This is a genomic window from Rhizobium rosettiformans (assembly GCF_016806065.1).
Classification (GTDB): domain Bacteria; phylum Pseudomonadota; class Alphaproteobacteria; order Rhizobiales; family Rhizobiaceae; genus Allorhizobium.
The window spans coordinates 403,177-460,847 of sequence record NZ_CP032406.1; the positions used below are offsets into that span (position 1 = coordinate 403,177).

The following is a 57,671-nucleotide window of genomic DNA, read 5'->3' on the forward strand; positions in this document are numbered from 1 at the left end:
AACATGGGCAGTCTGCGTGACGCCCTGTTGCAGACGCTCGAGGTGCGCCGTGGCATCGAATGCGAAGCCTGCATGGCAGCAGCCCGCCGGCGCACCCAGGACGATATCTTGTATATCAGTGCAGCGCTTGAGGAGATGGAGCGTGTCCATCTTCAAAAAGGCACCGCCGGCAAGGAAGATCTGGCCTTTCACCTCGCCATCTATGATGCGACCCATAATCCGCTGTTCAGGCAGTTGCTCGAACAGATGCGCGAAGCCTTCGAGAGCTTCTGGGACACGCCGTTTGACCGCCCGGACTTTGCGCGCCGCTCCTTTCCCTATCACCGCACCCTGTTCAACGCGATCGTCGCCCAGGACACCGAGGCTGCACGGCGCGAGACCATCAAGATCCTCGACATCGTCGAGGAAGACATCAAGGAAATGTCCAAATGACCATCGGCTCCGATTGGTTTGAACATGCATCGCTTTGCGTCGCCCATGACGAGACAAACGCCTTCGAGGCTGTGGTTCCGCCGATCGTCCAGACCTCGCTCTTTACCTTCGAGACCTATGACGAGATGGTTGCCACTTACCGTGGCGAGCGCAACCGACCTGTCTATTCGCGCGGCCTCAATCCGACGGTGCGTCATTTCGAGGAAATGCTGGCCAAACTGGAAGGCGGTGAAGATGCACTCGGCTTCGGCAGCGGCATGGCGGCAATCTCAACAACGGTCCTGACCTTCGTCGAACCAGGCGACCGGATCGTGGCTGTCCGCAATCTCTACCCCGATGCCTATCGCCTGTTCGGAACGCTGATGAAGCGGATGAAGGTGGAGGTCACCTATGTCGATGGCAAGGATCTCGAGGCCGTCGACCACGCCTTGAGCGGTGCCAGACTGCTTTATCTCGAAAGCCCGACAAGCTGGATCATGGAAACCCATGACGTGGCAGCGCTTGCGGGCATTGGCCGGAAACACGGTGCGCTGAGCGTCATCGACAACAGCTGGGCAAGCCCCGTCTTCCAGCGCCCGCTTGAGCTCGGTGTCGACATCGTCTTGCATTCCGCCTCGAAGTATCTGGGTGGTCATAGCGACGTGGTGGCCGGTGTCGTCACCGGCTCAAAGACACTGATCGACCGAATCCGCACCGAGACCCTGCCCTATCTCGGCGGCAAGATGTCGCCCTTTGATGCCTGGCTGCTGATCCGGGGATTGCGAACCTTGCCGATCCGAATGAAGGCCCATGAAGCCTCTGCAATCGAGATCGCACGACGGCTGAAATTTCTCGACATCGTCGAAGAGGTCAATCATCCGGGCCTTGCCAATCAACTGCCGCCTGGCCTCACCGGCACCTCGGGTCTCTTCTCCTTCGTGCTTCGCCAAGGCGTCGACATCAGGCGTTTCTGCGATCACCTGCAGCTCTTCAAGCTCGGCGTGAGCTGGGGCGGTCACGAAAGCCTGGTCGTGCCCGGCGAGGTCGTGTTGCAGCAAAAGGCCCAACCGAATTCCGCACATGCCTTTGGCATGAACCCGCGGTCCGTGCGCCTTCATGTCGGCCTCGAGGGAACCGAGGCCTTGTGGAGGGACCTGGAGGGGGCATTTTCTGCCGCCCAGGAAACATAAGCCCTGTCCTAACCCAACCAAGAAACAGAGGAGGAACTTCAACATGAAAGCAGTTTTGACAGCAGCCCTGATCAGCAGCCTGATGGCGGGAACGGCACTTGCCGACACCACCTTGAAGCTGGTCGAAGTGATCACCAGCCCTGAGCGCACCGAAACATTAAAATCGATCGTCTCGACCTTCGAGGCGGAAAACCCCGGCACCAAGGTCGAGATCATCTCGCTTCCCTGGGGCGAGGCCTTCCAGAAATTCGCGACCATGGTCTCGGCCGGCGAGATCCCTGACGTCATGGAAATGCCCGACACCTGGCTGTCGCTTTATGCCAATAACGGCATTGTCGAGAGCCTCGAGCCCTATCTGAAGGATTGGGATCAGACGGCAGATCTGTCCGATCGCGCGCTTGAGCTTGGCCGTGACGTCAAGGACACCGCCTATATGCTGCCTTACGGCTTTTATCTGAGAGCGATGTTCTACAACAAGAAGCTCCTGGAAGAGGCGGGGGTCACAGAACTGCCAAAGACGATGGACGAATTTGCCGAAGCCTCCAAGAAGGTCTCGGCTCTTCCCGGCAAGTATGGCTATTGCCTGCGTGGTGGACCCGGTGGCCTGAACGGCTGGGTGATGTTCGGTGCGTCGATGGCCGGATCGAATGAATTCTTCACCGAGGACGGCACCTCCACCTTCAATTCCGAAGGCTGGGTCAAGGGTCTCACCTGGCTGATCGATCTTTACAAGGAAGGCTACGCGCCAAAGGATTCCGTCAACTGGGGCTTCAACGAGATCGTCGCCGGCTTCTACAGCGGCACCTGCGCCTTCCTCGACCAGGATCCCGATGCCCTGATTGCGATTGCCGAACATATGGGCGATGACGATTACGGCGTCATGACCATGCCGAAGGGGCCCGACGGCAAGACCTTCCCGACCATTGGTTATGCCGGCTGGTCGATGATGGCGGCAAGCGAGAACAAGGATCTGTCCTGGAAGCTGATTGCCACCCTTCAGGGCAAACAAGGCAATATCGAGTGGAACAAGCGAACCGGCGCCCTGCCGGCACTCAAATCGGCCGAAAGCGATCCCTTTTATGCAAGCCCACAGTTCAAGGGCTGGTTCGAAGAACTGGCTGACAAGAATGCGGTGCCGACGGTGATGCCGACGCATCTGGAAGAATTTGCCTTCTTCAAGGATTCGCTCGTCATCAAGACTTCGCAGCAAGCGCTGCTTGGCGATATCACGCCTCAGGAGCTCGCCGACCAGTGGGCCGATTACCTGACCAAGGCGCAGCAGAAGCACCTGGCGAAACAGTAAGGCGTCAAAGACCGGGCAGAGCGAGACCTGCTTTGCCCGGTTCCTAAAACAGACACTGAGACAGTCACTTGCACTGACACGTCCAAGCAGATGAAGGCCTGAACAATGACGGCGACCCTTGAGCGGGGCGATCGGCGAACGCTTCTCAAGCGCATGGCCGATGCGTCGGAACCTTATCTCTACAGCGCGCCGGCATTGATCCTGATCGTTGCGGTGATGCTGGTGCCTTTGACGCTCGGCATTTCCTATGCGTTTCGCGATATTCAGCTTCTCAATCCGTTTTCTGGCGGCTTCATCGGTCTTGATCATTTCAAAGTGCTGAGCCAGGACGCCGACTTCTACCGGGCGCTGAAGAACACACTCTGGTGGACGGGTGCCTCTGTCGTCTTGCAGTTTACCTTGGGGCTGATCCTCGCTCTTTTGCTGGACAAGCCCTTCTATGGTCGCGGCCTTGCCCAGGCGCTGGTCTTCCTGCCTTGGGCGGTGCCAAGCTTTCTCGCCGGCCTCAACTGGGCCTGGCTCTTCAATCCGGTTATCGGCCCACTTCCCCACTGGCTCTTTTCCATGGGCGTCTTGAGCGAACCCAATAACATCCTCTCGGATCCGTCCTTGGCCATGTGGGGGCCGATCATCGCCAATGTCTGGTGGGGCATTCCCTTCTTTGCCATCACACTGCTTGCAGCCCTTCAGGCCATTCCGCGCGATCTCTATGAGGCAGCCGCGATCGATGGCGCCGGTCCGTTCCAGCGCTTCTGGTCGATTACCCTGCCCTTTCTCGCCCCGACCATGGCCATCACGATCCTGCTGCGCACCGTATGGATCTCGAACTTTGCCGATCTGATCATCGTCATGACCAATGGGGGGCCTGCCGACCGGACCCAGATCGTTGCCTCCTACATCTTCACCCAGGCCTTCAGGCGTCTCGACTTCGGCTATGCCTCGGCAATCGCTCTCGTGCTCCTGGTGCTGCTGATGGCCTATTCCATGCTGATTGTGCTGCTCCGGCAGACGCTTTTGAACAAGGACTGAGCCCCATGAGGTCGTCCCGCATCGCTCTGACTGTCGCCCATCGGCTTGCCATCCTCGCCTATATCGTCGTTGCCCTCTTCCCGCTCTACTGGCTCTTGAAGGTGGCGGTCACGCCGAACAACCTTCTCTACAGCGAGGGTGTGAGGATGTGGCCCTCAGCCACGACGTTCGAGCATTTCCGCTTCGTGATTGCCCACAGTGCCTTTCCCACCTTCTTCAAGAACAGCCTGATCGTTGCCGGCTCGACCGCCCTCGTCGTCACGATCATTGCATCCTTGTCGGGTTACGCGCTGTCACGCTTCAGCTTCAAGGCAAAATACTGGATCGTCGGCCTGATGCTCCTGACCCAGATGTTTCCGCTGGTCATGCTGGTCGCCCCGATCTTCAAGATGCTGTCTCCGCTCGGGCTGACCAACAGTCTGACGGGCCTTGTCATTGTCTATTCGGCCTTCAACGTGCCCTTTGCCACCTTTTTGATGCAGTCCTTCTTCGACGGCATTCCCAAGGACCTGGAAGAGGCGGCGATGATCGATGGTGCAACCCAGTTTGTCGCCTTTCGCCAGATCATTCTGCCACTGACGCTTCCAGGCATCGCGGCAACGCTCGGCTTCGTCTTCACCGCCGCATGGTCGGAGCTTCTCTTTGCGCTGATGCTGATCTCGGGCAATGACGCGGCCACCTTCCCCGTCGGACTTCTATCCTTCGTGTCGAAGTTCTCGGTCAATTTCGGGCAGATGATGGCAGCCGGTGTTCTCGCTCTCATCCCCGCCTGCCTCTTCTTCCTGCTCATCCAGCGCTATCTCGTGCAAGGCCTGACGGCTGGCGCGGTCAAAGGCTGAAAGGACTGTAAAACCATGGCTTCCATCGATGTCCGCGCAGTGACCAAAAGCTACGGCCATTTTCCTGTTCTGCATGGGGTAGACCTCACCATTCAAGACGGCGAGTTCATTGTGCTTGTCGGCCCCTCGGGCTGCGGCAAGTCCACGCTTTTGCGGATGATTGCAGGCTTAGAACAGATCACCTCCGGCGAGGTCGCAATCGAGGGTCGGCGGGTCAATGATCTGCCGCCCAAGGATCGCGACATTGCGATGGTCTTCCAATCCTATGCGCTTTACCCGCACATGTCGGTGGCCGACAATATGAGCTATAGCCTGCGGCTGAGAAAGACCGCCAAGGAGCGGATCACCGAGATCGTCGCCGGCGCCTCTTCAAAGCTTGGCCTCAATACCCTGCTCGAGCGGCGGCCTAAGGCCTTGTCCGGTGGCCAGCGTCAGCGCGTGGCAATGGGGCGTGCAATCGTTCGCCAGCCCAAGGCATTTCTGTTCGACGAGCCGCTTTCCAATCTCGATGCGCGCTTGCGCGAACAGATGCGTGCCGAAATCAAGAAGCTGCACAAGGAGCTTGGAGCCACATCGATCTATGTCACCCATGACCAGATCGAGGCCATGACGCTTGCCGACCGTATCGTTGCCATGCATGGCGGTGTGGTACAGCAGGTCGGTGCACCACTCGAGCTTTACGATCGCCCGGCCAATCTCTTCGTCGCCGGCTTCATCGGTTCGCCCGGCATGAACTTTCTCGAAGGCCACTATGTCACCAAGGACGGCCATGCCGCCATCCGTTTTGCGGACGGGACGGAGGTCGCCGTCGAAGAAAGGTCGTCCTTCGCGGGAGACCAAAAGGTCACACTCGGTATTCGGCCCGAGCATGTGGTCATTGCGCCCGACGGCGCCATCGAAGCCAGTGTGGAGCTTATCGAGCCGACCGGCTTTGGCATCATCATGCATCTGTCGGTGCACGGGCTGCCATTCAAGGTCTTCACCCTCGACCGCAGCGTCTTGGGCGCAACAGACAGTGTGAGGGTCAATTTCCCAATCGAACAACTGCATCTCTTCGACCAAGAGGGCAAGCGCATCTCCGAGCGTTCTTCCAGTCATTGATCGAGCACCGTACTGTCGTCGTCCGACCGCGATTCAAACAAGGAAAGAGGCGGTAGGCAGCAAGGGTCAGACTTGGCCCTTGACATGCCCGCTCCACCAGAAGGGGGATTGCGGCTGATGCGTACCAGTTGGCAGGATCTTGGGCGGCATGTTCGCGGCAGAAACCTTGGATGGCTAAGCGAAGCGTTGATCAAGCGCAATCCAGGACGGCCCAGCTATCAGGTTCACTGACTCAGGCCAGCGGCGCCGATTTTGTCAGAAAAGCTTCAATTATATCCCTGACGCGGCCATATGGATGGTTTCTTCTCAAGCCATCCGTGTTTACCCGCTCGCGGAAACGGTGCCGGGCGACACTGATCGGCCGGTCCAGCGCGTCAGCCGGCTCTCGGCGTCGACATCGATCCAAAGGTCAAGTCTTCTCAGGTGAAGGGCAATTGCGGGGCGCAGATGGTCCCTGGGGCCATACCGCTCACAGATGCTCTCGACACGCGCGTTGATCTCTTCGGCTCGGTCATCCGGGACATCCAGATCACCGAAGAAATAGTGGTCATTGCCCACAGCATAGAGTAGCGCCCGTTTGCAGGATCTCATCGATGAATGAGCAATCTGGTCTTTGCGCATCGTATTCTCCATGCGACGTCAATATGTGCAGCGTCCGCAACTTGTCACCCTGTGAGATTTGGGGGGTGGTTCGTCAGCGCTGACATCGGTGAAGCAGCTGCAGACGCCACACGCTTAACCCTGTTGAATGACGACAATTTAGACGCTATATTACGTCAAAATTACAGGCACACAGAAAGTGGACGTGTCATGAGTCTTGCCCGATATGCCGATCAGGGACTGTTTTCCCCACGCAAGATTGCGGAGATCTTACTGACGACCAGTGAGGACATCGCTCGAACCGCAGGGCTTGGCAAGGATGCGGTCCAGCGCAAGGACCGGATCCGTTCAGACAAGACCCAGCGCCGTTTGCGCGAAGTGACGGAAATCATCAACAAGGTTGAGCCCCGTTTCGGTTCCGCATTGATAGCTTATGCTTGGTACCGGTCAGAGCCTTTGCCGGGGTTTTCAGGCCTGACAGCGATGCAGCTTGTCCGAGATGGACGTGCAAACGAGGTGCTCGAATACATCGACGCAGTCGACGCCGGCATTCACGCCTGATCGGCGCCTCGATGTTCTTCAAGGGAGAAATATACAGAGCACTTAACCCCCTTTACGCCCGCGAACCGCGATCGGGGCGCGGGGCGGCGCTTTATGGTGGGCGGTTCAACAATCAGGGGATCCCCGCGTTATACACGTCGCTTTCGATCGTGACAGCGATCCGAGAGGCCAATCAGGTCGGGAGCCTGCAACCGACGACCTTGGTCGCCTACAGGGCGGACATCGAGCGCGTTTTTGACAGTCGGGATGATGCCACCCTCGCGGCCTACGGAATGGATAGCACGGCCCTGGCGGACCCCACCTGGCGTGACCAGATGAAATCGAATGGCGAGGCGAAAACGCAGGCGTTTGCAAGGCGTTTGATCGCCGATGGCCACCAGGGACTGATTGTAAGAAGTTTTGCACGCGGCGCATCAGACGACGATCTTAACCTCGTCCTTTGGCAGTGGGGCGACGACGCGCCCTCAACTCTCACAGTCATCGATGACGAGAACCGGCTCTCCCGGTAGCTGGTCCGTCAATGCATGTTTCCCAGTGACGGATGTTCTGCCCCACCGCGTCTGCCGCGACTGATCGGGATCGACATTCCATGGCTGAGCGACAAGGAGCTTCTCAGGGGAGTTAAAGTCCCACGAGCGGACGCTACAGAGCGGAACGCTTCCCTTACCTTTTCGACCAGACGCAGTAATAAACCGAGCTGCGAAAAAGATCGGCCGAGTCAGGCTGCTCGGGCGAACACGCCTGGCGTGACGCCAACATGCCGCGTGAACGCCACGTGGAAGGCGCTGGCCGAGCCGTAACCGATCCGTGTTGCGATCTCGATGAGCGGCATCTCCTGCCGTACCAACAGGTCCTTGGCAATTGCCATGCGCCAGCCCGTCAAATATTCCTTTGGCGCAACGCCTACCTCCCGTCGGAAACGTTCAAAAAATGCCGACCGGGACATGGCCGAAGTCTCTGCCAATGTCTCGATGGATACACCGGCGCTCGGGTCTTGATGAATCCGGCGCAGCGCCGGCGCCAGGCGACTGTCAGACAGGCCACGCAGTAGGCCAGGAGATGATTTTGCCCCTCCGGCACACCGCAGCGCATCGATGAAGAGAACTTCCAGCAACCGGGCAAGTATCATGTCCCGCGCCGCAAGGCCGCCGACCATCTCGGTGTGGATCATTCTGACGAGATCCATAAGCCGCTGCTCGCCTCGGGCATGAATGATATCCGGCAGCAGCGAGCTGAGCAGCTGCGTGTCGTTCGCCAGGAATGAACAATGGCCCACCATGGCCGTGACTTCAGACGGTGCGTCAGGATTGCCGAGGCGGAACACGCCAGGATCGATCTCCAGCCGTTGCGGTAACGTACCCGGCGGAGGCTCTCGAACGCTGCTCATGGTGAATGCATGGATTTGTGGGACGAGGATGAAATCCCCGGCATTAAGGACAATTGGCGATCTGCCAGCGATTGTGAGCAGGCACTGTCCTTCGACAATTGCACAATAGAATGGACTGCCAAGCTCCCGGCGCTCCACCCACCATGCCCCACCGGCCGTGACCAGTTTGGCGATGGACGGCATGGGCTTGAGCAGCGAGACGATTTCTGCCAGCGGATCAGACATATCTGGACTTTCACTAAATGGATGCGGATGTTCACATATAGGAAATCCAGATGCGTTCGTCCATCTTGGGGGTGTACAAGGAGCCCTAGAGATGACCACGAACAATCTAATCGATATCGCACGCACTATTCCGACGCCCGGCGCCGCACTCACAATCGCCTACTCGCCAATTCTTCTCGACATGATTGGGCGGCAGCCGCTGGAACTGCGCCTGACTGCACCCGCAGCCGGCCATCGTCTCCCCATCGTCATACTGTCGCATGGCTACGGGCCATCCTTCTACATCGCCTCGAAGGACGGCTACGCGCACATGGCGCAGTTCTGGGCGGAACGCGGCTTTGCTGTCATTCAGCCAACGCATGCCAGTTCCCGCGTCGGCGGGCTTCCTTCAGACGCCGAAGGAGCGCCCTTCTTCTGGCGCGAGCGTGTGGCGGAGATACGGACAATCATCGACCGCCTATCCGATATCGAGGAGCGTGCGCCGGCAGTCGCTGGTCGCCTCGACCAAGACCGCATCGCTGCGGTGGGACATTCTCTCGGCGGCCATACCGTCAGCCTGCTTCTCGGTGCGCAACTTCATGGAGAGGCGTTTGGCGATCCGCGCATCAAGGCCGGGATCCTTCTCACGACGCCCGGAAGGGGTGGAAAAGATCTGACTGAGGAAAACGCTGAACGCTTTCCGTTCTTTGACGTCGACTTCTCTCACCTCAAGACGCCGACGCTGGTCGTTTGCGGGGCGGACGACAATCCCCGGTTCACCCGGCGTGGCCCCGAGTGGCATGCGGATGCCTATCACGACGGGGTGGGCGCGCATGCCTTGCTCACGCTTGACGGCGTCGGACACGGGCTTGGGGGCATTGCCGGTCTCGATGCCAAGGAGACCGAGGTCGAAGCACCGGATGCGCTGGAAGCAACGAAGCGCATGACACTGGCATGGTTGAGCACAGCACTCGGTCATGACACCAGTGCCTGGTCTTCGGCGCGTGCGGCTATCACAGGTCCGGCAAGCAGTCTTGGAAACCTGATCGAGAAGTGACCGGATGGTCGAGACCCCGGCGTTGGATGGCGTCCGGCAGCGGACGATCGAGGCGGAGGCCCCACTTGGCTTCCGCTTCGCTCGCTCTTTGCGCCATCCGCCGAGAGCACAGCCTCATCACTCACCTTGATTATCGGCCCATCACCGGCGCGCATTCGCTCGTGAACCGAGTATCTCCGACGGTCACCGACGGGCAGATCGCGGCGTATCACAACGCGCTGAGGGGAGAGGTCTCGATCGACCTCCAGGCGGCCTGCATGCACCGTGCCAGCGGTGTGCGCGAAAGGCACCAGGGACATCAACAAAAATGCACAGAGGCTTTTGGGATTATCGAAGCCCGCGTGAGATCAGCAGCGAGGTTCTTCCATCGACATGTGATACGGCTTCAAGGGCAACTCGAACTCTGAATAGCAAGAGTTTGTGAGGCTCGACGCTCATTCCGCAAAGCTCAGATGAATGTCCCGCCGAAGATTGTCGAGCGCCGGCGGAGGGCGAACCAGCCGCCGATAAGCTCCTTCCTCCTTGCTCCAGTCGCGGTCCAGCCAAGGAATGACTATCGCCTCGGCCGCGCGTTACAACCATCCCAAATTTCGTGCTCGTTCAGCCGATGGCTACCGCCTCCGCACCGTCATCACCAAACTCGTCCTCGGCCGCAACGTCACCTTCATCAATGGCACGGGTGGCTGCGTGGCGACACTGGTCAGGCTGAGCTTTTGAAGGACCACTGCAAGCACTGCGACCGCCTCCATCAAGGCAAAGCCACTTCCGATGCAGACCCGGGGACCGGCGCCGAAAGGCATGTAAGCGAAGCGGTGCCTCTCCTTGGTCGCTTCTGGCGCGAACCGGTCCGGATCAAACCGCTCGGCGTCCCGCCAGATTAAAGCATGCCGATGGACGGCGTATATCGGCACGAGGAGTACGGTGCCGGCCGGGATCAAGTAGGCGCCCAACCTGAAGTCCTTTAACGCTGTGCGCGTGATGATGGGTGCCGGTGGATAAAGCCGCATGGCCTCGGAGAATACCTGCCTTGTATAGGCCAGCAGCGGCATATGCTCCGCGGTGATCGGATTTCCGGCAGACACTTGAGCAATCTCGTTCACGACCTTCTGCTCGATGTCGGGATGGCGCGACAGGAGGTCGAAGGTCCACGCCAGACCGAGTGCCGTGGTTTCATGCCCCGCGGTGATGAGGGTCATCAGGTTGTCGACCATCTCGTCGTCGCTCATCGTCCGTCCGGTCTCCGGATCCGATGCTGACAGAAGCATGGACACAAGGTCATGGCGCTTCTTTCCACCACGACGTCTCTCGTCGATCACCCGGGCGAGGCTTGTGCGCAAAAATCTGACCGCAGCCATGGCCTTGCCTCGGCCAGGATAGGGCATCCAGTGCGGTGCTCCCATAACGCCGAGCGCAAACGTCCAGCCGCTGGGCTCCAGATAATCGGTAATGCTCTGCTCCACCCGGCCAACGTCGAGCCCGTGGCCGCCCGACATCATCGTTTCCACGATGATGTCGAAGGTGGTGCGCATCATCTCGTGACCAATGTCAGCGGTTCCTTCGACGGGGTTGAGCAGCCGGTCGCGGGCATCTTCAGCTGCCAAAATCATCGCAGGCTGAAGTGCTTCGAGCGAGGCCGGACGAAAAGCGCTGGCGACCGATTGCCGCTGCCACTTCCAATGCGCGCCATCGGCCGTCAGAAGGCCCTGTCCAAGAGCAGGACCGAGAGCGCGGCGCACCTGATCGCCCTTCCCAAGCACGGTTGCACTCTTGACCAGTGCTTCCTGCACCAGGACTGGATCGGCAATCCATACCGTCACTCTACCCGCAGTCTTGGAAAACACGAGTGGCTCGGTGAAGATCGACGGCGGCACGGCTTCGAGCGGATTTCGAACGAGAGAAAAGAGAGCCTGTGCAGTCGGGGTTCGAATGATCGGCCCCATCGGGCTTGTATCGGTCACGATTTCGCTCAAAATCTAACTCCAGAGTTTCAATTTCGTGCTGCCAGGCGACCTCGGTTCAGGCTGCGGGTCCAGCAAGTCGCAAAGGGTGGACCTGATAAATTCGGGGGATCTCCCGGGCGGGGGTCGTCAGGTGGCGCATGTGGTCTTCCTGCTCGTCAGTGCACTTTGCCAGTCGTCCGAGCATGGCTGCGCCATAATGCTCTTATGGACGAACGATTGCTCGGCAATGTGGTTCCTCTCTGAACATGTCGTGCTTTCTGATCACGGAGCCCTCCCCATCCCCCACCCGACGCCACTTGATTGACACTCGGCCTGCAGCGCACGCACTCGATAGCGGGTAACCAAGGTTCTGGCGCGGATACGAAAGCCAAGCCGGGTCAAAGTGATAAAGATGCCCCGGTGGTTCTGCATGCCCTACCGTCTTGCCACTCCGCGAGCACTCTCACGGCAAAGCCCAAGTTCCCGCCGATTTCAGCGCGCGTATATGGGCATGGGCAAACTCAGACGGTGGGCTGGTGGATGCGCCCCGCGTGGCCTAGCAATGCAATTCGAGGGTCGGAAGAGAGCCTGCCTCATCTATTGGGCGATTGGGGACAACCCTATGACGCGCTCACGAGAGGTGCGTGGTAGCCGGTCATTCGAGAGGTCAGGTCAGCCGCGGATGGTAACAAGGTTCAAGGGCAGTTGGAACCAGCACGCCCCAGAATTGTTCAAGTGACATCCCTCTTTTGCGGCGACCGAACGGGCAAGAAATGCATTTCAACCATGATGTCTGGCTCTGTTTCTCCGGCGGCAATGCCATCGGGGCATATCATGCAGGCGCCTATGAGGCTCTTTCTGAGAACGGCATCGAGCCCACTGCCATTGCTGGTGCATCAATCGGTGCAATCACTGCGGCTTTGATCGCCGGCAATGGGGCGGGCGAGCGAGCCAGCAAACTAAAGCAGTTTTGGTCACTCGCCGAGCAGGCCTCGCTCCTTCCAGACGCCAAGCAAAGCAGAATTGCTGGCGGCATGCAGACCTTGATCAGCGGCCGCCCCAGCCTTTTCCATCCGCGCATCGACTGGAGCATGTTTGGCATGCCGTCGCGCGCCAGTCTGTTTGACCCGGCGCCCATGCGGCGCGAACTACAGGCGCTTATCGATTTCGACCGACTGAATTCCGGCGCAATCAGGGTGGTTGTAACCGCGGTCGATGTGGAGACTGGGGAGCTGCGATCGTTTGATACGCTTCGTGAGCAGCTCACGGTGGACCATCTGATGGCAAGCACCGCGTTTCCGGTCTTCTTCCCGCCGGTCCGGCTCAGCGAGAGACACTATGTGGATCCCGGTGTTGTATGCAATCTGCCGATTGAGCCCCTCTTCACCGACATGCCAGCCTATCCAGTCACCTGCTTTGCATTCGATGCTGCCATTCCGCACGGCCCCGTCCCAGACGGGGTAGACACCGCACTGATCCGGGCACAAGATATTCTGTTTTCAGCACAAAGCAGGTATGCCCTGGCGAGGATCAGACAAAAGCTGGATAGCTTTGCAAGCGACAGCGGATCCGCTCGCAGTTCAATCCGTCATTATACGTTTCGGGACGAGGCGAGCATGGAGACAGGTCTGAAGATGATCGACTTCAGGAGCGATAGCTTGAAGCAGCGGTGGGCGGAAGGCAGAAGGACGGTATTGAGCGCGCGGACACGGGAGTGACCTTGCAAACTCAGCCGTAATCATGGAGGCGGCCTCGGACATTCCCCTTTTTTCGCAGTCATACCGGCAGACAGACCGGTCACCGGCACAAGAGCACCTGCTTGCTGAGATCGTTGCGTATCGCCGTTGCTGCGATCGCGGCCTGCCCCACAGCACTGCTGATCTGGTTCAAGCCGGCGACCGTGTCGCCCGCGGCATATAGGTAGGGAATGGTAGAGCGCAGATGCTTGTCGACCTTGATACAGCCATCGGAGGTAAGCTCGGCGCCAACCATCTTCGCGAGCCCGGAACGGTTGTCGCAGCCAAGGGCTGGGTAAGCGGCGTCGTAGTCGAACACACCCCCGGCTCCTGCTATTCGAATGGACTTGCCAGACAAAGTGATGTCGATCATGGGACCAGCGACCAGCTGTACGCCAAGTTGTTTTAGGCTCGAAATCTCACGTTTCGACAGGTCGAAATCGCCTTCCGGCGACACAAGCCAGAGATCCCTGGTAAAACTGCGAAGAAAGAGTGCCTCGGAATAGGCATGAGATCCCGCCCCGATGATCGCAATTTTCCTGTCACTGACCTCATAGCCGTCACAAATTGGGCAGTAACGTAGCAATCCCTCGCTGACTGCGGCGTCATGCAGCGCAACAGGCATTTTAGGTCGGCGGTCCGTCACGCCTGTCGCCATCATCACGGCACGGGCTTCGATCTGGCGACCCTGTACTGAAACGAGAAATCTGCTCCCTATCCTCGATACACCGGTGACGAATGTTTTCGCGATGTGTGCGCCATAGCGCAAAGCGTGGTCGCGCATGCGTGATAGCATGTCCACACCCCGTATCCCTTCGGGAAATCCTGGCACGTTGTGCGAGAAAGGAATAGCGGCGGCCCGACTTAAGCCGTCGTCGAACACGGTGACCTTCAATTGGTACCTCGCCAGGTAAAGCGCGGCGGTTAACCCAGCGGGTCCACCACCGATGACCGCACAATCGAGTTCTCGTTCGTCGCCGTCCACATGCCCTCACAGTCGTCGTCGCGCCGCGGCGCTTAATGTCCTCGTCAGCAAATGCCAGCCTGGCTGCCCCATACCGCGCCTCTGTCACAGTCGGAACGGCTCAAAGGGCTGTGAGTTGGGAAAAGCTGTCATCACCGTGTGGCCGTTCCATTATGGGCCCTAAGAGATTACTCATGTTCATCACCAAGTCTTGCCCTAGTCGACAAGTTGTTCTTCTGGTCAAGGGGCGCGGAACCTGGGCGCGGCGTGCTTCGGCGACCTTGCAATCAGCGGGCTTCCTTGTACACGAGGCCTTTTCAGCCAGAGACGCTCGCGATGCCCTGGTTCGTGGCACAGTCAGCTTTGTCATTTCTGACACGGATCTTCGCGACGAAACCGGGTTCGTTTCATCAAGCGGGTGAGAGAAATCTCGCCAATGACAGAGGCATTTCTCGCCAGCTCTCAGTCGCTCGCCATCAGACACGCGACCATGCTCGCCTCTCGACTGCAGGTCCCAGTCGGCCATGAACCACGCAGATCCTGCGCCCGCTGACCGATAGATAGACTTGACGGCCTTCGGGTCGGACCGCGTTCCCCAAGACATATTCGTCGCGCTTCAAGGCGACCGCCAGTCCTGCGATCGCCTGAGCCGCGCTCAGACTTTAGCCGTCTGTCCCGCCTTACTGAGAGCGGCAAAGCGCATAGTGGTTTCGTGAAGGTTGCTCTCAAGCCATTCGGCCATTCTGATCTCTTCATCGAGATTGGCCTGAAGGCTACTGACGAGTCCCTGATAACCTGCCAGCTCCGCCAGAGCGATCAGGGATTTGTAGGCAGCGATCTCAAAATTCTCGAAAGCGAAATTGGCGAAGCTGTTCTTCAAGATTTCGTCGCCCGCAACAGTGTGACTAAGCGCTGCCATGGAGCCTACAGCTGAAAGCGCCATATCCTTCAGCGAAGAATGGTCCTGCCCCAAGCTGGTCAGTAGTTCTTCGAGCCGTGCAATCTGCCTCTCAGTTTCTCGGATATGCTGATCGAGTTTTGCTGCGATCTCAGGATAGTTCTCGATGCGTTTGACCTGCGGCTTCATGATCGAGAGTGCTTGGTTCTCCATCGCGTGGGCGTTTTTCAGACCGGTAATAAAGATCTTTCGCGTCGGGTTTTCTGTCATCCTACTGCTCCTTGCTGCGATTTCGACAACCCCAAGTGGCCTGTTTAAGTTCCTCAGGCTGCCGCCCAAACCTCATATCCTCTGAGATACGAGCGCTTGACTGCGCAACGGGTGAGACGGGCATTTGAAGGTATTCGTCAAACGACCGCAGCGGTCCAAGCAGGAGCTGAACATCCAAATGGGCGCCACCATCTGGTCGGCTGTCGATGGGGATAGGAACATGTCCGTTCGCCGGCAGTATGATCGATATGCCTGTTGGGGCGTGACGTCGCGCCTGTGTCGGGGATCCGACCCACCAAGTTGCTTTTCGAGACCGGAACATGTGGGAGATGACGTCGTTGCTGCATGCCAGGCTTTTCTGGCGGAGATCGGCAGCAGGTGAACGTGCGCATAAACCGCGATAAAGCTGATGACAGAACCCAGCCCCCGGCCCTCGCCGCAGAGCCCGAAAGCAAAAGGCTTCCCCCCGGCCTGGTTGCGACCAGATTGGTGAGCGCGCTGCGGGATGTGGGTCGGTCGACATGTTATGTGGCGCTCAGCGAAAGCGAGGCCGATGAAATTGCGGCTGCCGTCGGCACCCTTTTTCCAGATCTCGCCTTTCTTGTCCTGCCACCCTGGGACTGCCTCCCCTACGACCGCTTGCCGCCGTCGCCGCACTGCATGGGCCGGCGCATGGATGTCTTGCGGCTCTGGAGAAGTCCGGCTGACACACCCAGCCTCCTGGTCACGTCGCTGGAGGCCGTGCTTCAACGTGTCCCGCCGGTAGACATTATCGAGAACAGCAAGTTCGACTTGACGGTGGGCAGGCCGCTTGACCGCACGGCCTTCTCCGAATTCGTCCGTCAGACGGGCTACATCGAAGAAGGTGTTGCTGACGATCCCGGCGAGCTGGTCCTGCGTGAAGGGGTGATCGACATCTTCCCCGCCGGCGCGCCCGGCCCTTTAAGAATCGTCCTTTCAGGCGATGGTCAGGTCGAGGAACTCAGAGGTTTCGATCGCGTGTCCCAGCGCACGGAGAGCGTTCTCGAGCATGTGACACTCGGCCCGGCATCTGAAGCCGTCATGATCGACGCCAATGAAGACGGCGAGCACCCGAGTTTCTTGAACATGGAGCACTTGCTTTACCGACTTTACGACACCATGCCGAGTGTGTTCGAGATCCTGGGCGATGCGGTCATATATCTCGCGCCGGACGCCGGGACGCGCGTCCAGCGCATTTTCGACATCATCGAAGACGCGCAGCAATCCCGCAGCTTGCATGGTGAAACAGACACCGGTTCGACGCAGTCGCTCTATTTAAGCCCGACAGAGTGGGATCGCTATGTTCGAGCGATGAAGGCCGACGGTCTGGATCTTGGAGAAGAACGCGGCCTGCCAGCATATTTCTTGCCCTTCGCTTCAGGCAGATCCATGGCCAGTCTGGTCGAAAATGACCTGAAGCAGGGACAGAAGATTGTCGTCACCGGAGCGGGCAATGCCCTTGATGTATTGGCACGACGGTTCGCAAAGGCGGCGGGCAAGAGCGTCCGGTCGATCGACACATGGGACGCTGTGCTGGCCGAAAAAGCCGGCAGCCTGCTTAAACTACCATCCGCGCTGGAGCATGGCTTTGCAGACAGCGAGCAACAGATCGTCGTCGTCGCCGCGCAGCAAACCCGAGAGAGGAGCACCTCTAAGGTCATCCTGTCCGAGCCACAGCTGCAGATCGGCGATGTCGTTGTCCACGAGGATCACGGAGTGGGTGTCCTGAAAGACCTGCAGAGCATAGACATAGACGGCGTCTCTTACGATGCTGCCCGCCTCGGATATCGCGATGATGGATCGCTTCTTGTGCCGATGGAGGATTTCGGCAAACTGTGGCGTTATGGCTCGCAGCCCGAGGCCGTATCGCTCGACCGGCTGCACACGGACGCCTGGCGGAAGAAGCGCGAAAAGATTGCCGAAGATATCCAGTCCAGCGCACAGCATCTGGCAAAGATTGCAAAGCAGAGGCTGGCGGCACAGGCGAAAACCTTTACACCGCCCCAGGCTGCCTATGCCGCCTTTACACGACGTTTTCCTCATCCGGAAACAGCGGACCAGACCGAGGCGATCAATGCCGTGCTTACCGACCTGTCGTCCGGACAGCCGATGAACCGCCTGGTCTGCGGGGATGTCGGGTTCGGCAAGACGGAGATCGCCTTGCGGGCGGCCGCGGCGGTCGCTCTTGCTGGAGGCCAGGTGGTTGTGATTGCGCCAACCACGGTGCTCGCTCGTCAGCACTTCTCCACCTTCGAACATCGCTTTGCAGGAACGGGCATTTCTGTCGGGATGCTATCCCGGCTCGTCAAGGCGAGCGAGGCGAAGCAGGTGAAGGCCGCGCTTGCCGAGGGCAGTCTTGGTGTCATCGTCGCGACACAGGCGATCCTGGCCAAGGACGTGCGTTTCGCTCGCCTTGGCCTTCTGATTGTCGACGAAGAACATCGTTTTGGATTGAGACAAAAGCACGCGATGCATAAGTTGGCGCCGTCGTTGCATGTGCTTGCCATGTCGGCCACCCCGATCCCACGGACGCTGCAATCGGCAATGGTCGGGATACAGGAGGTGAGCTTGCTCACCACGCCCCCCCGTAGACGCCTACCTGTTCGGACTGCACTTTCAAAGTGCGATAACGCCTCGATGCGCATCGGGTTTATGCGCGAGTATCGGCGTAACGGGCAAAGCTTTGTCGTGGTGCCGCGTATCGAAGACATCAAGGAGGTCGAGGCGAAGCTGCGCAAGATCGTTCCGGAGCTTTCGATAAGGATCGCCCACGGAAAGATGCCGGCAGCGGCCATTGATGAGGCCGTTGTCTCCTTCGCTGCAGGCGATGGCGATATCCTGCTCGCCACCAACATCATAGAAAACGGGCTCGACGTACCCAGGGCCAATACCCTATTCGTCTGGCGCGCCGATCTGTTCGGACTGGCGCAGCTTCACCAGTTGCGTGGACGCGTGGGGCGTTCAGGCGTGCAAGGTACGGCAACCTTCCTGATCGACGAAAAGCCGGAGTTGTCCGAGGAGACGCAGTCGCGCCTGTCAACGCTGGTCGAGAACGACCGGCTGGGCTCGGGCCTTGCAATCAGTACGCGCGATCTGGATCTGCGCGGCGGAGGCGACCTTGCCGGCGAGGACCAGGCTGGGCATATCAAGGCGATCGGTATTGGTCTTTATCAGACGCTTCTGGCAGAGGCAGTCGCAAAGCTTGGCAAATCAGGCCGTAAGATCCAAGAGCGTAGCCTCCTGAACCTTGGGGGCTCTGGCACAATCCCGGCGGACTATGTATCTGATCCGGCCCTACGGTTAAACCTCTATGCGAAACTGTTGCGGGCGAACTCAGCAGAACAGTTGGACGAGCTGGAAGAAGAATTCAGCGACCGGTTTGGCGAGGCGCCGCCGGCGGTTGAACTGCTGATCAGGACGACCCGGCTGCAGCTTCTGGGAGGCCAGTTGGGGATCGTGAAGCTTGACGCTGGTCCAAAAGCACTCGCTCTGACCCTCCGGAACAAGGCGTCCGTCAAATTCTGGGCGTCACTTTGCAAAACACAAGGGGCGGTGTTGGAAGACACTCGGCTCCTGTTTCCTGCCGCTGTTGCAACGGGCGAAGAACCGCTCGATTTCTTTGAAAGGATTGTCGCCCTCCCGCAAGACAAGGCGGGCCGATAGCTTGATGAGCAACGCATGGGCGTGTCGCTTCATATGACTAGTTTTCGGCCAGGGCCGCTGTCGACGGATAATTTCAAACTCGCTTCGTCATGTGCCAGCGACAAGCCTCGGTGAGAGGTCATCCGAGATGGAGGGCAGCGAGCGCCGACAACTGACAATGATCGCAATGAGGCGCCGGCCTGCCGTGGAAGCGAAGTTTTCCTAGCGATGGTGGCGGGCAACTGCGATCGATCGGCTTGGAGCTGCTCGAACCTTGTCCCGTCCCGCGGCTTTCGCCGCATACAACGCCTCGTCGCAATTCTTGAGAAGCCGCAGACAATCCGGCATGTCGTCGGTGATCAATGCCAATCCGACCGATATGGTCACGCGCCCCTTGGGGCTCGTCACATGCTCGATCTCCAGCTTTCGAACAGCATCAACCAGTCGCACCGCGATATCGTGCGCTATATCATCTGAACAATCTGACAAGATGATCGCGAATTCCTCGCCACCGTATCGGGCGACGAGGTCCAGATCGCTGCGACAGCCCGACTGCAGCAGACGCGCAACTTGTCGCAAAACGTCATCGCCTGCTGGATGGCCGTAAGTGTCATTGAACGACTTGAAATAGTCGACGTCGAACATCAGCAAAGAGAGGGGAATGCCGCTGATGCGCGAGGCCTCGAACGCCTTTTCGAGCTGACGATCAAAGATGCGACGGTTCGCAAGTTCGGTCAGCCCGTCGCGGCTGGCAAGCCGCTCGAGTTGCAGGACGGCTGCCTTTTTCTCGCTGATGTCAGCGTAAAGGGTGACCCAACCGCCATTTTCCAAGGCCCGGGTTGATTTCGACACCCAGCGCTCATCGCTCAGTTTCAGGTCCGATTGTTTCGCCGTTTGACTGCGCTCGACTTCTTCATCGACCCATGCCATTGGCGAGACATCTGGCGGTATCTGGATGTCGCCGCGCATGACACCGGCTGTCAGCAGTTCGGCGAGAGTGCGGCCCTCACAGGTCTTGGGGTCCACATAGGGAAAGAACTCGAGATATCGGCGGTTCCACATCAAAAGCCGTCCGTCGCGATCGAACAAAGCCAAGCCATCGGCCATCTCGGCCATCGCCGTCTCCAGAAGCATCTGCGTGGCGCTCAGTTCTGCCTGCAGCAGTTTGCGCGACGTGATGTCCGTCGTATGGCTGACGATCGCCTTAATCTGGCCTGCCTCATCGAGAAAAGGCGCCTTCACCGTGCTGAGCCAGACAGTCTGGCCATCGCGCTCGAACTGCTGCTCCAGTATCACCGGCTTAGGGTTCGCGATAAATTCCTGCTCCTGTTTCCAGAAAGCGGAAGCCTCTTCTTGCTTGTAGAAATCGAAATCGGTCTTGCCAACCAGGCTGGCGCTGTCTTGACCTCCCATGAGACGTGCAGTCGCCTCATTGGCGCTCAAGAAATGCCCGTCAAGATCCTTGACGTTGAGTGCATCTGGCAAGGCGCTCACGATCTGTTTGTGCAGCTCATTCAACTGCGCGTTTTCTCGGCGCATCTGATCGATGCGGATGAAAATGGCGGCAATCAGCGTCGCCAGGAAATTCAAGATGAGCAGAGTGAGATGGATATTTTCTGCCTCGAGATGCGCGCGAACATTGGCTGGCAAAATGAAGAGGACGAGAAGGGCGACCCCCGCGTTCAAGAGGCTGAACACCAGGACATCCGACGCCCTGTTTGAGATGTGCTTGACCCGATAATGCCCAAAGACGGCCACGCCGAACGCCAAGCCGATCCCGATTAGACCAAGGCCTGCACCAGCACCGCCTATCCATAGACGGGCGGCAGAAGCGGTCAGTGCGGCAACTGCTGCACCGATAGGGCCGGCAATCAAGCCGGCGACTGCCAGCGGGACAATGCGCAAGTCAAATCGAAAGCCGTCGACGAACTCGCCCGGCATGTTCATCAACAAAAAGGCGGCACCTCCAAACAGGATACCGCTGGCGGCCCTGTTAAGAAGGCTCAATTGACCGCGACAGCGATCCTGGATCAGGGAGGACAGTGTGAGCGTCAGGCTGATCACGCCCAGTTGGGCGAGGAATGCGACCAGCAGATTTTGAGCGACCATGCATGTCCTCTTCGTGACCAGACAGTGGTGGGGGTAACCGGAGAAAGATGTGCGCCGTCACGAGACCCATGCTTTCGCGTCGCCGAGCATTGATCCAACTGCGCCTTTAAGATGAGAATTGTCTAATTTCTCGTTAGTCGGGACACTTGTCCACCCGACAAAAATCTCGGACATTCCGACCCGACCCCTACAGTTCGCAACGAGATGACACAGGCTTCACGGCCGACCCCCTGCCTCGATAGATGACGGGAACCGTGAAGCTTCTGCGAACCCCACTTCGTCACGACGAAGATTCTGGGATGCTTAAGGCGAAAGGCGCTGTTAGGCAGCGCCTATCGCCGGTCTTGACTGACCGACAATCGCCGTCAGAACTCTTCCCAGCTGTCCGTCTTCGCTGCGGTCGACCCAAAGGCCCTGGAGACTGCACCCACCATACGGCGTGCCGGTGAAGCGACCGGCTGGTGGCTGACGGCAACCGCCACCGGAGATCCGGATGCTCGTGCAGTTCCCTGAAGAGCACTGCCGCCCAACTGGAACTGGCTGACCAGTTCACGCAGCCGGCCCGCCTCCTTGGCAAGCGTTGCTCCAGCAGCATTTGCCTCTTCGACCATGGCAGCATTCTGCTGCGTTACCTGATCCATCTGATTGACGGCGGTGTTCACCTCAGACAGTCCGACGGATTGCTCACGCGCCGATGTCGCGATCGCATCCATGTGCTCGTTGATCGTGATGACATAATTCTCGATTGTCTTCAGCGCCTCGCCGGTGTCACTGACAAGCTTGACACCCTTGTCGACCTCAATGGTGGAATTGCGGATCAGCTCCTTGATTTCCTTTGCCGCCTGGGCCGAACGCTGGGCAAGCTCTCGGACCTCCTGGGCGACGACCGCGAAACCCTTGCCCGCCTCACCAGCGCGCGCTGCCTCAACACCGGCATTGAGGGCCAGCAGGTTGGTCTGGAAGGCGATTTCGTCGATGACGCCAATGATATTGGAAATCTGGCTGGAGGACTGCTCGATCCGCCCCATGGCGTCGACTGCGTTTGCGACAACCGAGCCAGACTGCCGGGCGCTGACATTCGCCTGGGCTGCAATCGTGCGCGCTTCTTCAGCCCGCTTGGACGAGCTTGCAACATTGGTCGTGATCTGGTCGAGGGCAGCAGCTGTCTCCTCCAGAGATGCTGCCTGCTGCTCGGTGCGTTTCGACAGATCCTCGGCACTCTGGCTGACTTCGCGCGATCCGCCATCGATCGAACTCGTCGATTGGGACACGGCGGTCAGGGTCTGGCGCAACTGGTCGACAGCCAGATTGAAGTCCTTGCGCAGGCTTTCGAATTCCTCTGCGAAAGAGTGCTGCAACTGGTATGTCAGATTGCCGGCGGCCAGTTGCTTGAGACCGTCGGCAAGCCCCGTCGTGGCTTTAGCCATCGCCTCGGCTCGGATCCGCTCCTGCTCAGCCGTCAGGCGGCGTTGCTCTTCTGTCTGGCTGCGATGCGCAGCAGTTTCCTGTTCGAGCCTGCGATTTTCCAGGGCATTCCTGCGGAAGATCTCAACGGCTGCGGCCATGTCGCCGATTTCGTCAGCACGGCCAGCAAATGGAACGGCGGTATCCGCGTCTCCGGCAGCAAGGCCGTTCATCGAAACGGTAATGCTCTGGATCGGTTGAGCAATGCCCTTGATCGCAAGCCATATCGAGCCTGCAATCAGCAAGGCAATGGCACCGATCGCAACATAGGTGATCGCGATCGTCGCTGCATAGGCAGCATTGGCTTCGGCATAGGCTTCCACTGCCTCCGCATCGCTAATCTCAACCAGACGCATAATTGCGGCCTTGGCCTTATCGGCGATGGCGACCATGTCATTGCGAAGAACGGTGTTTGCGCCATTGAGGTCACCGGCAGAAGAAAGTGCGAGAACGCGCTCGCCAGCCTTCATGTATTGATCCACGGAGCTGCCGATGACCGCCACCAGTTCAGCTTCTTCCTTGGAGGGATCAAGAGAGTTGAACGTGTCGATATCGACTTTCAGCTTTGTCGCCGCTTTTTCGATCGATGCGGCAGCGGCAGCCTTCCCTTCGCTATCCGATCTCAAAATATGGCTGCGATAAGCGGTCCGCATCTCGCCAAGCTGGACCTCCATATCCTTCACCGACACCACAGTTGGTAGAGAGTCGGTGGCAATGATAGCCATCTCGCTGTTCAGCGCCGCAAGCCGGTTCACGGCAAATGTGGCAAATAGCGCGAATGCGGCACCCAGAAGAATGAGGATGCCGGCCAGTGCAGTCTTGATCTTGGGCCGTGTCATTGTAATCCCTTTTTGAACAATATGGTCCGTTCCAGGGTCAGACGCATTGGGGCATTTGCGCTGGCTCAGTCGGCTACGTAGAGTTGAATCAAATTGATTAGCATTGTGCAAATTAGTTTCACTTGAAACATATGGATGAAAAACTGTAATCGCCTGACTTTCGTCAAAACTGCAGTCCTGAGTTACGGCCACCAATGAGTGTCAAAGCCTTTCGCCAAAGGCGGTTCGTTCACCTTGGTCACCAGACAGTCAGCGTAGCTGAAACCGGTCCATTCAGGTGAGCAAACTGTCTTCAGCGATATGGAACATTTGATGGACATTCAGCGTCTCGCCTCCGGGAAATCGGAGACCTGACATGAATTGACTGACAGCGCTGGCCGGCAATTTTGACATTTTCGCCCACCTTGCTGCCTTAGCGTTTGCCTATGTGCTGGCTTTGCCGATTGCCTGGGACAGGGAACGGCACGAACGCAGCGCGGGGCTGAGAACCTTTCCACTGGTGGCGATCGCTGCTTGCGGCTTCATCCAGGCAACAGAGGGGATCACCCAGGGCAATGCAGAAGCCACAGCACGCATCGTGGAAGGGTTGATCAACGGAGTCGGCTTCATTGGCGGCGGCGCGATCCTGGTGGGCAAAGCCGGAACCAAGGGCACTGCAACGGCCGCAAGCCTATGGGCCACGGGCGCGATCGGCACGGCTGTCGGGCTTGGAGCCTATGATACGGCGATTGTTCTATCGATCGTGACATTTGCGACGTTGCGCATCATGACCAATTTCAAGGTCGAAGAGGCGCTCCTGCCTACAAAGGAGAAAAGTGGCGATTGATCTTAATGGGCGACCGCGCGAGGCGACCGTGCCCTAGAGACAGACGCTTTTACTGGGCGAACAAGGCGGCGCGATCCGCGCTTGCTTAATACCGACGCTTACAATTTTTCCCGGCTGCCGGCTGACATCCAAGCTGGCAGCACAGGACGTGGTCACAAGTGGAAGGGCGATGCGCCGGTTGGGAAGCGTCAAGATGGGGAATGACAACAGATGCGGATCTGCTTATAAACCTGGCGCAAGATAGCCCCAGAGTAATGCTGATCAATGATGGATGAAACTGCCCGCAAGCTGGATGCTCCCTTAAGTCCTGTGGACCTGGCTCTGCTGCAGCGCGTACTGACGGAAGTCTGTGATATTCGCGGACAAGCGGATGTGTCACCTGAGGCTGAACACAGTGCCAAGGTCATTATCAACCTTTACCAAAGCGGCATTCGCAACAGGCACCAGCTTGTCGCAATGATGACTGGACGCAAGTTCCCTTAAAACCATCATCACCAGAGATTATCCGACGGCACCAACTCCTGCCGTGGGTGTTTTCTCTCCGAAGTGCTTCGACCGATCGATGCAGGAGCCGTCAGAGAGCTTCAAAGGCATGTTTGAGAGACGGGCCGCCGTTTTTTGTTCGGTGCAACGCGAAACTCAGCTGATGGTGCCAAGTCTAGGCTCGCCCTATGATGGCCGCGACCTCTGCACATCGCCTCAGCCCAGATGCAATCGCAAAAAAGCACCGAACGGTTATAAATATCACGCCATCTTGTCTTTATAACCCATCGGTAATAAGTTTCACACAACCTGCGAATATCACCGAGCGATGCTAAAATGATCATCTTAACCGTCGACGATCTCCGTAAGTTGATTAGAAACGAGCGCAAGCGACGTGGCTTGACCCAGGCTCGCGCCGCCGGCCTCGTTGGTTATACTCAAAAATGGCTGTCGGATTTCGAGCGGGGCAAGGCCAATCCACCCGTCGACATGGCGTTGAACATAATAACCGTGCTGGGCATTCGTCTTGAAGCGACCGTAACGGTGGAGCCTGCCAGCCACGTTTTTGAGGAGGAGCCAAGTCTCTGATGCCAGCTTCCGTTCGACTCTATGGCTTACATGTGGGCACTTTGGATGTCGCCAGGGATGGTCGCCTATCATTCATTTACTCAACGGAATGGCTGGAGCGAAACGAACGCGATGCTAGGCATCATCCACTTTCACTAAGCCTGCCGTTTCGCGAAGCAAGATACTATCATGAAGATGCAGGGCCTTTTTTCGACGGCCTCCTGCCCGACAACAATAAGGTCCGAGAACAGCTTGCTCGACATCTTCACGTCGATGCCAGCGACGATTTCGCGCTCTTATACGAATTGGGAGCCGATTGCCCTGGCGCGATCACGATCCTTCCCCAAGTCGCGTCAGAGATTCCAGAAGATCGGATCCCACCCCAATTCCATCTCATGTCAGAAAGGGAACTGGCGGACTACATAAAGGACCTGCCAGGACGCCCACTCTTTGTCGACGCCGACGGGGAACTGCGGCTGTCGTTGGCAGGAATGCACCACAAAGCGGCAGTGCTGCAAGTTGGGACGTCATTGGCGGTTCCCAAAGGGAGGACACCAACCACCCACATCGTCAAGATCGATATTGAAGGCCTTCGGGACTCGCTCAAGGTCGAGCATTTCTGCCTTGAAGCCGCCCGCGTGCTGGGCCTCGACACAGTTCGATCCTATGTGAAGATGGCAGATGGAGTCCCGTTCCTGCTTATTGCACGATATGACCGTGCTGTCGGGGACCGCGACGGACATCGCTATATCCGCCGACTTCACCAAGAAGACTTCTGCCAGGCCATGCGTCGTTTCCCCCGCGAGAAATACGAGAAGGACGGCGGACCAGGTTGGGTGGAGTGTTTTGCCCTGTTGAACAGAACAGTTGATCCAGCAACATCACGAACAGAGTTGCTCAGACGAGCCATTTTCCAGTTTCTCATCGGAAATCCCGATGCACATGCGAAAAACTACTCCTTTGTATACAAAGGCGATGGAATACATCTCAGCAAGCTGTATGACGTCAACAATGCCGCAGCCTTTCGGTCTCACTACAAGGAGCAGCGCCCTCGATTGGCGATGTTGGTGGGCAAAGAACGTGATCCGACAAAGCTAACGCTGGCGCACTGGACGCAGTTTGCCCGAGATGTTGCCATCACTCCTGCGATCGTGCACGAGGAGCTTTCAAAGATGGCCAAGACCCTGCTACAAGAAGTGGCAACCGTGAGGTCGAGCCTGGCAAATACTCCAGCAGATTCCCCCCTGCTCGATTTGACTGTCGATGACATTTCGCAAAGGTGCACGGCCGTCATGAAGTGGTAGGGGAAACGCTCCCCGTCAATCCAGCTTGACTTTCCAGCAATGCCCCCCTTTCGGGATCGCCCATTCGATTGGGACCAGTGGGCACGCGAGCGTCGTGCCATGTCGTTGCCAACAGCGAGACCACAGGAGTTGTCATCGACATTGTTAGCCTTCGACCATCAAGCGACGGCTTCCGGAGCTTTCATCATCATCTCCAATTCAGCGGAGGACATTGGTTTTCCGATCAGGAAGCCCTGAAGCTGCTGACATCCGGCAGAGCGGAGCAGTTGTGCCTGCCGCGAGGTTTCCACGCCTTCGGCGGTCACCGGGATCTCAAGCGCGACGGCAAGCGCGATCGTTGCCTCCAGCACGCCGCTGCCCTGGCCCTCATCGTCAGAGGCCCAAACCAATGATCTGTCGATCTTCATGCGCTCGAAGCCGAACTGTCGGAGCGCTCCGATCGACGCGTAGCCACAGCCAAAATCATCAAGCGCAAACTTGACCCCGAGCTTGCGCAATGTGTCCATCGCCCGGCGCGACATCTCAGGGTTCGACATCAACACACTCTCGGTGATTTCGAGGGTCAGCCGCTTCGGATCGAACTTTTCTCGCTGCAACAGATCCGTAATCTGAGAGGGAAATGAGGGATTGCAGAGCTGGATCGGCGAGACGTTGACAGACAGGTCCAGCCCAGGCCAGACCTGAGCCGTCTTGACGGCCTGCTCAAGCATGTGCATGCCAAGTGCGTCGATTAGCCCGGCTCGCTCGGCCAGAGGGATAAAGACCTCCGGACTGACCGAACCGGCGGGGGTCTGCCATCGGGCCAGCGCCTCAACGCCACATATGCGCCCGCTGCTGGCAGAGACGAGTGGCTGGAAGACCGGTCGGATCGAGCCCGCGGAGATCGCAGCGCGTAATTGACCCTCCAGGCTCGACAGACGGTCGCGTTCCTCATCGAGCGCTTTGAAATACTCGACTGCGCGCCCTCGCCCGCTTTCCTTGGCCCGATAGAGCGACATGTCCGCGCGCCGAAGCAGTTCCAGCGGCTCAACGCCACGCTCGAAAAAGGCAAAACCTATACTCGCCCCGATCTCGATTGTGCGTCCTCCAATGTCGAAAGGTTTTGCCATTTCTGCGATGACATGTTCGCTAAACGCCATTGCGTTATCACCGTGATGGAGGACCGCAAATTCGTCTCCGCCCAGGCGTGCGACCGTGGCGCCCTGCGGGGAGATCGACAGGAGGCGTTTGGAGACCAGCATGATCAACTCGTCGCCCACGGCATGCCCCCAGGCATCATTGACCTGCTTGAAGCCATCTAGGTCCAGAAGCTGCAGGGATTGAGCCCCGTTTGGGGTTTTCGCGCAAACCTTCAGCACATCCAGGAGACCCGCACGATTGAGCAAGCCGCTGAGGCGATCATGCGTCGCGTTCCACTTCTCGCATGCAGCTATACGACGAAGCCGGGCGGCCTCGACGTTGCCTGCAACAAGGATGCCGATCAAGAAGAGGACAAACAACACAAGGCCGGCGGTCAGATAGGCGCTCACCTGGCGATAGACTTTCGTCCCCGGCATCTCTCTTGGCCACTGAAGGTGGGCGATCGCTTGACCCGCGATGTTCTTGATCGGGAACGCCAGCATGTCAGCAGCGGGTAAGGTGAGATCAAGCGACAGGTCGCGCAGCTGATATTCCTCAGCGACACGATCGACGACGTCCGGAGAAAGGATCTTGAAGAATGTCAGGATGTTGAAGGCTTCGGCCTCAACCGGATCCGCATAGGGTTGAAGGGCCAATGACCCGACGAGAAGCAGCGCGTCATCAACCCGTTGAAAGCTCAGGACCGGATCGGCCCCGACGCGATTGGCCTGCCGGATTTGCTCGCTGAATTCCGCTTTGAGTTTCAAGAAGGGGTCAAAGGGCACGCCCTCCCAGTGTGCCGAAATCACGGTCCCGTCTCGAGCCGTGACGATTGCGCCATCATAGAGCTCGTAATCCTCGCTGGTTTTGCCCCAGTTTTCAAAGGCCCAGTCGGCGGCGTCAGTCCCGTCCATTGCGACAAAAGCGTCGTCCCAGACGGCATTGTCTCTGACGGTGGCGGCGAGATTCTGGCCCATCGAGAGGACTGCGACTTCGGCCGCTTTTCGGGCTCGCACGTCATCCATCGCATCGGCGGAACGTTGCATTTCAAAGATGGCATGTGACACGAGCGCCGACAGGATGGCCGCGACGATCAGAAAGACCGCAGTGACCGTTCCGATCTGCCAATTGGAATTATAGACGCTGAAACGACGCAAGTATCGGTACATGACATGATCTCATTCTCTCGCGGTCACGCAGGACCTGCGGATGACATCATGTCTCGCTCAAAAAAACGCGCCGCATGCGCATCTAAGCAACCAGTAATTTTAGAATCCGAAAAGAAGCATGCTTAAAGGGCCGTTACCTGCGGCCGACAGCTCGCGGCACACCCGAAAACGCAACGATTGAAGGGCTTTGACACCCCAGTCGCCCCTTTGATTTGCTTGCCTCCCGCCCGCCGCTGAAAATCCAAACGAGGACCTGGGAGCACGGACGTCATGCAAGGTGGCTTTTTGCGTGTCCCGCGCGAATCCTAACGAGTGCTTAACCATGGCTGGCACTTACCCCATGAAAAACAGGGGGCATTGCGTTCCCTCGAAGGCTGCCACGGAGGAATCAATGACACGGAGTATTTCTGGGTATCTGAGGCATACGAAGGACGTGCGGTCTGTGAGGCAGATTTACGCAATCACGACGGCCATTGTCGATGACCCCCATTCATCGCCGCGCTCGAAAGAGCGAAGTGCTTCCTTGATCCGAAAACTCGAGCGGGTCTTGAGCCTCCCGATTGCCAGCGCTCCGTTCCTGGCGTCGATCTGGCGGGATTTTCGCACACTCTCTGACTTGCTGGAGTGCGAACAGGCAAGCATGGATCGCTCAACATCCGAGCAGAATGGCAAAACTTCAGCGCTGTCATCCCAATGCGCGGTCAATCGCGCTCCAGCCGGACTATCAGAGGAGCAGAACTGAAGACCGAATGCTCGCAGCACCCGGCTCAATTATCGCGTAACGCGCGTAAGGATCTGCTTAGGTCGAAGCCCGCTCAATCACTGCGCGTTGAAGATCGGGGCTCAGTGGCTGATCACGCTCCGCCTCAGCCAGACGGGTCAAGAGCGCATCGATCCGGCCGTCATTGGCGATGGGTTGATGTCGGGCGTGATGTTCAAATTTCCCGCGAACCGTTTCGCTGACGGTAACTCGTTTATACATCGCTAGACCGCAGGCCATATTCTCTTCCTTTAAGACGAGCTTCAAACAGCAGCAGAGCCTTCCTGTTCCGAAGAAAACTTTCCGAAAAATGGGAGCGCGCGCCATTTGATGTTCACTCCATTCGTCGAAGCGACAGCGTCTTGCGCTGTTGGGCGGCAGCGCCGTCAATCAGAACAATGGGTTGAACCTCAACATTCGAGTGGTTCCTCAGCGGCAGGCTCGTCGCCCTTTGATACCATCAGATGTATCGGCAACCAGCCATCTGTTAAATACCGGTCTGAGGTCGGAAGTGTTCACCCAGCGCCTTCTCTACTATCGAGAAAACGGATGTGTTCCCCACCCCTGTTGTGGCTTTTGACGTAAGCGTCCATAAGAAGGAGGACAGCTGTCCAGGTGTCATTCGCGGAGGAAAGAATGCAAGAGCCTCAGTCCCCGATAGCTACTGATCAAAGCTCAAAATCCGGTCTCGACGCGGTCCCCATCGGACTGTGCGTCCTGAGCGACGACCTTCGCTTTTTGCGCATCAATGAAACCATGGCCCAGTTCAATGGTTACACGCCAGCCGACCATCTTGGCCGCAGCCTGTCAGAGCTTGTCCCTGACATTGAACCCCAAGTGCGTCACCATATGAAGGAAGTCGTGGAGACTGGAAAAGCGATCGGCCCCTTCGAAGTTGCGGGTGAGACGGCGGCCGAGCCGGGAGCCTTGCGCATCTGGATGGAATATTGGTCTCCCGTCACCAATGAGCGTGGTGAAATTATTGGCGCAAGCATCGCCGCCATCGATGTGACCGAGCGCAAGCGGATCGAGAGGGAAAAAGACGAGGCGTTGAAACTGACCGAGCGCCGACTGAGGCAGCAGACGGCCATTGCCGAACTCGGACAGCTTGCCCTTCAGGACGTTGCCTTTCAATCGGTCCTGGACAAGGCAGTCGAGGCGGCCTCTGTTGCGCTTGAGGTGCCCCTCACCAAGATCCTTGCCTTCGAAGACGCAGCCGACAAACTCAAACTGGTTGCAGGTATCGGCTGGGAAGACGGCCTGGTCGGCGCGGCAAGCGTTGGCATCGACAAAGATTCCCAGGCTGGATATACCCTGATGGCAAATTCGCTTGTCATCGTCGACGATCTCCAGTCGGAGAAACGGTTTTCCGGACCCGCGCTTCTCAGGCAGCACGGTGTTGTCAGCGGTATGAGCATTCCGATCCCCGCGGCGGGGGACAGGCCCTATGGTGTGCTCGGTATTCACACGACCGAGCACCATGTGTTTGACCAGGGGGACAAGGATTTCTTGCGGTCACTGTCAGCAATCATTTCCAATGCCGTGTGCAAAGAGGCTGCAAAAACACAAAGCAAGCTTTTGATACGAGAAATGGCGCATCGCGCCGGCAATATGCTGCAACTGGTCAGTTCGATTGCTGCCCAAACCTTCCGGCATGCCTCCAGTCCGTCAGAAGCGCGAGAAGCGTTCAATCAGCGCCTGGCGTCTTTGGCACGTGCGAACCACGCCATCGCCCAGCAAGGCTGGGTCAATACGCGGTTTCAAAAACTGGTCGAAGAGACCCTGTCCCCGTTCAAGGACAAGATGCGCATCACCGGGCGAGACATTCGCCTGGCGCCAGAACTATGTTTCGACTTAGGGCTCGTGTTGAACGAGTTAGGAACGAACTCTGTCAAATATGGCAGTTTGGGCTCGGCTGATGGCTTCGTGGAACTGAGCTGGAGTATCGACGGCCCGTCTGATGCGCAGAACTTGACGGTGGTCTGGTTTGACCCTGTCTCGTCGATTGCCGCATCCCCAGCCGCATCATCGGGCGGATTCGGGACGAAACTGATCAGACAACTCGTCAGCAGCAAATGGCATGGTGCGATCGACACGCAGACTCAAGGCCATTACAAAATGACATTGACGCTTCCAATCACCATGAAGGCCGAGGATCTCTAGCGAGTGGCAGTCGCCGAACGTTCCAAACCCGTTGCTTGGCTTGGCATCGTCCCCTAGATCTTCTCGTCGGCCGGGGTGTCTCCTAGAGCCGACGCGTTCCGAAATCCGCAAGCTGACGCAGCCTCTGATGCCCTCATTGCGGCTGCGCGGCCAGCTCCCGCATGCCTGGAGGCATTTTTATCACCGCAGATGACGGCTGTTCAGCTAGGCTGGCAGCCAGGGAAGCTTTCGCACGGTTGAGACGACTTTTAATCGTGCCGATCGGGCATTTGCAGATTGCGGCTGCTTCCCAGTACCGCAGACCAAAGACGGTGACGGTGATCAGCACATCGCGATGATAGGGCGGCAGCTGGCGAATAAGGCTCATCGTGTCGGACCGAGCAGACATCGTGCTTGCGTGGGATACTGGCCCTTGTCGACCTATCAGCTCTGCGAGCACGGTCAGAAGTCCGAAAAGCAAATTCTCCTTCTGCAACGAAAGAGATCTGCGAGTGCGCGCCTCGACCAGACATTTGGCCACCAGTCGATCGCCAACCTCTCGATCTCCACACATCGCCTCAGCAAACAGGCGCAACTGCGGCAGGCACTCACTGACCGTTGAAGGGGGCTGCATATTGTTCGATCTCCGATACTCCCTGTGAATGCGGACCGCGACCTCAAGGTTCCCCAGTTGACCATAGGAACCGGCATCGACCTGTGGCAGTCGGCAACAGGTCACGACGCCTAAGAGCCGACCGAAAACCCTCCCGTCCGCGAAGCAGGTAAAACAGGGAATACAAAATCAGACCGAAAGTGCAGCATACCAGTCTGCGTAAGGCGTGTTCTTCACCAGGTGCCGGTTGAAATCCGGTGCTCCGTCATCCCACCAGACAGGCCCACGCTCTCCCAGTGCAATCTTGGCTGCATGAACTCTTCGGCGGGCCTCAGCCCCGCCAGGCGGGTTCCCAACGGATTTGGCCAGGTCTCGCCTTGCTGACATGAGCTCTTTCACCAGCACGTCGCGGCGTGACGACGAAAGGGCTGGATTGCTTTTGCGCCAAAGCCGGCCGCGCACCACGAAATATCGTCCGTCGGGGGTGTCGGGGTAGTCACTTCCTTTGGAGTGCTCGGTGGGGCGCGGCTTTATCACCATAGCTCATGACACCTCGATCCAGACGGGCGCGTGGTCGCTCGTCTTCGGCAGGGCTCGGACCCAGCGGTCAATGCCGGCGGTTTGCAGTCCTGCTGCAAGCGGTGGGCTGAGCAGAATGTGATCGATGCGCAGCCCAGCATCCCGTTCGAAGGCGTTTCGCCAGTACTTCCAGAAAGTGTAGACCGGCAGGTCGGGATAAATCTCTCGCACCGCATCGGTCCAGCCCTGTTTCAGCATAGCTGCATAGGCGCTTCTTACTTCTGGTCGGAAGAGGGCATCATCGCCCCAGCGCTCAGGGTTATAGACATCCAGGTCCGATGGCATGACATTGAAATCGCCAATCAAGGCCACGGGTATATCGAGGTCCAGCAAAGCCTGCGCATGACGATCGAGGCGCTTGAACCATTCCAGCTTGTAGTCGAATTTCGGGCCGGGGGCCGGGTTGCCGTTCGGAAGATAAAGACAGCCGACAAGCACGCCGCTGACGGCGGCTTCGATGTAGCGGCTCTGGTCATCAGTCAGTCCGCCTGGAATGGCCCGACGCGTCTCAATCGGATCGGCATCACGCGCAAGGATCGCCACGCCATTCCAGCTTTTCTGCCCGGCCCAGACAGCGCCAAACCCGGCTTTCTCAATCGCTTTGCGTGGAAATTTGTCATTCGACGTTTTCAGTTCCTGCAGGCAAACGACATCCGGGGCGGCCTCCTCCAGCCATCTGAGGAGAATGTCAAGCCGCCCGTTGATGCCGTTGATATTATAGGTTGCGATCTTCACCGGGCTTCATGACTTGGTGCGATGATCACCGCGATCACCTTCGCCAGGCTTTGCATCGCTTTTCGCTTTCTGGCGCTTGTCCGCCGACAAGGATCGGCCGACATCAACGCTTTCTTTAAACTTGCCGTCCTCATCACGGCGCACGTAACGCTTGTCGGTGCCGGTATCGATCAGTTCACGCTTGCTCATGGAAAGCCTCCTTCTCACGTCTGTTCGCGTAAAGAACGCCTGGATGAAGGAAAAGATGCATAGGTTTGCAGCCTTGGTGCGTCACCGATCACAAAGGGGAAGGCGGCCTGCGCAACAAGGCAGCCTGGTGTCTCGGCTCGGTTTACCACTCCAGATGACCGCCAGGCGCTGGCAGCCTCTCCTTTCAGCTCCGCTCCCGGCAAGGACCGGACCGCTTGCGGACCATGTCCCATCCTCCATGGCGAACCCAGTGACGGACAAAGAAAAAGGGCGCTCAACCCTTTCGGGGAGCGCCCTCTCAACCCGGACAATCAGGCATGACAGACAGGCTGTGCAGCGCGCAATCGTCAAAACGGGTGATACCCTGTAAATGGTTGCCCGCCGCCTGATTTACAAGTCCAGTCATCGCTGCTCGACAGCCGCATCCTGCACCCTTTGAAGTTCAAAGAGATAGTGACGAGCGTCGCCTTTGATGGCCATCAGCCCGATCACGGTGTCCTTGTCCATCCTTCTGAAGTGGTCGGTAATTGGCAGCCGGTCATAGACCATTGCGGCACTCGAGACGCCTTCGAACGGCAGGCGCCTGACGGTTGCGATCGGGCCAAGTGCCCTTAAGGGCCGAAGAAGATGGGAGAAGAGGTTTGGCGCGAACCGCGTTTTGCCAAGAGAATGAAACCGCATAGCCAGCCTCAAGGGGATCGGGAACGGATCGATGGCCGTCAGGCGGCGCTTACCGGATCTGAACAGCAAGGCGTCTGCCCGCAGGTCTTCGGTGAACCGTTTTCCGAACCATCCGAGATTTTCCAGAATGCCGTCCAATGGATGTCCCGTCGGAATGCCGCGGCCCCTCCACAGACCCACGAGATCCTCGGGCTCGACCGGCGAGAGATCCCGAAACCTGTCAAAGCCTGTCTGCTCAAGCATGGAATGATTCCTCCTTGCCTTTGATATCGCTCGACACGCCCTTGCGTTTCCTCGCCATCGGGCGGGTAATACAGACGGTTTTGAACGAGATTCTCCAGGAGTTCTTCCAAGCCTTAAGGCGCATGCGCCACACGTGCCAGCGGCGTCCCGCCATGCGCCATCCAGACGGTGAACGTTAGACTTATTCCTTGGCCCTGGCCATTTCAGCGGCAAATAGTGATCGCGATCTGCTGCCGATCGGATCCCTTTCGCCACCGCTGTCTTGGCTCCTTGGTCTCCTCGGTCTACTCGGTCTCATTCAATATCGCATGGAGCAACAACCGAAGACTGCAGTGAGACTGGTTCTGATCAGCCTTCCGTGACCGAGATCGCACCAGCTTCGTTCAGAGATTGTCGGACCACAGACGTCAAGTGCGAAGCGATGTCAGCCGAAACTTCGATCTCGCCCTTGAGTGGCGCGTCGTGACGGGAACCTTCAGATCGAGCCGTATCACCCCCCGATGGAGAGGTGCCGGCCGTGTTCTTTGCCGATGCCGCCTGAATGAAGATATCCGGCCTCTCCACTCCATGCTGCTGGACAAGGTGCTCTACTGCAATGTCGGCCCTTTCTCGCGTATCGAAGACCGCTTTGAGAGTGATAGTGCTGTCGTCCGCCATGTCGATCTCCTGTTACATGCTCCGGTCATCAACGCCTAAGAGCGAGAGGAGTTTCCTCTCACAAATGCCAATCTCGGTTTTCAGGGCACTTGGATAGCACTTCGCCACCTGCTATGTTCTTGTTTCGTTTCCATGCTCCTAGACACTGTCGCCCATGGACCTTCCCACCATATCGTCCGTCCGGAAAATCATTCATGTCGACATGGATGCCTTTTATGCGTCAGTCGAGCAGCGCGATAATCCGGACCTGAGGGGCAAGCCCTTGGCTGTTGGCGGCGCGGCTGCCCGCGGCGTGGTTGCCGCTGCCAGCTATGAGGCGAGAAAATTTGGTGTTCATTCGGCAATGGCATCGATTACGGCTGCACGAAAATGCCCCGGCCTGATTTTCGTGAAGCCTCGATTTGACGTCTACCGCGCTGTCTCGCAGCAGATCCGGGAGATCTTTGCGGAATACACGCCTTTGATCGAACCCCTGTCCTTGGATGAGGCCTATCTTGATGTCACCGAAAATCACAAAGGCATGGGGATCGCCACGGAGATCGCGCTGGAAATCCGCGCAAAGATCCAAACCGTCACTGGGCTGAACGCCTCAGCCGGCATCTCCTACAACAAGTTCTTGGCCAAGATGGCATCCGATCTCAACAAGCCAAACGGCCAGGCCGTGATCACGCCCAGAAACGGGCCAGGTTTCGTCGAGCAGCTTGCGGTGAAGAAATTCCACGGTGTGGGGCCTGCCACTGCGGAGAAGATGCACCGACTGGGCATTGAAACCGGGGCGGATTTAAAGGCGAAATCCCAACAGTTCCTGATCGAACATTTCGGCAAGTCCGGCCCTTTCTTCCATGGGATCGCGCGGGGCATCGACGAGCGGCCTGTCCGGCCGGACAGGGTTCGCAAGTCCGTCGGTGCAGAAGACACATTCTCCGTCGACATCACCGACCTCGACTTGGCAACAGACGAACTGCGATCACTTGCAGCAAAGGTCTGGTCCTCCTGCAGGGCGAAAGGTGTCAGTGGAAAAACGGTGACCGTGAAAGTCAAATACTCCGATTTCACGCAGGTGACCCGCAGCCGAACCACATCAGTCCCCTTTGCAAACATCGATGAAGTCCTGGAGGCAGCCGGCATATTGCTGGCGGGCGTCTATCCCTTCAGGCGTCCGGTTCGCTTGCTCGGCCTTACTTTGTCGTCGCTGATCACCGAGAAGGCGACGATGGAAGTCGACGAAACCCAGCTCGGCCTGGATCTGTAACCTTGGCGATGGGGAAGCGATGGGGGCGATGGAACGACCTTGAGACCACGCCCGGCTGCAGCGTGTCGATGGAGGTTGAGATCACTGGCCATGCCGAGCATGCAGCTGACGTCCGGACACCAGGACATCGTCCTTTTCCGCGTGACCAGTGGGGGCTACGGCGCGCTGACTTGCCCTGTCAGGACTGAGGCTCTGCGGAGACTTTTCGAAAACCGCTGCGCCAGCCAGAGGGCAAAAGGACAAGAGAAGAATTAGGAATTGCCAAATCATGACGAAGCAAGAAAAGTAGCCTCAGAAAATTCAAGGGGATGGATTCCTGTGGCGGCACGGAGGGTGGCGTGAGGAAGAGACTATTTGCGGTCTCTGCCTTGCCGACCGTGGTCGATCTCGATCCTGCCAGCTGCGCCACCTCGCTCAACCGCATTTCGCGCAATCTTCGCATGACGGGAGCGATCCTGGTGATTGACGCAGAGCGCAAGCTGGTCTGCGACAGTCAGGGAAATCCGGCTGGCGTCGATTTCTCGGAACGGCCCTATGTCAATGATGGCCTGGGTGCAGATGCCGATAGTCTGGTGGTCGGAACCTATACCGTCAGCAAATTGACGGGCGCCGCCGTACTGCCGGTTGCAGTGCCTCTGATAAGGGATGGTTCCGTTATCGGTGTCGTGGCAACAGCCATCAGACTTGACTGGCTGCAGGAGCGGATGGCGGAAAGAAATCTGTCCGGCGGCGGGACGGTGACACTGGCCGATCGTGAGGGCGTCATCCTGGCACATGCGCCCGATCCAGGCGCGCTGGTCGGCGCGACTATGCCAGAAACCCTTTTATCGAAGGTGCAAAGCGCAGAGCCCGGCACCCTGGAGGCGACTAGGATCGGCAACGGGGATCGGACAATCATTGGGTACCGCCCTGCGACGGTGGAGATGCCGGTATTCGTCAGTGCGGGGCTGTCCAGTTCTCAAGCCTTCCACATCATCAACCGGACCACCTGGGCCAGCCTTTCGATGGTGCTGTTCAGCGTCGTCGCCGCCTTCATCGCGGCGACAGTTGTCGGGGATCGCTTCATCTTAAGGCCAGTCTATCGCATCGTCGGCGTGCTGGAATCTTACAAAGCAGGAAATCTCGCCAGCCGGACCAAGATGGCCGGTCAGGCGGGTGAACTGGGTCTTGTTGGCGACACCCTCGACAGCCTGCTCGATGAGCTCGAGGCAAGACGCGCTGCTGCAGCCTTGTCCGAAGACCGGCGTTCCTTGCTCGTCGGGGAGCTTAGACACAGGGTGAAGAACACGCTTGCGGTGGTGACAGCGATCGCACGCCAGACCTTTCCTCGCGACGAACGTTTGCACTCTTTTTCCCAGCGATTGTCCGCATTGGGGCGCGCCTATGATCTGCTTTTCGCAGGGCAGGAAGGCCATCCCGAAGCTCCAATCGCCGATGTCGTCAAAGCGGCTCTCGCGCCCTACGAACAAGGTGCAGAAACGCCTTTTGAAATTGCGGGGCCCCCACTCATGATCCAGGCCGAGGGTGGCTTGGCGCTTTCGCTCGTTATCCACGAACTGGCCACCAACGCCACGAAATATGGGGCGCTGAGTGACAGGAACGGGCGCGTTCTGATTTCCTGGACAAGCGCAAATGGACGCATCACGTTCACCTGGCATGAGCAGGATGGTCCCCCAGTCTCGAAACCGGAACGGGTAGGATTTGGCTCTTTGCTGATTGGCCGCGCCTTCCCCGCCAGTTGCCGACCCGAGGTTAAACTCGACTATTCCCCTGACGGCCTGAAGTGCCTGATCGAATTCGAAGCAAACCTGCCGTCCGCGGTGACGTCGTTGGCGGGTTGAGTTCAATGACGGCAACCCAGGCGCTGGCTTGGCTTGGAGCCCCAAGCCGTCAACGCCCGTGAAGACATGCGCGCTGTTCCTATCGGTCGGGAGGGAACGAAGCCCGCCAGTTTTGGTTTGCTAAAGCGCATGGGGAGCGTCGCGATCAACTCTTTCTCCCGTGAGAGCTTGAGAAGCCCCTGCCAGGCATCCTCCTGGACTGGCAAGAACAGCGGCATTCCTATGGCCTTTGGCCGCCATCGGGTGTCGCGCGACAAGTGCCGAGGGACATGACAGTGCGCGCGCTCAGACATGTCGGCGGCCCCATGCTCCATGACGCTTGCGGCTACCACGATCAGACAAACTGCCTTGATTCGCGCGCCCTTTCCCGGGTGGGTGGTACTACAGGGCCGGCTCATGAAACGCTATCAACCGCCGCCAACGGGGTGAAGCGCCGCATCCGGACAATGCGCCTTGTGCGCCCTAGAAGCCAAGAACCAAGACCGCCATTTGCCTCCGGCACCTATGGCAGATCCCCCGCATGAACGAAGCACAGCTTGTTGCCCTCAGGATCGCGGCAATAGGCGGCGAAAAAGTCCTGATTATACTGCGGTCGCAGAGCAGGTCCGCCTTCGTCCAGTCCTCCGTTATCGATCGCCATTTGCCAGGCCGCGACCACGTGCTGCCGCGACGGTGCTGCAAAGCTGATCTGTACGCCGTTGCCAGCGGTTGCCGGACGTCCGTCGAAAGGAGCTCGCACCGCGAACTGAGGCCATCGCGAACCGGGCCGCAACCAGACGAAACCGGCCGGATCCTCTGCCGGCTGAGAGGGGGCACGGGCGAGCCCCAGGGTGCCGAGGACCGCATCATAAAAGGCCACCAGGGCGTCAACGTCATTTGCACCAACCATGACGTGGCTGTACATCTGAGCATCATCCTTTTGGCTTGAGCCTTGTGGCTGTTTGTCAATTGAGCCCCGAGACAGCTGAGACGCCCGAGCCGTCTCCAAGCCTCTGTTTGCATCTGGCATGTTCCGATAACGGGCGAACGACGCGCTGTAACCGCCCGGATCTGAAGCAACGAGTTTCGCGACCGCACCTTGAGCGCAAGTCTTAACGATCAGGCCGCTCTGCGCTGATCTAAGAACCACCCTACGTCCTCCCGGCTCAGTGACGCCCCCCGAACGCCTTAGTGGCTACCGGGACTGACGGACGACGGGCGATCACTCAGCACCATGGTCTTCCATTGGCCATCAAGAGCCCGGTTGGGTGCGCCTTGGCCCATCGTTGGCCTGCTCGGCAACTCCGGACTGACTACACCCGCTGCAGTGTCGATCGGCGTGCCGCACAAAGCCACTCAAATCCTTACCCTGCCTTGCTCAAGAACTGCTCCGTCTGCATGAACTCTACCTGCACGGAGAAGCGGTCATGGAGAACCTCGAGCGAGGCATCATGGGTTCCATCTGTTCCGCTGCACACAGCGTCCTTGAGAAGGACGACGCGGTATCCATGATCGATCGCTCCAAGCACAGCGGCAAGGACACATACGTCTGTCTCGCCTCCCGACATGACGATGGTATCGACCCCTTCCTTCGTCAATGCGCGATGCAACTCGCCGTTGATCCACGGCGAATAGGTCATCTTGTCGAAGATCCTCGCCGGCGACACCATCGCCCTGAGGGTGGGGACAAGGTCGACCATGTCTGGACCCCGCTGATCGAGCGTCATCATCTCCCATTTCTCGTAGTAATGACGCCACATGCCCGGCATTTCCCGTGCTCGCCTTGGCGGCACAAATCGGGTGAAGATCGTCCGTGATGCGTGGCGGCCCACTATCTCGTGGATCTGAGGCGAGACCTTCGCCATCCATGGAACCTGCCACGGCGTCTTCTCGGCAAACATCCGCTGCATATCGATGCAAAGATGGATCCAGCTGGTCTTTTCGAGGGTGAGCTCCATCATTTCCGAACCTCGGCGACGGCATGAAGGTTCCTGCAACGAGTTGGGGGTGATCACCCGATCGGACCGACCCATTGCTGCTTGATCTTCATTTTAGGAGGTCATAGGCCCAGCCGGCGTCGCAGGCTGTCGACGCTTATGGTCGCTGCCCCTATAGAAGGTCAGTATTGTCTGAAGGGCTTCGCCACTGATGGATTTGCCTTCAAGAAAATCGTCAATCTCATCATATGTCACTCCATAGACATCCTCATCTGGCCGTAGCGGGGCATCGGTCTCGAGGTCCGCAGTGGGAACCTTGAACACCAGTTCGTGGGGCGCACCCATCTTCCCGGCAAGTGCTCTTACCCGTCTCTTCGTCAATCCTGCCAGCGGAAGAATGTCGGCCGCCCCGTCGCCAAACTTGGTGAAGAAACCCATCAGTGCCTCGGCTGCCTGATCGGTCCCGATCACAAGCCCATTCACCGCTCCCGCCAGGCAGTATTGCGCAATCATGCGTTCGCGCGCCTTGATGTTGCCGAGATGAAAATGCCGCCTGCACGGATCGATGAGATCTGAAGCCTGGGCCATGACGGCATCGAGCATGGCGTCCGCGGCAGGACGAATATCGATCGTGACCAGCCGATCCGGCTTGATGATTTCGAGTGCCCTTTGGGCATCCGCCTCGTCGGCCTGCACGCCATAGGGAAGCCTGACAGCAATAAACCGAGCATCATAGCCATCGGCCCGAAGGCGTGAGACGGCGGATTGGGCAAGCATTCCGGCTGTCAGGGAATCAACGCCGCCGCTGATCCCCAATACATAGGATCGACCGGACGCGTTACGCAAATACTGCTCCAGGAAGAGTATGCGGCGACGCACCTCATCGCCTGGGTTGAAGTCACGTGTCACCCCAAGGGCTGCTGCGATAGACTGCTGTTCATCTTTCATGACCCGCTCGCTCGATTTGCCAAGCCCGGCCTTGCTGGCCAGAAGCTCGAATTGAAGATGTACATCTGGATCTGGGTGAAACCGCCGCGCGAATTGTCCGTTCCCAAATGACCGACAGGCATGCGAGCAGGTCGACGAAAGGTGTCTTCGATCCGCGATCATCGAAACATATGGAAACGCCCGTGAGCCGTTATGGTAGCCGCCGGACAGCCGGCTCGTTGGGGCTTATGCCTCCACGTTTTTCGCGCGACGGATTAAGGGGCGGGCGTGATCGGTAGAGGTGCTGTCTCCATGTACCTGATCATATTCCCATCACCTGGGAATGAACTCGGTACTACAAAGGAGCTTCAAGGTGTCGCCCTGGCCTTTCAACCCGACGCGGCGACATCCCCGCAGCCCGGCGCTGCGCAAAGCAATTAGCCATTCAGGCTCTTAAAATCGATCAGGGCTCTTTTGAAGAGGCTCCCCTGCACCGAGAAACAATCGAATGCAGGAGTGCCACCGACTTATGCCGGGTCCAAGAAAGCACTTGTCGTCGTCACAATGGCAACCTTCACATTTTGTCAGAGTGACCTCGGGTTTGCGAACTCAGAAATGGCTCGGGCGAACTGTCCAGGCCATACAGGGCAATGGCTCAAGCCTGCAGACTCGCATTTTTCTGTGGTTAATGGCCCCTCACCCACGCTCCCCAGTCTCCTTCCCCTATTCCTTCCCGGATTTCTGGGACAGAGCTGATGAACAGCTATCAAACAAGGAAACTGGCCATGACCACGACGAACGAGATTGCCGACAAGATCGCATCCGAGCACAACCTGACGAAGGCTCAGGCAAAAACAATCGTCGAGAGCGTTTTCAGCCAGATTGTTGAAGCAGCAAAGGCAGGCGCTGAGACATCGATCCCCTCTTTCGGCAAATTCAAGGTCAAGGACACCCCTGAACGGGAGGGTCGCAACCCTGCAACCGGTGCCACCATCAAGATTGCTGCTGCGAAGAAGCTGGCATTCATGCCCGGCAAAGCTTTGAAAGATGCGCTGAACGGCTGAAACACCTTTACCCGCAAGGCCACGCCCCACAGGCGTCCATCTAGGAATAACTGACAGTACATGTCAGTCCAAAGGGATTGCTGCGTGGGGCGTGTTCGCCTAGCCAAGTCGAGGCAGTGCCTCGGAAAGACGGAAAGAATCGCAGATCCATCTTTGCAGGAACGAATCGTGAGGCCGCCCAAAGTGACGGCACATCTGGCTTACCTTCGCGGCGAATGCTTAAACCGCCAACTGCGGTTTTGAAGTCCTTGATGTTGGGCTTGCTGCTTCAACAACCTCACATGGAAGCAGAGTTCCCCACGCATGCCTTCGAACGTCAACTCTTCGGCCCTACGCCGCTGCAGACTTCATTAATTGCGGGCGCGCCTCTCAAGAGAGGATTGCAGCAGATCGATCAGATGTGCGCGCTGTTCAGGCTGAAGCTTGTCCAGATTGTGCTGCCGCCAGCGGACAGCGGGAAGATGGGCAGCTTGCGCCAGCATGAGCAAGGACCAGTCTGGTTGGCCACGCTCGAAGCTGATCAGAAATTCACGGTGATGATCCGGCATGCAGCCTATCAGCAAATCGATCATTTCATGCTGCGTTTTCAACAGCTCTTCAATGGAAACGACCTCCTCGGTCATGCCCTCGAACCCGTTGCGATATTCAGTTGCGAGGTCCTTGACGCGGCCCGACAGTACTTCGCCCATGGGGCGGTTGTGACTGAGCAAATAGACGATAAAAGTTTCGCGAAGGGCATCGCTTAACCCTTCTGCAGCAAGCAGGCCACGTACGTCAAAAAGGTCGCGCGGGTGCTGGCGGTCAAGCGCGGCAACCAGTTTACCGGCGAACAAGTCTTCGAAGGATACGGCGCTGGTTTCGGCAAAGCCAAAGACCTCTTCAACGGCCTCAGTAACAGGCATCGTGAAAGGCTCATGAACCACACCGCGCAACACGGGCGAGACCTCGATTTTCACCTGTGATCCTTGCGCCATCACATTCAAGCGAAGGCTTGCGCCATCATGTGCGTTTTCAGTAACGCGAGCGCTAGGCAGTTCCGAAAGAGCAGCCGCCTTGATGCGCTTCATGGCGGCGTCGATGTCAGATAACGCCTACGGCCTTTCATTGACGGGCAAATACATCAGATCGATATCACCAGAAAGGCGCGGCAAATTGCGCACGAAAAGATTGATCGCCGTTCCGCCTTTAAGCGCAAAGCAAGTTTCGCGCGCCACGATGGGAATAAGGCGCTTGAGGAGCCGGACCTGGGCCTGATACTGATCACGAAACGGCATTGAGCTCCTCTGGCACCGTAATGAGATAGGCAGGATCGAGCTTGCCGCCTGGTACAAGCATTCGTTTGCCCCTGCCGAGATCGATGGCGGCTTTATCAAGATGCTTTAGCCAAGCGTGATTATGCCGATCTGCGAAGTAGAGGAACAGGCGCTTGACTTTGACGCTGCGGCAATCCGCCAGCAGCTTTTGCAGCTTTCTCGGGCTGAAATTGGCGGCACCTTGCATGATCATGTCGGCCTGATGGAAACTCTCGCGGCGCGGCAATTCATCAAGCATCTCGAGATAGGCGCGTTCGGGCTGGGAAAGCGTCAGCGGCCAGTCCCATTGCCCCCAGGCAAGCGAGGTCAGGCCATTGCCACGAATCTGACTGAGAGGGTGGCCGGTGGCGTCCGCGATGTTCGAGATAAAACTGCCGAGCCCCTGCGCGCTCGGATCATCAGGGAACAGAATCGCGCTGTTGTGATAGACAAAGCGCTGAGAAAGGTTCAGCAGGTCGAGCCATGCAGGAGGCTTCTCTGGTCCGTAGAGGTGAACGGTCTTGATCTCATGCGAGAGATGGGCAAAACCCTGTAATTCTAAAGCCGTGCGCCCGCCGACGTGGAAAGGCGTTCGAAAAAGCAGGGTTTGAAGCGATATGACAACCTGCTGCCAGCTCAGCCCGCCACGTGGCCGCTTGTAGACGCCGCGAACCGGCTGTTCCAGCCAGCCGCTCTTGACATAGTAGGCGCGCAAACTCCGAGCGATGCCGCGGTTTTCCAGCCAAGCGGCATCGACGACCAGCCCTTCCGGGAGGCCCTGCTGAAGTCGGTTTAACAATGACCCATTTTGTTCAGCCATACTGAGCATATTGCATGATTTTCAAACCAGACGCAAAAGTTTGCATCCATGCGGGATTGCACAGCCTGACTGAGCGTTTACGCAACTATTCAAACCACGGGAGAGTAGGCCGCAGAGAACTCTGCCTATAGATGCTTGGCTGAACGGCAAAAAAACCGTACAACCCCGCCGCCAAATCAAATTTCGACGACAAAGCAATTTGGCGAAATGCTCGCGACCTATCTTTCGTTTGAGACGGTGTACGACTTAGATCGCAGTGCGGCCGGCGATGCCAGCGATACGACGCAGTCGCCGCCAACACGCATCCACAAGCAAGCTGTTGGCGAAGTCTTCCTTAAGAGGTTCGAGACGCATAGAATTTGCTCAGCAAGGTTGAGCGTATCGCGTGATTGCCAAACTCGTCAAAGGAATGCGGCCTAAGCCGCACCCTCGATGTCGCGCTGCGAGGACGAAAGAGACATCAACCAAGTACTTGCTTCCGAGGCTTTGGACGCTGCGGTGAACACCGCCTTCTTGTCGGACTTCATAACGGTCAGCCAGTGCTTGATGTACTGGGCATGATCGAGACGCGGTTCGGGTACCAGACCGAGATCGCCGCATAGAAAGGCAGCCCCCAGTTCGGCGACAAGCTCTTCCATCGCATAGGCTTCAGTGCCAAATCTGCCGGACAGATCGCGTGAAAGACGGCCCTTTGCGCCTGCCCAATGGGTCAGCTCATGACATAGCGTGCTGTAAAATCCCTCTGCAGGGCTTGTGGTGGTCGTCCCCATGAAGCGGCGACGCTCCGGCATCCGGATGATATCAGCAGACGGGACATAGCAGGCCTTGTCACCCGCCTCCTCGATGACTGCACCTGTTGCCGCGACGAAGGCTTCGGCTCGAGCGATCGGATCGAATGCGGGCAGATCCGGGATATCCACTTGATCAAGAGGGTAGCCATCCACCTGGGCGGCGTTGAAGACCCAGCTGGCGCGGAGAACCTTACGTTCGCCTTGCTCGGCCTCGCCAGTCTGATCATTGATCTGCTCGGCATCGAAAGTCTTGTAGAAGACGACGAGGGAGGATTTCTCTTGCCTGCGCACCTGGCAACCGGCCTCCTGCCACTGGCGGTATGTGCCCCAGACATTCGAGGGATAGTCTGAAGCCTGGGCCGCGACCCAGAGACTGACAATGTTCACGCCGTTATAGGGCTTGCGCGATGCGACATTGACGGGACGTGCAAATCTTGTCGCCGTGTTGGCGATCCAGGGGAGCTGGAATTCGCCGGCATGTTCGAGGGCATCGACGATGCGGTTGGTGACTTCCTGATGGACATCGAACCTTTGTGAAGAGAATCTGGACATGTGTGTCTCCTTTCCTTCGCAGCCGCGACCATCGCGGCCTGATGGCGTCCGGAGAGACAGGCCAAAACAGCCCATGCACCCCGAAGGGGCGGGCGAAGCGAAAAGACGGTGCATACCGTTGCATGGGATGGGAGGGGGCTGTCAGGAAAGCCTAAAGAAGGCAGCTATGGCCGTGGCTCTTCGAGAGGAGACGCCGCGAGATCGTCAACAGGCTTGAGGATCTGATCAAAGGCGATCCCTCACGCCATGCCCCACCGACAGCCGTCCTCGACACCGTCGACCGCCGGATCGAGCTTGGAGCAGAAACGGTGAACCGTGGCCGAGTGACGGATTCATGACGAAACTGGAAGGAGACTGAAAGCCATCTTACGTCGCTGACATGCTGAGCGCCTAAAGACGTCGACGAAGGCAGCCGGTTCGTTCCAGATCGCGCTGCCGCCTCGTCAAGACAAGGTGCAAGCAATGAAGATCATCCAGATCAGCGACACGCATTTCAGCCCGACCAAGCCGCATTTCAACGGCAATTGGGATCCGATCCGCCAGTGGATTGAAGACGAAAAGCCCGACCTGGTCATCCATACCGGCGACCTGTCTGTCGATGGGGCCGATCTCGACGAAGATCTCAATTTTTCCATGGCGCTGCTTGGCGAACTGACGGTGCCCGTGCTCGTCGTGCCTGGAAATCACGATGTCGGACACATGCCGGGGTCCCATCAGCCGGTTGACGATCTGCGCCTGACGCGCTGGCGCGATCTCGTCGGGCCGGACCGCTTCGCCAAGGATATCGGCGACTGGCTGATCATCGGGATCAACAGCCTGCTCATCGGTTCCGGTCATGCCGAGGAAGAGGCACAGCGTCGATGGCTGAGCGAGACACTTGCAAACCGTGATGGTCGCCGCGTCGTCATTTTCGCCCACAAGCCCCTCTTCGTCGACGACCCGAATGAAGGGGATACCGGCTATTGGGGAGCAGCACCCGGACCACGTCGCGAAATCCTGGATTTGCTGAAACAGCATCAGGTCGCGCTGTTTGCCAGCGGTCATCTTCATTGGGCCTGGCAGGGCATGCTGGGTGACACGCAGCTTGTCTGGGCGCCGCCGACCTCCTTCATCATTGACAAGCTGGAGCGGGAGATGCCGGGTCGACGCCTTGTCGGCGCAGCGATCCACCGGCTCGGCACCGGGGTTGAAAGCGAACTGGTTTCGGTCGCCGGCACGACAGCACATGTTCTCGATGAGGTGATCGACGAGGTCTATCCGCGCAACAGTACAACTGCGTCCGTGGAGGCCGCGCAATGAGTGCCTTCAGTCTTTGTGACATCAACAAGTCCTACGGCGGCAACAGCATTTTGAAGGGTGTCAGCCTTCAGGCCGAAGCGGGTGAGTTCATTGCCCTTGTTGGTCCCTCCGGCTGCGGCAAGAGCACGCTGCTTCGCATCGTCGCCGGCCTTGATCATGCCGACCGGGGTGAGATCATCATCGGCAGTGAAGACGTGTCTTCACGGGCGGCCGGTGATCGCAACATCGCCATGGTCTTTCAGTCCTACGCGCTCTACCCGCATCTGACCGCGGGTCAGAACATTGCCGTTCCCTTGGCCATGCGCCGTCTCTCAGTCGCTGGGCGCCTGCCCCTGATCGGCGGTCTGTTGCCAGAGCAGCGAAAGATCAGGTCCGAGATCCAGCGCCAGGTTCAGACCATGGCGACCTCCTTGAAGATCGACCATCTCCTTGACCGCAAGCCGGGCCAGATGTCGGGGGGCCAGCGCCAGCGCGTGGCTCTCGCCCGTGCCATGGTCCGCCATCCAAGCGTCTTCCTGATGGACGAGCCTCTGTCCAACCTCGATGCCAATCTTCGCGTTCACGCACGCGGCGAGATCGTCGAACTGCACCGCCGGGCCGGTGTCCCGACGCTCTATGTGACACATGATCAGTCCGAGGCGCTGTCGATGGCAGACCGGGTCGCCGTGATGATCGGTGGACGCCTGCTGCAACTCGACAGCCCCCGCCGGATCTATGATGAGCCTGTCCATCTCGAAGTCGCCAAGTTCCTGGGCCAGCCGCGCATCAATCTCATGACCACCGTGGTCGACGACAACGGCCTCGTACAGGCGGGCGATGTCCGTCTCCTGCCCCGCGCTCCTTTCAGACCGGCCACGCCCGTCACGGTGGCGTTTCGTCCGGAATTCGTTCACCTGACACGCGCCGGCGAAGGCAGCCTGCCGGCACGCATCGAGCGGCTTGAATTTCTGGGGTCTGAAGTCATTGCCTTTACCCGGCTTGCGGCCATGGACGCGACCATCGTGGCAAAGATCACGCCGGCCGAAGCGATCGGCCTTTCCGCTGGCCAGCCGGTCGACCTGAAACTCGATCCCTCAGCGATTTTGATCTTCGACGACAAGGGTGATCGGCTGCTGGCCGACATCGCCATGGTCTCGGCCAAACGCCCGGAGGCCATGCATGGCTAGTCTCGCTGTCGATAATGGGCTGGCACTTGTGGGCATCAGCGCTGCGGAAGCGGCCCGGCGCCGAGAAGCCCGCATTGCGCTTCTGCTTTCTGCCCCGGCCCTCTTTCTCTTGCTCAGCTTCGTCATCTTGCCGACGGCTGCCGTGATCTTCCTGGGCTTTACCGATTTCGAGCTCGGCTATGGCAGCTTCAACTTCGTCGGCTTTGAGAACTATGCCGAACTGCTGAACGACCGTACCTTCAAGAAATCATTGTGGAACACCACGGTTTATGCGGCCATCGTCGCGCCCACGTCGATGGCGCTCGGGCTCGGAATCGCGCTGCTGATCGAATCCGAAGGCTGGGGCAAGAGCCTGTTCCGCACCGCCTATTTCCTGCCCGTCGCCTCGTTGCTCGTGGCTATGGCGACGGTGTGGCAATATCTCTTTCACCCGACCATAGGCCCGATCAACGCCGCCCTCGGCCTGATCGGCATCGACGGCCCCAACTGGCTCGGCGCGTCGAGCACGGTGATGACCAGCCTGTCGATCATTGGCATCTGGCAGGCGACAGGATTCAACATGGTCCTCTTCCTGGCCGGCCTGTCTGCCATTCCGCGCGACCTCTACCAGGCGGCAGAAGTAGACGGCGCGCGCTCAGCCCTTTCGCGCTTCCGCCTTGTCACCTGGCCAATGCTTGGACCGACCACGCTGTTTGTCACAACGATCTCGATCATCAACGCCGTGAAGGTCTTCGAGACGGTGAAGACGCTGACCGAAGGCGGTCCGAACAAGGCGTCGGAAGTGCTGCTCTTCACCATCTACCAGGAGGGTTTTGTCTACCTCAAGGTCGGCTATGCCTCGGCCATGACCGTCATCTTCCTGGCGATCCTCGTCTCGCTGATGTTCCTCCAATACCGCGTCATGGACCGGAAGGTGCACTACGCATGATGATGACCGATCGTTTCACGCCCGGCCGGGCACTGCGCCTCGCCCTCCTCACGCTCGGGGCCATTGTCTTCCTCGCGCCCTACATCTTCATGATCTCGACCGCCGGCAAGGCACAGAGCGAGATCTTCTCCTCGTCGCTGAACCTGATCCCGCAGACCTGGTCCTATGCTGAGAACTTCGCCAAGGCCTTCGGTCGGGTGTCGATGGGCGGACTGCTATTGAACGGGGTGATCGTCTGCGGCCTGATCCTGGTCGTTCAGGTGCTGGTGGCGATCCCTTGTGCCTATGCCATGGCCAAGCTGTCGTTCCGGACTGCCCGGCTGATGATGGCGCTCGTCATGCTCGGCCTGCTCGTGCCGATCCATGCAACGGCGCTGCCGCTCTATGTCGCCTTCGACCGGCTGTCGGTGCTCAACAGCTATTTCGCTCTGGTTGCGCCGTTCTCGATTTCGGTCTTTGCCATCTTCCTCTTCCTGCAGTTCTTCCGCGGCATTCCCGACGATCTCATCCATGCGGCCCGCCTCGACGGCATGTCCGAGGCCGGCATCGTGGCGCGCGTCGTCGTGCCCAATGCCTGGCCGGCGATCACCGCCTTTTCGATCTTCTCCGTCGTCGCCCACTGGAACGACCTGTTCTGGCCGCTGATCGTTGTGACCAACCAGAATTACGCCACGCCACCGCTCGGGCTTCTCTACTTCCGCGCGGCAGAAGCCGGCGACGATTACGGCGCGCTGATGGCTGCCACCCTCATCATCACCCTTCCCCTCGTGCTTGCCTTCCTGCTTGCGCAGAAACGCTTCGTCGAGGGCATCACCATGACCGGTCTCAAAGGCTGACCGGTCTCAACCCAGGAGAACTGCGATGACTTATCTCAAGAAGGCTCTCGCCGCCGCAGCGGTGTCGCTGGCGACATGCATCCCGGCCCATGCCGAGACCACGCTCAATGTCCACTATCCTATGCCGGGCTTCTTCAAGGACGTGATGGACACGATCTCGAAGAAGTTCATGGAAGAAAACCCGGACATCAAGATCACCTTCGCCAATCCTTCCGCCACCTATGAGGAAGGCATCCAGACGATCATGCGCCAGGCTGGCACGGCCGAAATGCCCGACGTCACCTTCATCGGCCTCAACCGCCTGCGCATGGTCAACGAGCGTGACATTCCCGTCGATCTCGGCCCCTTCATGGAAAAAGACGGCAACATGGCCGAGCAGGGCTTTTCTGACAACATCCTGAAGCTTGCAAAGGTCAAGGGAAAACAGGTCGGACTTGCCTTCGCCACATCCAACCCGATCATGTATTACAATGCCGATCTCGTGCGCAAAGTCGGTGGCAATCCCGACCAGCCGCCAAAGACCTGGGACGAAGTGATCGCGCTCTCGTCGAAGATCAAGGCGCTCGGCGACGGCAATGAAGGCATCGATTTTCGCTGGCAGGGTGACGACTGGATGTTCTCCGCGCTCCTGTTCGGCGCCGGCGGCCAGATGCTGAGTGACGATGAGGCAAGTGTCGCCTTCAACGGCCCTGAAGGTTTGAAGGCCTTTGAACTGGTCGACCGCATGGTCAAGGAAGGTGGCCTTCCGGTCTTCACCAAGCAGGCGGGCGAGCAGGCCTTCGTCGCTGGCAAGGTCGGCTTTGCCTTCCAGACCACTGGCGCGCTGCGCAACACCATCAAGAATGTCGGCGACAAGTTCGACCTGCGCACAGGCCCGATCCCGCGCCTTGATCCCGTCAACGGCAAGCTGCCGACCGGCGGCAATGCTGCGGTCATGCTCACCCGCGACGCTGAGAAGCAGGAAGCGGCCTGGAAGTTCATCAAGTTCGCAGCCGGTCCCTACGGCGCCTCGGTTGTCGTTCCCGGCACCGGATATGTCCCGAACAATGAGCTTGCCGCCACCTCGCCGGATTATCTCGGTAACTTCTACAAGGAAAACCCGCTGTTCCGCGCCGGTCTCGAGCAGATGCCGCTGATGCAACCCTGGTACGCATTCCCCGGTTCGAACGGCGTGAAGGTCACGCAGACGATCGTGGAAAACCTGTCACGGGTCGTCGAGCAGTCGGCCGAACCGAAGGAAGCACTCGACGACGCTGCCGCGGAAGTCGAGGGCCTGCTGCCGAGAAGCTGAAGACAGCGCTCGTTCACGAAGACGCGGGCTTGCGCGCCGCTTGCCAAAAAAGGCGGCGCGCCCTCTGCACACCACAAGTGCCTTGAATGACGGGGACGGAGACTGGGGGCAGTCAAGGAAGCGATCGAACAGTACCGCCCGGATTGAGCTTGAAACCCAGTGTCAGATGGCGCGGCAGAGCTGAATTTGCTGCCATGTCGAGGAGGAGCGACGCAGCTGTTGCGCCCATGCTGGTGTCGGCCATTTCGATTGTGGTCAAGGGCGGATCCATCAGTCGCCCGATGGCGATCCCGTCAAATCCCGCGACAGAAATGTCATCCGGCACCTGCAGCCTTTCCCGTCTCACTGCGCTGATCACACCGAGCGCCAAGAGATCGTTGGAGGCAATGATGGCGGTCGGCCGATAGAGCGACAGAACCCCTGAAAGATCTATCTCGCCATAACCCGTCGCGAATGAGACTTGGAGGGCGTCTGCAATCTCAAGACCTGCTTCTTGCATGGCGTCGCAATATCCTTCAAAGCGCGCGCGAGCCCGGTCGGAGCTCTCAAACCGGCCGGATACAAACAGGATCCGGCGATGCCCATGATGGATGAGGTGGTTGGCAAGCTCTTTTCCAGCACGTCTATTGTCCGTCGTGACGGCGGCCTTGAAGCGTGACGTTGGCTGGTTGTGGAGAAGGACAGTCGGCGGCAGATCTGCAGACAAGGTCGATTGGCTGACCAGGGGATTGCAAAGGGTGATGATGAGCCCTGTTAGATTTTCGGCCAGAAGGGCTGCGATCGCATCGGGTTCACGGACCGGGTCGTAGTCGGACTGGGCAATCAGAACCCCATGTCCGGCAACCCGCATGCGGCTCTGGATGCCGGACAATGAAGCGGCAAAGACGGGATTGCTGATGCTGGGGATCAATACGCCGACGACCGGGCGACGTCGATTTGCGGCAGTGCTTCCCTCGACCTTTTGATATCCAAGCTCACGTGCCGCCTTGCGGACACGTCTGAGCATGGCTTGACTGACCGGACCGCTGCGGTTCAGCACACGGCTGACAGTGGCCATGGAGCACCCGGCCCGGGAGGCGATTTCCTCGATCGTCGACATCTTCTTATCGCTCACTTCAATAGACGCATGGCGGCCGGCCATGATGCAGTATTTGGGATCCCGCGATGATGCTCTGACGAAGGCCGGGTACGGCTGCGTCGTCTGTCACCCGAACAAATGGGTTCCCATCAGCTCAGATGGGCGTCACGCGAGCAAGCTTCCGTCCTTCTGCACTGTCGTCCTCAATGGCCTCAGCTATCTGGCTTTACGTCGCGGACCGTGACTGGAGTGTGACATCACCGGACGGCCCATCAAGCCGCAGAGGAGCGCCAAAGTGAGGATGACGCATCGTTGCGGGACGCCGCGACGCACAGTGTCAAAAGGAGATAGGAATTCCCAAAGTTGGAGGCTGGAATGGGGCCGTGATGAGATTGTCCGATGACGGGGTGCCGTACGGCAAAAGCAGACACTGACCTATGTGCTGATGTGGTCCCTGTTCGGCCCAGAGCCTACAGTCCGAAGTTGAACGCAGAGGGAGATGAAAGGCATCAAGGTTTTAAGGCGTCATTCAAATTCGGTCTGATGCGGTCACAATCCAATGATTGCCACGGCGGCAGCAAGCGAAGGTGCGGCCTTCCACTGCTGTTCTTACCACTGCAATCTCTGAAAGAGATCGTCAGCATTCTGTGTTCGTCTAATCAAAGAGCACCAGGACAGGACACGCCACATGATCTTCCCATTAGAACACCTCCCAAAGGCGCCTAAAAGAGAGGCGCCAGAACGCTCTGGGGTGAAATTTCCACCTATGAGGAGCGGCGAAGAGCGCCCGGGCTCTTTCCGGTGACCGACTTGAACACTCTCGTAAAGTGGCTCTGATCGGCAAAGCCACAAGAAACCGCTATCTCCGACAGAGACAGGTCGACGTCCCTGAGGAGCAGCGCTTCTGCCCGCTCGATCCGGCGCTCCGTCAGCCACTGATAGGGTGTGAGCCCCGTCGATTTGCGAAAGGCGCGCGTGAAGTGGCTGGGCGACAAGCCGCAGGCCTCCGCGACCTCGGCAACCGACAACTTGTCGCTCAGCCGGGCCGCGATCAATTCCTTGGCTCGGCGTTCCTGCCACTTCGCAAGACCGCCATTGGGCTGCAGCGGTTTCTCGTTGTTGTTCGCCCCCTGCCGCTTCAGCCCCTGGCTGGCGTGCAGGGCAGCGGCAACGAAAACTGCGCAGTCCTGCAGGAGCTGAACATCACCAGCATCAAAATAGGGCTCACGATCGGATAGCACCCATAGGGTACCGAAGGGATTGCCATTGCCGATATGCAGCGGCACCAGCAACAGTTCCGGTATGCAAATCCCAGCCAGACAGTCGTAAAGCCGTTCCGGATAGCGTGTGAGCAGAGGCTGGTTGCGGTCGAGCACGACGCCGCATGGGCTGTCGTTCCTCGGGGTCAATCCACCTTCCAGATCCCACAACACGCCCCGTGTGTGGCGCCAGCGAAAACAGTTCGGCTCCTCGTTGAGGCTCAGCCCCGCGCTGGAAGCACCGGTTTCCCTGAGCGCCAGATCGACATAGCGCGGCAGAACGGCTTCGGGATCTCGCGCCATTTCGGAGGCGAGGCCAACCAATGCGCTTCGCGCCCGTTCATGGTCGATGCGCTTTGCAACCCGCTTTTGCAGCGCCTCAGTTATGAATACATCTTTTATTAGATAAGTATTGTCGAGGCTCATACTTAGCTCTCCTGATCCTCGAGAAAACTAAACCCCTCCAAGATGGAGATACTATCGCTTGTCGGTCACCACGTAAATAATTGTTCCATGCCTTGAGCAAGTTTGCCCGGATCCGGCAAAATCTGCACGATTTCGGCAAGACCGTCCCGCCACCCGCCACTATTGAAACCTCAAGAACAACCATTGCGAGCCTCGCTCAGCGTTCCTTGAAGGTTAGAAACGTGTTACTCGAACTTGACAATATCCAGGGCACGGTCCTGAACAACCGACCCATGCCCTACTTCGGCGCCTATGTCGCTTTCAGCATTGAAGATGCTACTGCAGCGCGCACCATGCTAAAGCGGCTGATCCCAAGGATCACGTCCTGCGCCGATTGGGCGGCTCCCAAACAACATGCCTGGCTCAACATCGCCTTTACCTGGGAAGGACTTCGCAGATTGGGGCTAAGCCCAGATATTCTCGAGGGATTTCCCGTAGAATTTCGCCAGGGCATGGCCGCGCGGAGCGCCTTTCTCGGCGATGTAGGCCGCAGCGATCCGTCCTTGTGGGACTTCCCCCACGGCAACAACGGCTTCCATGCCGGCCTCCTGGTCATGGCGAGCACGGCCGAGGGCCGGGAGGAGATTCTTGACCTCGGTCGCCATGCGCTCGATGGGCTGGACGGGATCGAAGTCACCGCCCACCTGAGCGTCGGCGTGCCGCCGACAATGCGCGAGCATTTCGGCTTCGTCGACGGGATCAGCCGGCCGTTCATCGAGGGACAGGGCGGCGAGCCGCTGCCGGGACAGGGCGAGCCGACCAAGGCGGGCGAATTCATTCTCGGATACGAGAACGAACTTGGCGAACTGGCCAAAGGGCCCGGCCCCGAGGTGCTCTGGCGCAACGGTACTTATGCCGCCATCCGGAAGATATACCAGGACGTCGCAGCGTTCCGCACCTACCTGCGCCAGTCTGCTTCCAACGCAGCGGGGGAGGAAAAGGTAGCGGCGAAAATGATGGGACGCTGGCGCAGCGGCTGTCCTCTCGCCTTGTCCCCAGACGTCGATGATCCCACGATCGTCGACGATCCCCAGCGCAACAACGCCTTTGCCTACTACGAGGACGATCTGAACGGCGCGAAAACCCCGGTCGGTTGCCACATCCGGCGCGTCAATCCGAGAGACGGTCTTCAGGACACTATGGCCTACGCACGCCTGCACCAGCTCCTGCGGCGCGGTGCGGCTTACGGGCCTCTCCTGCCCGAGGGCGTGATGGCCGATGATGGCGAGGATCGTGGCATCGTACTGGCACTAATCAACGCCAATCCGGGCAGACAATTCGAGTTCGTCCAGTCCCAGTGGGTGAACGATGGCGACTTCGTGTCGCAAGGCCTACGCAGCGATCCGATCGTCGGTCGCCGCGATCGCTCCGATGACTTTGCCTTCCCTGACAAGCCGGTTCGCCGGCGTCTGACGGGATTGCCCGATTTCACCGCGACGCGCGGCGGCGAACACGTGTTTCTGCCGAGCATCAGCGCGCTGAAATGGCTGTCCCAGATGCAAGGCAACGAAGCCTGATCGAGGACCGACCAGGACGGCGTGGCGAGACCGGGTCTCTTTTCCAGTCTCGCTTCACGCGGCCCCGCAAGAAACCGTCCCGTCCGCCCCGAGCCCAAGCGAATGGGACGAGCCGAGACGCACATAGCAGAAAACCCAAGCAACCCCGCTGACGAGTTTAGCACCCACTATGATGGAGTATCGACCATGACCAATTTTCACAACACTACCGCACGCCCAGGCACCAAGAAAGGCGTCTGGAACGAATTCACTGTGATCATGCCGCTGAAGCCTGGCGGCGCGAATCGCATGCGCGACAGCTTCGGCGGCTTCGACGAGGAGCGCACAAAGAACACCGATCGCATCGGCACGGTGCACGATCTACGCTTCGTCATCTTCGACAATGACACCCGCTGCATTTTCGCATCGACCTTCGATGGCGACTGGGAAACCTACATCGACGACTTCGCAACAATCATCCCCGACGAGATCGACCTGCTCTTTGCGGAAGTCGTCGATTACCCGGGTGTCCGCAGCCCCGACATCAAAGACTTCATCGCAAAGCACCAAGTCTCCGCCATGGCCTTCTACGGAGCCTATACCGATGCTTCCGTCCGCGACGTCTGGAAAGCGCTAAAGATTCGCAAGGCGCTGGACCAGATGCTCGACGCCGCCAACTGATCCCACACCTCGAGCAAGATTGGATTTTGATCGTGAACAGTCAACAATACCGTCTGGCGTCGCAACTGGTCGATCTGCTCCATCAGCACATCGGCTTCTACCCCGGATACCGCAGCGTGCATGCGCAGGGCCGGTACTATGCCGGCGTCTTCACGGCAACGCCGCAGGCGCGTCAGATCAGTCGGGCGTCGCATTTCCAGGGCAAGCCAGTTCCAGTCACGATCCGGCATTCCAACAGCCCCTTGGCGAACCCGGTCGGTCCGGCGGATTCGGTCTCCATGGCCGTCCGGTTTTACCTCGCCGATGGCACGATCACCGATCTCATCGCCCTGCCGATCACCCTCTTTTTCACGCGCACGCCCGAAGAGACGCTCGAGCTTCTCAAAATCGCCTTGCCGGACCCCGAGACCGGCAAGGCTAACATGGAGAGGGTGGGTCAATTTCTGGCGGAAAGACCCTCCGTCATGCGCGCCGTCGGTCTGCGAAAACAGCTGCCGGCTGCCGTAAGCTTCGCGCGCACGGCCTACCACGCCCTGCACGCCTTCCGCTTCGTCAATGAAGCAGGTGCCGCCGTCTATGCGCGGTATCACTGGGAGCCGGAAGCCGGCGTGGCGATGCAGACATTGGAAGAACTGCACAGGGAAAAGCACACCTACCTGTTCGAGGAGCTCGAAGAGCGTCTGAACCAGGCTCCGGTGCGCTTCAATCTGGTGCTCGAATTGGCCGGGGAAGGCGATTCAACCGATGACCCAAGCGCCCCCTGGCCGGAAGGCCGGCCGCGCGTGGCCGTGGGGCAGCTTGAAATCACCCGCCCCACGACGCTTGAGGAGATCGGGGATCCCGTCATGATGCATGACCCCACGCGCGTGACGGACGGTATCGAGCTTTCGGATGATCCGATCCTCGCCGCCCGCCGCGGCATCTACGAAGTCTCCGTCGCGCACCGTACCGGCGGGTGGAAGGGGCGCTCGGCCGCGCTTCTAAGGGAAGGCGGCTGTCCGTTCGCCTGACAGCATCACGCATAACCGGCCTGTCGGACATGGTCCGACGGGCCACCTCTCATCGTCTTGAAGGATTGTCCCGTG

Annotated in this window: 50 protein-coding genes and 1 pseudogene (1 of these 51 running past the window's edge); 29 read left to right on the top strand and 22 right to left on the bottom strand. The window is 58.6% G+C overall.

The features are described 5' to 3' along the window. From D4A92_RS23400 to D4A92_RS23435, 8 genes are all read left to right on the top strand, one after another. Positions 1-432: the 3' portion of a FadR/GntR family transcriptional regulator gene (locus D4A92_RS23400; protein WP_425959434.1), read on the top strand. Its footprint begins 300 nt before the window's first position; the window shows 432 of its 732 coding nt (coding positions 301-732); the start codon falls outside the window, past its left edge; the stop codon is at positions 430-432. Further along, positions 429-1,601: a PLP-dependent transferase gene (locus D4A92_RS23405; protein WP_203020321.1), complete on the top strand. Its 1,173-nt coding sequence runs from the start codon at positions 429-431 to the stop codon at positions 1,599-1,601. The genes D4A92_RS23400 and D4A92_RS23405 overlap by 4 nt, the downstream gene beginning before the upstream one ends. 43 nt (positions 1,602-1,644) lie before the next feature. Next, a complete protein-coding gene (locus tag D4A92_RS23410) occupies positions 1,645-2,904 on the top strand; it encodes an ABC transporter substrate-binding protein (RefSeq protein ID WP_203020323.1) in 1,260 nt (419 codons plus the stop codon). Positions 2,905-3,009: 105 nt separating this feature from the next. Beyond that, positions 3,010-3,933 (top strand): carbohydrate ABC transporter permease, encoded by a 924-nt coding sequence (locus D4A92_RS23415; RefSeq protein ID WP_203020326.1) that lies wholly within the window; start codon positions 3,010-3,012, stop codon positions 3,931-3,933. A gap of 5 nt (positions 3,934-3,938) precedes the next feature. Beyond that, a complete protein-coding gene (locus tag D4A92_RS23420; protein ID WP_006728703.1) occupies positions 3,939-4,772 on the top strand; it encodes a carbohydrate ABC transporter permease in 834 nt (277 codons plus the stop codon). A 15-nt stretch (positions 4,773-4,787) separates the two neighbouring features. After that, entirely contained in the window at positions 4,788-5,873 is a 1,086-nt protein-coding gene (locus tag D4A92_RS23425; protein WP_203020328.1) for an ABC transporter ATP-binding protein, read from the top strand. An 810-nt stretch (positions 5,874-6,683) separates the two neighbouring features. Further along, a complete protein-coding gene (locus D4A92_RS23430; RefSeq protein WP_203020929.1) occupies positions 6,684-7,034 on the top strand; it encodes an antitoxin Xre/MbcA/ParS toxin-binding domain-containing protein in 351 nt (116 codons plus the stop codon). Between the two features lie 11 nt (positions 7,035-7,045). Beyond that, positions 7,046-7,543 carry an RES family NAD+ phosphorylase gene (locus D4A92_RS23435; protein WP_203020330.1) on the top strand — a complete coding sequence of 166 codons (498 nt, stop codon included), beginning with the start codon at positions 7,046-7,048 and terminating at the stop codon, positions 7,541-7,543. Positions 7,544-7,752: 209 nt separating this feature from the next. Here the strand turns inward: D4A92_RS23435 and D4A92_RS23440 are convergent, their stop codons facing one another. Continuing rightward, a complete protein-coding gene (locus D4A92_RS23440) occupies positions 7,753-8,646 on the bottom strand; it encodes an AraC family transcriptional regulator (protein WP_203020332.1) in 894 nt (297 codons plus the stop codon). 91 nt (positions 8,647-8,737) lie between these two features. Here D4A92_RS23440 and D4A92_RS23445 point away from each other — a divergent pair, with 91 nt between their 5' ends. Continuing rightward, the gene (locus tag D4A92_RS23445) at positions 8,738-9,682 is read left to right on the top strand and encodes an alpha/beta hydrolase family protein (protein WP_203020334.1); all 945 of its coding nucleotides are present in this window, start codon (positions 8,738-8,740) and stop codon (positions 9,680-9,682) included. 65 nt (positions 9,683-9,747) lie between these two features. After that, entirely contained in the window at positions 9,748-10,089 is a 342-nt protein-coding gene (locus D4A92_RS23450; protein ID WP_203020354.1) for a hypothetical protein, read from the top strand. 204 nt (positions 10,090-10,293) lie between these two features. Here D4A92_RS23450 and D4A92_RS23455 read toward each other — a convergent pair whose 3' ends face one another. Beyond that, positions 10,294-11,622, bottom strand: coding sequence for a cytochrome P450 (locus D4A92_RS23455; RefSeq protein ID WP_203020931.1), 1,329 nt, complete (start codon positions 11,620-11,622; stop codon positions 10,294-10,296). Positions 11,623-12,395: 773 nt separating this feature from the next. On the opposite strand from D4A92_RS23455, the gene D4A92_RS23460 reads away from it, so the two are divergent. Further along, the gene (locus D4A92_RS23460; protein WP_203020356.1) at positions 12,396-13,340 is read left to right on the top strand and encodes a patatin-like phospholipase family protein; all 945 of its coding nucleotides are present in this window, start codon (positions 12,396-12,398) and stop codon (positions 13,338-13,340) included. A gap of 79 nt (positions 13,341-13,419) precedes the next feature. Here the strand turns inward: D4A92_RS23460 and D4A92_RS23465 are convergent, their stop codons facing one another. Beyond that, positions 13,420-14,343 (bottom strand): NAD(P)/FAD-dependent oxidoreductase, encoded by a 924-nt coding sequence (locus D4A92_RS23465; RefSeq protein ID WP_203020358.1) that lies wholly within the window; start codon positions 14,341-14,343, stop codon positions 13,420-13,422. A 173-nt stretch (positions 14,344-14,516) separates the two neighbouring features. Between D4A92_RS23465 and D4A92_RS23470 the strand changes: the two genes are divergently transcribed. After that, positions 14,517-14,744, top strand: a complete 228-nt coding sequence (locus tag D4A92_RS23470; RefSeq protein ID WP_203020360.1) for a hypothetical protein — start codon at positions 14,517-14,519, stop codon at positions 14,742-14,744. A 233-nt stretch (positions 14,745-14,977) separates the two neighbouring features. Here the strand turns inward: D4A92_RS23470 and D4A92_RS23475 are convergent, their stop codons facing one another. Next, positions 14,978-15,490 carry a ferritin-like domain-containing protein gene (locus D4A92_RS23475; protein WP_203020361.1) on the bottom strand — a complete coding sequence of 171 codons (513 nt, stop codon included), beginning with the start codon at positions 15,488-15,490 and terminating at the stop codon, positions 14,978-14,980. Between the two features lie 345 nt (positions 15,491-15,835). Here D4A92_RS23475 and D4A92_RS23480 point away from each other — a divergent pair, with 345 nt between their 5' ends. Continuing rightward, positions 15,836-19,174 (top strand): DEAD/DEAH box helicase, encoded by a 3,339-nt coding sequence (locus tag D4A92_RS23480; RefSeq protein WP_432445037.1) that lies wholly within the window; start codon positions 15,836-15,838, stop codon positions 19,172-19,174. 201 nt (positions 19,175-19,375) lie between these two features. Here the strand turns inward: D4A92_RS23480 and D4A92_RS23485 are convergent, their stop codons facing one another. Further along, positions 19,376-21,262, bottom strand: a complete 1,887-nt coding sequence (locus D4A92_RS23485; protein ID WP_203020363.1) for a diguanylate cyclase — start codon at positions 21,260-21,262, stop codon at positions 19,376-19,378. 365 nt (positions 21,263-21,627) lie between these two features. Further along, entirely contained in the window at positions 21,628-23,565 is a 1,938-nt protein-coding gene (locus tag D4A92_RS23490; protein ID WP_203020365.1) for a methyl-accepting chemotaxis protein, read from the bottom strand. A gap of 364 nt (positions 23,566-23,929) precedes the next feature. Here D4A92_RS23490 and D4A92_RS23495 point away from each other — a divergent pair, with 364 nt between their 5' ends. The 4 genes from D4A92_RS23495 to D4A92_RS23510 all read left to right on the top strand — a co-directional run bounded on the left by D4A92_RS23495 (position 23,930) and on the right by D4A92_RS23510 (position 26,745). Then, positions 23,930-24,391 (top strand): MgtC/SapB family protein, encoded by a 462-nt coding sequence (locus D4A92_RS23495; RefSeq protein WP_203020935.1) that lies wholly within the window; start codon positions 23,930-23,932, stop codon positions 24,389-24,391. A 264-nt stretch (positions 24,392-24,655) separates the two neighbouring features. After that, on the top strand, positions 24,656-24,874 hold the full coding sequence (locus D4A92_RS23500; protein ID WP_203020367.1) for a hypothetical protein: 219 nt from the start codon (positions 24,656-24,658) through the stop codon (positions 24,872-24,874). A 336-nt stretch (positions 24,875-25,210) separates the two neighbouring features. Further along, on the top strand, positions 25,211-25,462 hold the full coding sequence (locus tag D4A92_RS23505; protein ID WP_203020369.1) for a helix-turn-helix domain-containing protein: 252 nt from the start codon (positions 25,211-25,213) through the stop codon (positions 25,460-25,462). After that, complete coding sequence (locus D4A92_RS23510) at positions 25,462-26,745, top strand: type II toxin-antitoxin system HipA family toxin (RefSeq protein WP_203020371.1); 1,284 nt, start codon at positions 25,462-25,464, stop codon at positions 26,743-26,745. The genes D4A92_RS23505 and D4A92_RS23510 overlap by 1 nt, the downstream gene beginning before the upstream one ends. Before the next feature lie 158 nt (positions 26,746-26,903). Here D4A92_RS23510 and D4A92_RS23515 read toward each other — a convergent pair whose 3' ends face one another. Together D4A92_RS23515 and D4A92_RS23520 are read right to left on the bottom strand one after the other, a co-directional pair. Continuing rightward, positions 26,904-29,033, bottom strand: coding sequence for a putative bifunctional diguanylate cyclase/phosphodiesterase (locus D4A92_RS23515; protein WP_203020373.1), 2,130 nt, complete (start codon positions 29,031-29,033; stop codon positions 26,904-26,906). 799 nt (positions 29,034-29,832) lie between these two features. Further along, on the bottom strand, positions 29,833-30,120 hold the full coding sequence (locus D4A92_RS23520; RefSeq protein ID WP_203020375.1) for a hypothetical protein: 288 nt from the start codon (positions 30,118-30,120) through the stop codon (positions 29,833-29,835). A 309-nt stretch (positions 30,121-30,429) separates the two neighbouring features. Here D4A92_RS23520 and D4A92_RS23525 point away from each other — a divergent pair, with 309 nt between their 5' ends. Continuing rightward, positions 30,430-31,956: a PAS domain-containing protein gene (locus D4A92_RS23525; RefSeq protein WP_203020377.1), complete on the top strand. Its 1,527-nt coding sequence runs from the start codon at positions 30,430-30,432 to the stop codon at positions 31,954-31,956. A gap of 133 nt (positions 31,957-32,089) precedes the next feature. On the opposite strand, the gene D4A92_RS23530 is transcribed toward D4A92_RS23525, so the two are convergent. The 6 genes from D4A92_RS23530 to D4A92_RS23550 all read right to left on the bottom strand — a co-directional run bounded on the left by D4A92_RS23530 (position 32,090) and on the right by D4A92_RS23550 (position 35,632). After that, positions 32,090-32,569, bottom strand: coding sequence for a sigma factor-like helix-turn-helix DNA-binding protein (locus D4A92_RS23530; RefSeq protein ID WP_203020378.1), 480 nt, complete (start codon positions 32,567-32,569; stop codon positions 32,090-32,092). Positions 32,570-32,737: 168 nt separating this feature from the next. Beyond that, positions 32,738-33,088 (bottom strand): hypothetical protein, encoded by a 351-nt coding sequence (locus D4A92_RS25150; protein WP_246754138.1) that lies wholly within the window; start codon positions 33,086-33,088, stop codon positions 32,738-32,740. 3 nt (positions 33,089-33,091) lie between these two features. Then, positions 33,092-33,862, bottom strand: a complete 771-nt coding sequence (xth, locus tag D4A92_RS23535) for an exodeoxyribonuclease III (RefSeq protein WP_203020381.1) — start codon at positions 33,860-33,862, stop codon at positions 33,092-33,094. A gap of 6 nt (positions 33,863-33,868) precedes the next feature. After that, positions 33,869-34,051: a hypothetical protein gene (locus tag D4A92_RS23540; protein ID WP_203020383.1), complete on the bottom strand. Its 183-nt coding sequence runs from the start codon at positions 34,049-34,051 to the stop codon at positions 33,869-33,871. Between the two features lie 402 nt (positions 34,052-34,453). Continuing rightward, complete coding sequence (locus D4A92_RS23545; RefSeq protein WP_203020385.1) at positions 34,454-34,975, bottom strand: DUF4334 domain-containing protein; 522 nt, start codon at positions 34,973-34,975, stop codon at positions 34,454-34,456. A gap of 348 nt (positions 34,976-35,323) precedes the next feature. Further along, a complete protein-coding gene (locus D4A92_RS23550; RefSeq protein WP_203020386.1) occupies positions 35,324-35,632 on the bottom strand; it encodes a hypothetical protein in 309 nt (102 codons plus the stop codon). A 154-nt stretch (positions 35,633-35,786) separates the two neighbouring features. Between D4A92_RS23550 and dinB the strand changes: the two genes are divergently transcribed. Continuing rightward, positions 35,787-36,884 carry a DNA polymerase IV gene (gene dinB, locus D4A92_RS23555; protein ID WP_203020388.1) on the top strand — a complete coding sequence of 366 codons (1,098 nt, stop codon included), beginning with the start codon at positions 35,787-35,789 and terminating at the stop codon, positions 36,882-36,884. 377 nt (positions 36,885-37,261) lie between these two features. After that, positions 37,262-38,725, top strand: a complete 1,464-nt coding sequence (locus tag D4A92_RS23560; RefSeq protein WP_203020390.1) for a sensor histidine kinase — start codon at positions 37,262-37,264, stop codon at positions 38,723-38,725. 502 nt (positions 38,726-39,227) lie between these two features. Here D4A92_RS23560 and D4A92_RS23565 read toward each other — a convergent pair. The 3 genes from D4A92_RS23565 to nadE all read right to left on the bottom strand — a co-directional run bounded on the left by D4A92_RS23565 (position 39,228) and on the right by nadE (position 41,589). Continuing rightward, positions 39,228-39,629, bottom strand: a complete 402-nt coding sequence (locus D4A92_RS23565; protein WP_203020392.1) for a VOC family protein — start codon at positions 39,627-39,629, stop codon at positions 39,228-39,230. A 439-nt stretch (positions 39,630-40,068) separates the two neighbouring features. Continuing rightward, the gene (locus tag D4A92_RS23570) at positions 40,069-40,665 is read right to left on the bottom strand and encodes a cysteine hydrolase family protein (RefSeq protein WP_246754139.1); all 597 of its coding nucleotides are present in this window, start codon (positions 40,663-40,665) and stop codon (positions 40,069-40,071) included. Between the two features lie 90 nt (positions 40,666-40,755). Next, positions 40,756-41,589, bottom strand: coding sequence for an ammonia-dependent NAD(+) synthetase (nadE, locus tag D4A92_RS23575; RefSeq protein WP_203020939.1), 834 nt, complete (start codon positions 41,587-41,589; stop codon positions 40,756-40,758). A gap of 764 nt (positions 41,590-42,353) precedes the next feature. Between nadE and D4A92_RS23580 the strand changes: the two genes are divergently transcribed. Beyond that, the gene (locus tag D4A92_RS23580; RefSeq protein WP_203020394.1) at positions 42,354-42,632 is read left to right on the top strand and encodes an HU family DNA-binding protein; all 279 of its coding nucleotides are present in this window, start codon (positions 42,354-42,356) and stop codon (positions 42,630-42,632) included. Between the two features lie 350 nt (positions 42,633-42,982). On the opposite strand, the pseudogene D4A92_RS23585 reads toward D4A92_RS23580, so the two are convergent. From D4A92_RS23585 to D4A92_RS23595, 3 genes and pseudogenes are all read right to left on the bottom strand, one after another. Further along, positions 42,983-43,906: pseudogene (locus D4A92_RS23585) on the bottom strand (nucleotidyl transferase AbiEii/AbiGii toxin family protein). Next, positions 43,893-44,744 (bottom strand): type IV toxin-antitoxin system AbiEi family antitoxin domain-containing protein, encoded by an 852-nt coding sequence (locus D4A92_RS23590; RefSeq protein ID WP_203020395.1) that lies wholly within the window; start codon positions 44,742-44,744, stop codon positions 43,893-43,895. The pseudogene D4A92_RS23585 and the gene D4A92_RS23590 overlap by 14 nt, the downstream one beginning before the upstream one ends. 416 nt (positions 44,745-45,160) lie before the next feature. After that, a complete protein-coding gene (locus D4A92_RS23595) occupies positions 45,161-46,087 on the bottom strand; it encodes an ArdC family protein (protein WP_203020397.1) in 927 nt (308 codons plus the stop codon). A 462-nt stretch (positions 46,088-46,549) separates the two neighbouring features. Between D4A92_RS23595 and D4A92_RS23600 the strand changes: the two genes are divergently transcribed. The 5 genes from D4A92_RS23600 to D4A92_RS23620 are packed head-to-tail and all read left to right on the top strand — an operon-like array spanning position 46,550 to position 51,607. Beyond that, the gene (locus D4A92_RS23600; RefSeq protein WP_203020398.1) at positions 46,550-47,386 is read left to right on the top strand and encodes a metallophosphoesterase family protein; all 837 of its coding nucleotides are present in this window, start codon (positions 46,550-46,552) and stop codon (positions 47,384-47,386) included. Beyond that, the gene (locus D4A92_RS23605; protein ID WP_203020401.1) at positions 47,383-48,552 is read left to right on the top strand and encodes an ABC transporter ATP-binding protein; all 1,170 of its coding nucleotides are present in this window, start codon (positions 47,383-47,385) and stop codon (positions 48,550-48,552) included. The genes D4A92_RS23600 and D4A92_RS23605 overlap by 4 nt, the downstream gene beginning before the upstream one ends. Beyond that, the gene (locus tag D4A92_RS23610) at positions 48,545-49,480 is read left to right on the top strand and encodes a carbohydrate ABC transporter permease (RefSeq protein WP_203020403.1); all 936 of its coding nucleotides are present in this window, start codon (positions 48,545-48,547) and stop codon (positions 49,478-49,480) included. Before D4A92_RS23605 ends, D4A92_RS23610 begins: the two co-directional genes overlap by 8 nt. After that, positions 49,480-50,316 (top strand): carbohydrate ABC transporter permease, encoded by an 837-nt coding sequence (locus tag D4A92_RS23615; RefSeq protein WP_203020941.1) that lies wholly within the window; start codon positions 49,480-49,482, stop codon positions 50,314-50,316. Before D4A92_RS23610 ends, D4A92_RS23615 begins: the two co-directional genes overlap by 1 nt. A 25-nt stretch (positions 50,317-50,341) precedes the next feature. Further along, positions 50,342-51,607, top strand: coding sequence for an ABC transporter substrate-binding protein (locus D4A92_RS23620; protein WP_203020405.1), 1,266 nt, complete (start codon positions 50,342-50,344; stop codon positions 51,605-51,607). A gap of 112 nt (positions 51,608-51,719) precedes the next feature. Here D4A92_RS23620 and D4A92_RS23625 read toward each other — a convergent pair whose 3' ends face one another. Further along, a complete protein-coding gene (locus D4A92_RS23625; protein WP_203020407.1) occupies positions 51,720-52,706 on the bottom strand; it encodes a substrate-binding domain-containing protein in 987 nt (328 codons plus the stop codon). 743 nt (positions 52,707-53,449) lie between these two features. Beyond that, positions 53,450-54,370: a helix-turn-helix domain-containing protein gene (locus D4A92_RS25155; protein WP_246754140.1), complete on the bottom strand. Its 921-nt coding sequence runs from the start codon at positions 54,368-54,370 to the stop codon at positions 53,450-53,452. Positions 54,371-54,591: 221 nt separating this feature from the next. Between D4A92_RS25155 and D4A92_RS23635 the strand changes: the two genes are divergently transcribed. The 3 genes from D4A92_RS23635 (at position 54,592) to D4A92_RS23645 (ending at position 57,596) form a co-directional block, all read left to right on the top strand. After that, positions 54,592-55,926, top strand: coding sequence for a Dyp-type peroxidase (locus D4A92_RS23635; protein ID WP_246754141.1), 1,335 nt, complete (start codon positions 54,592-54,594; stop codon positions 55,924-55,926). A 186-nt stretch (positions 55,927-56,112) separates the two neighbouring features. Then, entirely contained in the window at positions 56,113-56,586 is a 474-nt protein-coding gene (locus tag D4A92_RS23640; protein WP_203020409.1) for a hypothetical protein, read from the top strand. Positions 56,587-56,618: 32 nt separating this feature from the next. Next, entirely contained in the window at positions 56,619-57,596 is a 978-nt protein-coding gene (locus D4A92_RS23645) for a catalase family peroxidase (protein WP_203020411.1), read from the top strand. Positions 57,597-57,671 lie beyond the last annotated feature (75 nt).

Coding starts and splice junctions, on each gene's coding strand:
- D4A92_RS23420 (WP_006728703.1), top strand. CDS start 3,939: ATGAGGTCGTCCCGCATCGCTCTGACTGTCGCCCATCGGCTTGCCATC.
- D4A92_RS23520 (WP_203020375.1), bottom strand. CDS start 30,120: ATGGCGCGCGCTCCCATTTTTCGGAAAGTTTTCTTCGGAACAGGAAGG.
- D4A92_RS23540 (WP_203020383.1), bottom strand. CDS start 34,051: ATGAGCAAGCGTGAACTGATCGATACCGGCACCGACAAGCGTTACGTG.
- D4A92_RS23480 (WP_432445037.1), top strand. CDS start 15,836: ATGCCAGGCTTTTCTGGCGGAGATCGGCAGCAGGTGAACGTGCGCATA.
- D4A92_RS23475 (WP_203020361.1), bottom strand. CDS start 15,490: ATGACAGAAAACCCGACGCGAAAGATCTTTATTACCGGTCTGAAAAAC.
- D4A92_RS23605 (WP_203020401.1), top strand. CDS start 47,383: ATGAGTGCCTTCAGTCTTTGTGACATCAACAAGTCCTACGGCGGCAAC.
- D4A92_RS23515 (WP_203020373.1), bottom strand. CDS start 29,033: ATGTACCGATACTTGCGTCGTTTCAGCGTCTATAATTCCAATTGGCAG.
- D4A92_RS23415 (WP_203020326.1), top strand. CDS start 3,010: ATGACGGCGACCCTTGAGCGGGGCGATCGGCGAACGCTTCTCAAGCGC.
- D4A92_RS23600 (WP_203020398.1), top strand. CDS start 46,550: ATGAAGATCATCCAGATCAGCGACACGCATTTCAGCCCGACCAAGCCG.
- D4A92_RS23445 (WP_203020334.1), top strand. CDS start 8,738: ATGACCACGAACAATCTAATCGATATCGCACGCACTATTCCGACGCCC.
- D4A92_RS23640 (WP_203020409.1), top strand. CDS start 56,113: ATGACCAATTTTCACAACACTACCGCACGCCCAGGCACCAAGAAAGGC.
- D4A92_RS23550 (WP_203020386.1), bottom strand. CDS start 35,632: ATGGCGGACGACAGCACTATCACTCTCAAAGCGGTCTTCGATACGCGA.
- D4A92_RS23505 (WP_203020369.1), top strand. CDS start 25,211: ATGATCATCTTAACCGTCGACGATCTCCGTAAGTTGATTAGAAACGAG.
- D4A92_RS23500 (WP_203020367.1), top strand. CDS start 24,656: ATGATGGATGAAACTGCCCGCAAGCTGGATGCTCCCTTAAGTCCTGTG.
- D4A92_RS23565 (WP_203020392.1), bottom strand. CDS start 39,629: ATGTACAGCCACGTCATGGTTGGTGCAAATGACGTTGACGCCCTGGTG.
- D4A92_RS23610 (WP_203020403.1), top strand. CDS start 48,545: ATGGCTAGTCTCGCTGTCGATAATGGGCTGGCACTTGTGGGCATCAGC.
- D4A92_RS23625 (WP_203020407.1), bottom strand. CDS start 52,706: ATGTCGACGATCGAGGAAATCGCCTCCCGGGCCGGGTGCTCCATGGCC.
- D4A92_RS23405 (WP_203020321.1), top strand. CDS start 429: ATGACCATCGGCTCCGATTGGTTTGAACATGCATCGCTTTGCGTCGCC.
- D4A92_RS23490 (WP_203020365.1), bottom strand. CDS start 23,565: ATGACACGGCCCAAGATCAAGACTGCACTGGCCGGCATCCTCATTCTT.
- D4A92_RS23530 (WP_203020378.1), bottom strand. CDS start 32,569: ATGCAGCCCCCTTCAACGGTCAGTGAGTGCCTGCCGCAGTTGCGCCTG.
- D4A92_RS23580 (WP_203020394.1), top strand. CDS start 42,354: ATGACCACGACGAACGAGATTGCCGACAAGATCGCATCCGAGCACAAC.
- nadE (WP_203020939.1), bottom strand. CDS start 41,589: ATGAAAGATGAACAGCAGTCTATCGCAGCAGCCCTTGGGGTGACACGT.
- D4A92_RS23430 (WP_203020929.1), top strand. CDS start 6,684: ATGAGTCTTGCCCGATATGCCGATCAGGGACTGTTTTCCCCACGCAAG.
- D4A92_RS25150 (WP_246754138.1), bottom strand. CDS start 33,088: ATGGTGATAAAGCCGCGCCCCACCGAGCACTCCAAAGGAAGTGACTAC.
- D4A92_RS23455 (WP_203020931.1), bottom strand. CDS start 11,622: ATGGGGCCGATCATTCGAACCCCGACTGCACAGGCTCTCTTTTCTCTC.
- D4A92_RS23590 (WP_203020395.1), bottom strand. CDS start 44,744: ATGGCTGAACAAAATGGGTCATTGTTAAACCGACTTCAGCAGGGCCTC.
- D4A92_RS23510 (WP_203020371.1), top strand. CDS start 25,462: ATGCCAGCTTCCGTTCGACTCTATGGCTTACATGTGGGCACTTTGGAT.
- D4A92_RS23435 (WP_203020330.1), top strand. CDS start 7,046: ATGTTCTTCAAGGGAGAAATATACAGAGCACTTAACCCCCTTTACGCC.
- D4A92_RS25155 (WP_246754140.1), bottom strand. CDS start 54,370: ATGAGCCTCGACAATACTTATCTAATAAAAGATGTATTCATAACTGAG.
- D4A92_RS23485 (WP_203020363.1), bottom strand. CDS start 21,262: ATGGTCGCTCAAAATCTGCTGGTCGCATTCCTCGCCCAACTGGGCGTG.
- D4A92_RS23570 (WP_246754139.1), bottom strand. CDS start 40,665: ATGATGGAGCTCACCCTCGAAAAGACCAGCTGGATCCATCTTTGCATC.
- D4A92_RS23595 (WP_203020397.1), bottom strand. CDS start 46,087: ATGTCCAGATTCTCTTCACAAAGGTTCGATGTCCATCAGGAAGTCACC.
- D4A92_RS23525 (WP_203020377.1), top strand. CDS start 30,430: ATGCAAGAGCCTCAGTCCCCGATAGCTACTGATCAAAGCTCAAAATCC.
- D4A92_RS23425 (WP_203020328.1), top strand. CDS start 4,788: ATGGCTTCCATCGATGTCCGCGCAGTGACCAAAAGCTACGGCCATTTT.
- D4A92_RS23620 (WP_203020405.1), top strand. CDS start 50,342: ATGACTTATCTCAAGAAGGCTCTCGCCGCCGCAGCGGTGTCGCTGGCG.
- dinB (WP_203020388.1), top strand. CDS start 35,787: ATGGACCTTCCCACCATATCGTCCGTCCGGAAAATCATTCATGTCGAC.
- D4A92_RS23440 (WP_203020332.1), bottom strand. CDS start 8,646: ATGTCTGATCCGCTGGCAGAAATCGTCTCGCTGCTCAAGCCCATGCCG.
- D4A92_RS23470 (WP_203020360.1), top strand. CDS start 14,517: ATGTTCATCACCAAGTCTTGCCCTAGTCGACAAGTTGTTCTTCTGGTC.
- D4A92_RS23460 (WP_203020356.1), top strand. CDS start 12,396: ATGCATTTCAACCATGATGTCTGGCTCTGTTTCTCCGGCGGCAATGCC.
- D4A92_RS23410 (WP_203020323.1), top strand. CDS start 1,645: ATGAAAGCAGTTTTGACAGCAGCCCTGATCAGCAGCCTGATGGCGGGA.
- D4A92_RS23545 (WP_203020385.1), bottom strand. CDS start 34,975: ATGCTTGAGCAGACAGGCTTTGACAGGTTTCGGGATCTCTCGCCGGTC.
- D4A92_RS23615 (WP_203020941.1), top strand. CDS start 49,480: ATGATGACCGATCGTTTCACGCCCGGCCGGGCACTGCGCCTCGCCCTC.